The sequence below is a fragment of the Corallococcus sp. bb12-1 genome (assembly GCF_026626765.1).
In the GTDB taxonomy this organism is placed as follows: Bacteria; Myxococcota; Myxococcia; order Myxococcales; family Myxococcaceae; genus Corallococcus; species Corallococcus terminator.
In genome coordinates, this window is record NZ_JAPNJZ010000010.1 from 1 (window position 1) to 55,682 (window position 55,682).

Annotated in this window: 51 protein-coding genes (1 of these 51 running past the window's edge); 20 read left to right on the plus strand and 31 right to left on the minus strand. The window is 70.3% G+C overall.

Features of this window, described 5'->3' with window-relative positions:
- Nucleotides 1–174: 174 nt before the first annotated feature.
- The 7 genes from OV208_RS13875 to mraZ all read right to left on the minus strand — a co-directional run bounded on the left by OV208_RS13875 (nucleotide 175) and on the right by mraZ (nucleotide 7,418).
- Complete coding sequence (locus OV208_RS13875) at nucleotides 175–1,575, minus strand: UDP-N-acetylmuramoyl-tripeptide--D-alanyl-D-alanine ligase (protein WP_267574317.1); 1,401 nt, start codon at nucleotides 1,573–1,575, stop codon at nucleotides 175–177.
- A 26-nt stretch (nucleotides 1,576–1,601) separates the two neighbouring features.
- A complete protein-coding gene (locus OV208_RS13880; protein ID WP_267574318.1) occupies nucleotides 1,602–3,140 on the minus strand; it encodes a UDP-N-acetylmuramoyl-L-alanyl-D-glutamate--2,6-diaminopimelate ligase in 1,539 nt (512 codons plus the stop codon).
- 51 nt (nucleotides 3,141–3,191) lie between these two features.
- The gene (locus OV208_RS13885; protein ID WP_267574319.1) at nucleotides 3,192–5,213 is read right to left on the minus strand and encodes a penicillin-binding protein; all 2,022 of its coding nucleotides are present in this window, start codon (nucleotides 5,211–5,213) and stop codon (nucleotides 3,192–3,194) included.
- Nucleotides 5,210–5,602: a cell division protein FtsL gene (locus OV208_RS13890; RefSeq protein WP_267574320.1), complete on the minus strand. Its 393-nt coding sequence runs from the start codon at nucleotides 5,600–5,602 to the stop codon at nucleotides 5,210–5,212. The genes OV208_RS13885 and OV208_RS13890 overlap by 4 nt, the downstream gene beginning before the upstream one ends.
- On the minus strand, nucleotides 5,599–6,513 hold the full coding sequence (gene rsmH, locus OV208_RS13895) for a 16S rRNA (cytosine(1402)-N(4))-methyltransferase RsmH (RefSeq protein WP_267574541.1): 915 nt from the start codon (nucleotides 6,511–6,513) through the stop codon (nucleotides 5,599–5,601). The genes OV208_RS13890 and rsmH overlap by 4 nt, the downstream gene beginning before the upstream one ends.
- Before the next feature lie 7 nt (nucleotides 6,514–6,520).
- Complete coding sequence (locus OV208_RS13900) at nucleotides 6,521–6,904, minus strand: STAS domain-containing protein (RefSeq protein ID WP_267574321.1); 384 nt, start codon at nucleotides 6,902–6,904, stop codon at nucleotides 6,521–6,523.
- Nucleotides 6,905–6,965: 61 nt separating this feature from the next.
- Nucleotides 6,966–7,418, minus strand: a complete 453-nt coding sequence (mraZ, locus tag OV208_RS13905) for a division/cell wall cluster transcriptional repressor MraZ (RefSeq protein WP_120532026.1) — start codon at nucleotides 7,416–7,418, stop codon at nucleotides 6,966–6,968.
- A 236-nt stretch (nucleotides 7,419–7,654) separates the two neighbouring features.
- Here mraZ and OV208_RS13910 point away from each other — a divergent pair, with 236 nt between their 5' ends.
- The gene (locus tag OV208_RS13910; RefSeq protein ID WP_267574322.1) at nucleotides 7,655–8,365 is read left to right on the plus strand and encodes a PilZ domain-containing protein; all 711 of its coding nucleotides are present in this window, start codon (nucleotides 7,655–7,657) and stop codon (nucleotides 8,363–8,365) included.
- A 28-nt stretch (nucleotides 8,366–8,393) separates the two neighbouring features.
- On the opposite strand, the gene OV208_RS13915 is transcribed toward OV208_RS13910, so the two are convergent.
- Both OV208_RS13915 and OV208_RS13920 read right to left on the minus strand, forming a co-directional pair.
- Nucleotides 8,394–10,202 (minus strand): acyl-CoA dehydrogenase family protein, encoded by a 1,809-nt coding sequence (locus tag OV208_RS13915; protein WP_267574323.1) that lies wholly within the window; start codon nucleotides 10,200–10,202, stop codon nucleotides 8,394–8,396.
- A 195-nt stretch (nucleotides 10,203–10,397) separates the two neighbouring features.
- Nucleotides 10,398–11,291 (minus strand): hypothetical protein, encoded by an 894-nt coding sequence (locus OV208_RS13920; protein ID WP_324291380.1) that lies wholly within the window; start codon nucleotides 11,289–11,291, stop codon nucleotides 10,398–10,400.
- A gap of 52 nt (nucleotides 11,292–11,343) precedes the next feature.
- On the opposite strand from OV208_RS13920, the gene OV208_RS13925 reads away from it, so the two are divergent.
- From OV208_RS13925 to OV208_RS13955, 7 genes are all read left to right on the plus strand, one after another.
- Complete coding sequence (locus OV208_RS13925; protein WP_267574324.1) at nucleotides 11,344–13,557, plus strand: serine/threonine-protein kinase; 2,214 nt, start codon at nucleotides 11,344–11,346, stop codon at nucleotides 13,555–13,557.
- 108 nt (nucleotides 13,558–13,665) lie between these two features.
- The gene (locus OV208_RS13930; protein ID WP_267574325.1) at nucleotides 13,666–13,881 is read left to right on the plus strand and encodes a hypothetical protein; all 216 of its coding nucleotides are present in this window, start codon (nucleotides 13,666–13,668) and stop codon (nucleotides 13,879–13,881) included.
- A gap of 78 nt (nucleotides 13,882–13,959) precedes the next feature.
- Nucleotides 13,960–14,931 carry a CarD family transcriptional regulator gene (locus tag OV208_RS13935; RefSeq protein WP_120538966.1) on the plus strand — a complete coding sequence of 324 codons (972 nt, stop codon included), beginning with the start codon at nucleotides 13,960–13,962 and terminating at the stop codon, nucleotides 14,929–14,931.
- 92 nt (nucleotides 14,932–15,023) lie between these two features.
- Nucleotides 15,024–15,536, plus strand: a complete 513-nt coding sequence (locus OV208_RS13940) for a hypothetical protein (protein ID WP_120538965.1) — start codon at nucleotides 15,024–15,026, stop codon at nucleotides 15,534–15,536.
- Nucleotides 15,523–16,473: a hypothetical protein gene (locus OV208_RS13945; protein ID WP_267574326.1), complete on the plus strand. Its 951-nt coding sequence runs from the start codon at nucleotides 15,523–15,525 to the stop codon at nucleotides 16,471–16,473. The genes OV208_RS13940 and OV208_RS13945 overlap by 14 nt, the downstream gene beginning before the upstream one ends.
- A complete protein-coding gene (locus OV208_RS13950; RefSeq protein ID WP_267574327.1) occupies nucleotides 16,470–18,305 on the plus strand; it encodes an ArnT family glycosyltransferase in 1,836 nt (611 codons plus the stop codon). Before OV208_RS13945 ends, OV208_RS13950 begins: the two co-directional genes overlap by 4 nt.
- 153 nt (nucleotides 18,306–18,458) lie before the next feature.
- Nucleotides 18,459–19,019, plus strand: a complete 561-nt coding sequence (locus OV208_RS13955; RefSeq protein ID WP_267574328.1) for a hypothetical protein — start codon at nucleotides 18,459–18,461, stop codon at nucleotides 19,017–19,019.
- Nucleotides 19,020–19,114: 95 nt separating this feature from the next.
- Here the strand turns inward: OV208_RS13955 and OV208_RS13960 are convergent, their stop codons facing one another.
- The 4 genes from OV208_RS13960 to OV208_RS13975 all read right to left on the minus strand — a co-directional run bounded on the left by OV208_RS13960 (nucleotide 19,115) and on the right by OV208_RS13975 (nucleotide 23,888).
- Nucleotides 19,115–19,516, minus strand: coding sequence for an ATP-dependent DNA helicase (locus tag OV208_RS13960; RefSeq protein WP_267574329.1), 402 nt, complete (start codon nucleotides 19,514–19,516; stop codon nucleotides 19,115–19,117).
- Nucleotides 19,517–19,673: 157 nt separating this feature from the next.
- Nucleotides 19,674–20,858 carry an iron-containing alcohol dehydrogenase gene (locus OV208_RS13965; protein WP_267574330.1) on the minus strand — a complete coding sequence of 395 codons (1,185 nt, stop codon included), beginning with the start codon at nucleotides 20,856–20,858 and terminating at the stop codon, nucleotides 19,674–19,676.
- Between the two features lie 14 nt (nucleotides 20,859–20,872).
- Nucleotides 20,873–22,336 (minus strand): glutamine synthetase family protein, encoded by a 1,464-nt coding sequence (locus OV208_RS13970; protein ID WP_267574331.1) that lies wholly within the window; start codon nucleotides 22,334–22,336, stop codon nucleotides 20,873–20,875.
- Between the two features lie 64 nt (nucleotides 22,337–22,400).
- Entirely contained in the window at nucleotides 22,401–23,888 is a 1,488-nt protein-coding gene (locus tag OV208_RS13975) for an aldehyde dehydrogenase family protein (protein ID WP_267574332.1), read from the minus strand.
- Nucleotides 23,889–23,977: 89 nt separating this feature from the next.
- Between OV208_RS13975 and OV208_RS13980 the strand changes: the two genes are divergently transcribed.
- From OV208_RS13980 to OV208_RS14000, 5 genes are all read left to right on the plus strand, one after another.
- Complete coding sequence (locus tag OV208_RS13980) at nucleotides 23,978–24,739, plus strand: glutamine amidotransferase (RefSeq protein WP_267574333.1); 762 nt, start codon at nucleotides 23,978–23,980, stop codon at nucleotides 24,737–24,739.
- A 111-nt stretch (nucleotides 24,740–24,850) separates the two neighbouring features.
- A complete protein-coding gene (locus OV208_RS13985; RefSeq protein WP_267574334.1) occupies nucleotides 24,851–25,675 on the plus strand; it encodes an esterase/lipase family protein in 825 nt (274 codons plus the stop codon).
- Nucleotides 25,676–25,678: 3 nt separating this feature from the next.
- Nucleotides 25,679–26,140: a hypothetical protein gene (locus tag OV208_RS13990; protein ID WP_267574335.1), complete on the plus strand. Its 462-nt coding sequence runs from the start codon at nucleotides 25,679–25,681 to the stop codon at nucleotides 26,138–26,140.
- Nucleotides 26,141–26,268: 128 nt separating this feature from the next.
- Nucleotides 26,269–27,486, plus strand: a complete 1,218-nt coding sequence (locus OV208_RS13995; RefSeq protein ID WP_267574336.1) for an AI-2E family transporter — start codon at nucleotides 26,269–26,271, stop codon at nucleotides 27,484–27,486.
- A 72-nt stretch (nucleotides 27,487–27,558) separates the two neighbouring features.
- Nucleotides 27,559–30,189, plus strand: coding sequence for an ATP-binding protein (locus OV208_RS14000; protein ID WP_267574337.1), 2,631 nt, complete (start codon nucleotides 27,559–27,561; stop codon nucleotides 30,187–30,189).
- Nucleotides 30,190–30,218: 29 nt separating this feature from the next.
- Here the strand turns inward: OV208_RS14000 and OV208_RS14005 are convergent, their stop codons facing one another.
- On the minus strand, nucleotides 30,219–30,539 hold the full coding sequence (locus tag OV208_RS14005) for a hypothetical protein (RefSeq protein ID WP_267574338.1): 321 nt from the start codon (nucleotides 30,537–30,539) through the stop codon (nucleotides 30,219–30,221).
- Nucleotides 30,540–30,559: 20 nt separating this feature from the next.
- A complete protein-coding gene (gene rho / locus OV208_RS14010) occupies nucleotides 30,560–32,167 on the minus strand; it encodes a transcription termination factor Rho (protein ID WP_267574339.1) in 1,608 nt (535 codons plus the stop codon).
- Between the two features lie 636 nt (nucleotides 32,168–32,803).
- Here rho and ligA point away from each other — a divergent pair.
- The 6 genes from ligA (at nucleotide 32,804) to OV208_RS14040 (ending at nucleotide 41,122) form a co-directional block, all read left to right on the plus strand.
- Complete coding sequence (gene ligA, locus OV208_RS14015) at nucleotides 32,804–34,828, plus strand: NAD-dependent DNA ligase LigA (RefSeq protein WP_267574340.1); 2,025 nt, start codon at nucleotides 32,804–32,806, stop codon at nucleotides 34,826–34,828.
- Between the two features lie 10 nt (nucleotides 34,829–34,838).
- Nucleotides 34,839–35,126, plus strand: a complete 288-nt coding sequence (locus OV208_RS14020) for an acylphosphatase (protein WP_267574341.1) — start codon at nucleotides 34,839–34,841, stop codon at nucleotides 35,124–35,126.
- The gene (locus tag OV208_RS14025) at nucleotides 35,123–35,569 is read left to right on the plus strand and encodes a DUF3052 domain-containing protein (RefSeq protein WP_267574342.1); all 447 of its coding nucleotides are present in this window, start codon (nucleotides 35,123–35,125) and stop codon (nucleotides 35,567–35,569) included. Before OV208_RS14020 ends, OV208_RS14025 begins: the two co-directional genes overlap by 4 nt.
- 593 nt (nucleotides 35,570–36,162) lie before the next feature.
- Nucleotides 36,163–38,868, plus strand: coding sequence for an Rne/Rng family ribonuclease (locus OV208_RS14030; RefSeq protein WP_267574343.1), 2,706 nt, complete (start codon nucleotides 36,163–36,165; stop codon nucleotides 38,866–38,868).
- A gap of 380 nt (nucleotides 38,869–39,248) precedes the next feature.
- Entirely contained in the window at nucleotides 39,249–40,649 is a 1,401-nt protein-coding gene (locus OV208_RS14035; protein ID WP_420715020.1) for a YhjD/YihY/BrkB family envelope integrity protein, read from the plus strand.
- A 125-nt stretch (nucleotides 40,650–40,774) separates the two neighbouring features.
- Nucleotides 40,775–41,122: an HU family DNA-binding protein gene (locus OV208_RS14040; protein ID WP_120542838.1), complete on the plus strand. Its 348-nt coding sequence runs from the start codon at nucleotides 40,775–40,777 to the stop codon at nucleotides 41,120–41,122.
- A gap of 26 nt (nucleotides 41,123–41,148) precedes the next feature.
- On the opposite strand, the gene OV208_RS14045 is transcribed toward OV208_RS14040, so the two are convergent.
- The 11 genes from OV208_RS14045 to OV208_RS14095 all read right to left on the minus strand — a co-directional run bounded on the left by OV208_RS14045 (nucleotide 41,149) and on the right by OV208_RS14095 (nucleotide 50,194).
- Complete coding sequence (locus OV208_RS14045) at nucleotides 41,149–43,215, minus strand: flagellar biosynthesis protein FlhA (RefSeq protein ID WP_267574543.1); 2,067 nt, start codon at nucleotides 43,213–43,215, stop codon at nucleotides 41,149–41,151.
- Between the two features lie 11 nt (nucleotides 43,216–43,226).
- On the minus strand, nucleotides 43,227–44,273 hold the full coding sequence (locus tag OV208_RS14050; protein ID WP_267574345.1) for an EscU/YscU/HrcU family type III secretion system export apparatus switch protein: 1,047 nt from the start codon (nucleotides 44,271–44,273) through the stop codon (nucleotides 43,227–43,229).
- Nucleotides 44,270–45,064, minus strand: coding sequence for an EscT/YscT/HrcT family type III secretion system export apparatus protein (locus OV208_RS14055; RefSeq protein WP_267574346.1), 795 nt, complete (start codon nucleotides 45,062–45,064; stop codon nucleotides 44,270–44,272). Before OV208_RS14055 ends, OV208_RS14050 begins: the two co-directional genes overlap by 4 nt.
- On the minus strand, nucleotides 45,061–45,330 hold the full coding sequence (locus tag OV208_RS14060) for a flagellar biosynthetic protein FliQ (RefSeq protein WP_120542835.1): 270 nt from the start codon (nucleotides 45,328–45,330) through the stop codon (nucleotides 45,061–45,063). The genes OV208_RS14055 and OV208_RS14060 overlap by 4 nt, the downstream gene beginning before the upstream one ends.
- A gap of 4 nt (nucleotides 45,331–45,334) precedes the next feature.
- Nucleotides 45,335–46,060: a type III secretion system export apparatus subunit SctR gene (sctR, locus tag OV208_RS14065; protein ID WP_267574544.1), complete on the minus strand. Its 726-nt coding sequence runs from the start codon at nucleotides 46,058–46,060 to the stop codon at nucleotides 45,335–45,337.
- A complete protein-coding gene (locus OV208_RS14070) occupies nucleotides 46,060–46,530 on the minus strand; it encodes a flagellar biosynthetic protein FliO (RefSeq protein ID WP_267574347.1) in 471 nt (156 codons plus the stop codon). The genes sctR and OV208_RS14070 overlap by 1 nt, the downstream gene beginning before the upstream one ends.
- 8 nt (nucleotides 46,531–46,538) lie before the next feature.
- Nucleotides 46,539–47,690: a FliM/FliN family flagellar motor switch protein gene (locus tag OV208_RS14075; RefSeq protein ID WP_267574348.1), complete on the minus strand. Its 1,152-nt coding sequence runs from the start codon at nucleotides 47,688–47,690 to the stop codon at nucleotides 46,539–46,541.
- 154 nt (nucleotides 47,691–47,844) lie between these two features.
- Nucleotides 47,845–48,324, minus strand: coding sequence for a hypothetical protein (locus OV208_RS14080; RefSeq protein ID WP_267574349.1), 480 nt, complete (start codon nucleotides 48,322–48,324; stop codon nucleotides 47,845–47,847).
- A 16-nt stretch (nucleotides 48,325–48,340) separates the two neighbouring features.
- Nucleotides 48,341–49,156: a flagellar M-ring protein FliF gene (locus OV208_RS14085; protein WP_267574350.1), complete on the minus strand. Its 816-nt coding sequence runs from the start codon at nucleotides 49,154–49,156 to the stop codon at nucleotides 48,341–48,343.
- Nucleotides 49,157–49,171: 15 nt separating this feature from the next.
- Nucleotides 49,172–49,663 carry an ATP-dependent helicase HrpB gene (locus OV208_RS14090; protein ID WP_267574351.1) on the minus strand — a complete coding sequence of 164 codons (492 nt, stop codon included), beginning with the start codon at nucleotides 49,661–49,663 and terminating at the stop codon, nucleotides 49,172–49,174.
- 12 nt (nucleotides 49,664–49,675) lie between these two features.
- Entirely contained in the window at nucleotides 49,676–50,194 is a 519-nt protein-coding gene (locus OV208_RS14095; protein WP_267574352.1) for a hypothetical protein, read from the minus strand.
- A 227-nt stretch (nucleotides 50,195–50,421) separates the two neighbouring features.
- Between OV208_RS14095 and OV208_RS14100 the strand changes: the two genes are divergently transcribed.
- A complete protein-coding gene (locus OV208_RS14100) occupies nucleotides 50,422–50,748 on the plus strand; it encodes a PilZ domain-containing protein (RefSeq protein WP_120533093.1) in 327 nt (108 codons plus the stop codon).
- On the opposite strand, the gene OV208_RS14105 is transcribed toward OV208_RS14100, so the two are convergent.
- The 5 genes from OV208_RS14105 to OV208_RS14125 form a co-directional block, all read right to left on the minus strand.
- Nucleotides 50,745–51,143, minus strand: coding sequence for a response regulator (locus OV208_RS14105; RefSeq protein WP_120542827.1), 399 nt, complete (start codon nucleotides 51,141–51,143; stop codon nucleotides 50,745–50,747). The genes OV208_RS14100 and OV208_RS14105 overlap by 4 nt on opposite strands.
- Before the next feature lie 138 nt (nucleotides 51,144–51,281).
- The gene (locus tag OV208_RS14110) at nucleotides 51,282–52,007 is read right to left on the minus strand and encodes a tetratricopeptide repeat protein (protein WP_267574353.1); all 726 of its coding nucleotides are present in this window, start codon (nucleotides 52,005–52,007) and stop codon (nucleotides 51,282–51,284) included.
- Nucleotides 52,004–53,881, minus strand: coding sequence for a BatD family protein (locus tag OV208_RS14115; RefSeq protein ID WP_267574354.1), 1,878 nt, complete (start codon nucleotides 53,879–53,881; stop codon nucleotides 52,004–52,006). Before OV208_RS14115 ends, OV208_RS14110 begins: the two co-directional genes overlap by 4 nt.
- On the minus strand, nucleotides 53,865–54,869 hold the full coding sequence (locus tag OV208_RS14120) for a tetratricopeptide repeat protein (protein ID WP_267574355.1): 1,005 nt from the start codon (nucleotides 54,867–54,869) through the stop codon (nucleotides 53,865–53,867). Before OV208_RS14120 ends, OV208_RS14115 begins: the two co-directional genes overlap by 17 nt.
- Nucleotides 54,866–55,682, minus strand: partial view of a VWA domain-containing protein gene (locus OV208_RS14125; protein ID WP_267574356.1) — the 3' portion only. Its footprint extends 242 nt past the window's final position; the window shows 817 of its 1,059 coding nt (coding positions 243–1,059); its start codon lies off the right edge, out of view; its stop codon occupies nucleotides 54,866–54,868. The genes OV208_RS14120 and OV208_RS14125 overlap by 4 nt, the downstream gene beginning before the upstream one ends.

Here is a 55,682-nt window from a genome sequence, read left to right on the forward strand (position 1 = left end):
GCTCTGCCCGTGCTGCTTCAAGCGCAGGCGCGCGATGAGGCGCGGACCAATGAGCATCCCCAGGAGCAGGGCGAAGACACCCGCTGCGATGATGCGGAAGGTCGGGTAGCGCAGGAAGTTGAGGACGCGCCCGGCCTCGGTATTCTGGATGAGCTCGTACAGGAGGTACAGCACTTAGTGACTCCCTTTGGGGGCGGCCGTGCCCGTCAGGGCGGCCACCACGCGCTCCAGTCGCATGCCGCGACTGGCCTTCACCAGCACCACGTCACCCGTGTTGAGCCGGGGCGTCAACCACGCGACCAAGGGCTCCACGTCGGTGAAGTGCGCGGCGGATTCTCCCAGCTTCGCGCTCTGGAGCCCGCCCTCGGACCGGGGCCCGAAGAACGCCACCAGCGAAGCGTGCTTCGCGACGAGCGTACCCAGCTTCGCATGCTCCTCCGCCTCGCCCGCGCCCAGCTCCAGCATGTCGCCCAGCACCGCCACCGCGCGTCCGCCCTCGGGCACCAGCGTGCCCAGCGTGACAAGCGCCGCCTCCATCGAAGCGGGGTTGGCGTTGTAGCAGTCGTCCACCACCGTCACGCCGTTCTGGCCATCCACGATGTTGAGCCGCCGCGCGTACGGCCGCGCTGACTCCAGGCCCCGCACGCACTCCTCGGGGGAGTAGCCCAAGGCCAGCGCCGTCGCGAACGCCGCCGTCGCGTTCTGCGCGTTGTGCGGCCCCACGAAGTGCAGGCGCACCGGCCAGTCCTGCTGGGCGTAGTGGACCGTGGCCACCATGCCGTCGCGCCCCAGCGTCTGGATGCCGGTGAGCCGCACGTCGGCGGCCTCCGCGCGGCCAAACGTCAGGTGCTTCGCGCCACTGCGCGCGGCCTGGTGCACGATGTGTTCGTCGTCCAGGTTCACCACCGCGGTGGCCTGGGGCAAGAGCTCCCGGAAGAGCTCGCCCTCCGCCTCTGCGACGCCCTGGAGGCTGCCCAGCCCCTCCAGGTGCTCCGGTTGGACGACGGTGATGACGCCCGCGTCGGGCTGCACCCGGCGCGTCAGCCGCTCGATTTCACCCGGCTGGTTCATCCCCACTTCGATGACCGCCGCCACGTGGGACGGCTCCAGCCGGAAGAGCGTCAGCGGGACGCCAATCTCGTTGTTGAAGTTGCCTTCCGTCTTCAGCGCCGGGCCTCGCGTGGCCAGGATGGCGCCCACCATCTCCTTGGTGGTCGTCTTCCCGTTGGAGCCCCCCACCGCCGCCACCGGGATGCGGAAGCGACGGCGGTGCAGCGCGCCCAGGCCGCCAAGCGCGGCCAGGGTGTCCTCCACCTCGTACAGCGCGAAGTGGGCGGGCAGGGATGGAAGCGCCCTGCCCTTCTTCACCACCGCCCCCGCGGCCCCGGCGCGCATGGCGCCGTCCACGAAGTCGTGGGCGTCGAAACGCTCGCCCTGGAGCGCCACGAACAGGCACCCCGGGGTGAGCGACCGCGTGTCGGTGCAGACGTCCGGAAACCCCGCGGGGACAGTGTCCCCGCGGCGGGTCGCCCCGGTCGCCTGCACCACCTCATCGTCGGAGAATCGAGCGGCCATGAAGGGGGTGGCGATAGGCCTTGAGGTCAGCCCGGGATGCGGTTGGCCAGCGCCTTCGCGGCGACCTCGCGGTCGTCGAAGGCGTGCTTCTCCGAGCCCACCGTCTGGTAGGTCTCGTGGCCCTTGCCGGCGATGAGGACGACGTCGTCGTCCTTGGCCAGGTTGATGGCCTTCTCGATGGCGACGCGGCGGTCCGCGTCCACGAGGTAGCCCTTCTCCCCGACCTTCGCCTTGCCCTCGGAGATGCGGCGCAGGCCGCCCTTCTCCAGGCCCGGAGTCACCTCCGCGATGATGGCCTCGGGGTCCTCGGTGCGGGGGTTGTCGCTGGTCACCATCACCAGGTCGGCGCCCTCCGCGGCCACCGTGCCCATCAGCGGGCGCTTGCCCTTGTCGCGGTCGCCGCCGCAGCCGAAGACGACGATGACGCGGCCCTTGACCAGCGTGCGCGCCGCTTCGATGGAGCGCTTGAGCGCGTCATCCGTGTGCGCGTAGTCCACCAGCACCGCCGGCGCGGGACCGCCCCGGTGGTTCTCCGCGCGGTCCATGCGGCCGGACACCTTGGAGACCAGCTCGATGCCGCTCTTCACGTCCGAGCGCGAGATGCCCGCGCCCAGCGCGATGCCCGCCGCCAGGAGGATGTTCTCCAGGTTGTGGGGCCCGAGCAGCTTGCTCTTCACCTTGATGTCGCCCGCGGGCGTCTTCACGGTGGCCTCGATGCCCTTGAGCGAGAAGGTCGCGTCCGCGCCCGAAATCTCACCGGGCCCCAGGCGGCTGAACTTCCACGCCATGCGCTTCTGGCCGCGCAGCTCGTTGTAGATGCGGCTGGCGAAGGCGTCGTCGCCGTTGACCACCGCGGTGCCCGTGGCGGCCAGGTTCTCCGCGAAGAGCTTGCGCTTCACCTGGAAGTACTCCTCCAGGTCCTTGTGGTAGTCCAGGTGGTCGCGCGACAGGTTGCTGAAGCCCACGGCCTTGAAGGTCAGCCCGTGCACGCGCTCCTGCGCGAGCGCGTGGCTGGACACCTCCATGACCACGTTCTCCACACCGGCATCCACCATCTCGCGGAAGATGCGGTGCAGCTCCAGCGGATCCGGCGTGGTGTTGGCCAGCTCCGTCGTCTTGCCGCCGAACTTGTAGCCCAGCGTCCCGATGACACCCGGGGCGGAGGAGCCCGAGTACATGGCGGCCGTCGCGAGGATGGCCTCCAGGAGGTACGTCGTCGTCGTCTTCCCGTTCGTTCCGGTGACGCCCAGGAGCGTCAGCTTGTCGGCGGGGCGGCCGTAGAAGTTCGCCGCGATGAGGGCCAGCGCCTTGCGCGCGCTGCTCACCTTGAAGAACGGCACCTGCGAGGACTGCCCCTGCTTCTCCGACACCACCGCCACGGCACCGCGAGACACGGCCTCACCGATGAACTGGGCCCCGTCTTCCTTCAGGCCGGGCACGGCAATGAAGAGGTCCCCCGGCTTCACGCGCCGCGAATCCTGCGTCACTCCCGTGACGTCGACCGCGGAACGGCCGCCCGAGGTCTGCTCGGCTCCACACCCTGCGAGGACATCCGTCAGCTTCATCTCTTCCCCTTCACACGCATTGCTGATGCGGGGCCTGGAATGGACACGGCCTCATTGCCGCGTCGCCAGTTCCAGCGTCACCCGGGCCCCCTTCTCCACCAGCGCACCGGCGGGGGGGGTTTGAGACACCACTCGTCCACTGCCTTGCAGCTGTGGCTCCAACGCCGCGGCAAGCAACTTCACCACGGCTTCGCGTCCCGCCTGACCCTGGACGTCCGGCACACGCACCGTGCCGGGCTCCGGGGACTCGGTCACCGCTTCCGCCAGGACGGCCCGTACAGGGACGGCCTTCGCCAATGCCTTCGATGCCGGAGGGGGCACCGGAAGCGCGGCGGCCGCGGCCACCTCGGCGGGTGCCACCGTACGAGACGGTGGCACGGCCAGGTGGGCCATGGCGGCGGTAGCGATTTCCTTGAAGGCGGGGGCAGCCACGTTCCCCCCGTATACGTCCGTTTTCGGTTCGTCCACTACCACGAGAATCACGGCGCGCGGGGCCTCGGCCGGCACCATGCCCGCAAAAGATGCGATGCGTTTGTCGGAATACCCACGCGCGACGGGGTCCGCCTTCTGGGCGGTGCCCGTCTTTCCGGCCACGCGGTAGTCCTCCATGGCGCCCTTGGGAGCGGTTCCTCCCTTGACCATCACGCTCTCAAGCATGCCCACGACCTGCCGCGCCACCCTCTGGGAAACGACCCGGCGAAGCTCGGTGGGCTGGTTCTCCAGCAGCACCACGCCGTCCGGGTCCACCACCCTGGAGACCAGGTACGGGCGCATCAGCACGCCGTCGTTGGCCAGCGCGCCGTAGGCCGCCGCCAGTTGCACGGCGGTGGAAGTCATGCCCTGGCCGAAGGATTGGGTGGCCAGCGAGATGTCCGATTTCGGAAACGGGATGACGCCCCGGCTCTCCCCGGTCAGCGCCAGCCCCGTGCGCTCCGCGAAGCCGAAGGCGTGGTAGGCGGCGACCATCTTCTCGCGGCCCAGGGCGTCCGCGACCTTCGCGGCGCCGATGTTGGAGGACACCTGGAGGATGCCCTGCGGCGTCAGCCACCCGTGCGGGTGGGTGTCGTTGATGGTGTGGCGGCCGATGCGGAAGGCGCCGTTCTCACAGAAGGTCAGCGTCTCCGGAGTGATGGCCTTCTCTTCCAGCGCGGCGGCCACCACGAAGGCCTTCATCGTGGAGCCGGGCTCGAAGGCGTCCAGCGCCGCTCGGTTGCGGATGGCGTTCTTCACGCCGTCTTCCGGCGTGTTGGGGTTGAAGCGCGGGTTGTTGGCCAGCGCCAGCAGCTCCCCGGTGCGAGGGTCCAACACCACCGCCATGCCGGCGATGGCCTTCGCGTCATCCACCGCCTTCGCGAGCGCCTTCTCCGCCACGTACTGGAGGTGGCGGTCCAGCGTCAGCGTCACCGCGGCGCCCTGGCGCTCCAGCGGATCCAACGCGCCCTGCACCATCAGCTTGCGGCCCTTGGCGTCGCGGAAGCCGGAGGTGCGCGAGTTCTGGCCGGACAGTTCGTCCTCGAACGCCAGCTCCAGGCCCTCCAGGCCATGGCCGTCGGTGCCCACCATGCCGACGATGTGCGCGCCCAGCTCGCGCTGGGGATAGAAGCGCTTGGGCTCCTTGGTGAAACCCAGGCCTGGAAGCCCCAGCGCCTTCACGGCCTCCACTTCCTGCGGCTTCGCCTGACGCTTCACCCACGCGAAGCGCCGGGCGCGGCCGATGCGCGAGGCGACGTCGTTGGGGTCCAGGTGCACGGCCTTCGCGAGCAGCCGCGCCGCCTGACGCACGTCGGGGAGCATGGACGGGTCCACCCAGATGGAGTCCACCTCCACGCTCTGGGCGAGCGGCGTGCCGCGCCGGTCGAAGATGTCTCCGCGGCGGGCCGGGATGTCGATGTGCCGGACGTACTGGTCCTGCGCCAGGCCGCGCAGCTTCTCCTGCTGGAAGACCTGGAGGTAGACCGCGCGGGCGAACGCGGTGCCCAAGAGCGCGAGGAACAGCCCGAACAACAGCTGGACCCGCAGCTTGAGCCACTTCGCGTTGGATTCAGGCGCCCGCACGCTCTTGAAGTCCTTCACCGCTGCGCACCCCGCTCCGCCACGCGCACGGCCGGCGCCGACGAACGGGCCTGCGCGGTGCGCGCATCCTTCACGCGGTCATCCGCCACGGACACCACCGCGCCGCCCCGGGGCATGGCCATGCCCAGCTGCTCGCGCGCCACGCGCTCCAGGCGGCCCGGCGCCTTGAGCGTGGCCAGCTCCAGCTTGAGCCGGTCGTTCTCCCGGGTCAGCGTGCGGCTGTCGCCCTCCGCGTTGGACAGGCGGTAGCCCATGTCCACCACCAGCACGCGGCTCGTGACGTGGAGGATGCCCACGGCGGCGAAGAGCGTGAAGAGGAACACGGCGGGCAGCAGGTGCATCAGCACGCCCGCCACGGACACGGTGTTGCGGGAGAGGGCCTTGCTCATCGGATTTTCTCCACCGCGCGCAGGTGCGCGCTACGAGAGCGGGGGTTGGCCTCGACTTCCGCATCGGAAGCCGCGACGGCCTTCTTGGACACGAGGGCGAAGTTGCCCTGGCTGTTGCACACGCACACCGGGAAGCCCGGCGGACACGTGCACCCTCCCACCAGGGCCTTGAAGGCTTCCTTCACCTTGCGGTCCTCCAGGGAGTGGAAGGAGATGACCGCGGCGCGGCCGCCCACCTTGAGCAGCGTCGGCAGGGACGCCAGGAGCGCGTCCAGCGCCTCCAGCTCCCCGTTCACCGCCATGCGCAGCGCCTGGAACGTGCGGGTGGCCACGTGGATGCGGTCGGGCCATGCCTTGCGCGGCACCGCGCGCTTCACCACCTCCGCGGCCTCCAGCGTGCGCTGGGGCAGCGCGCGCTTGAGCTCCCGGGCGATGGGCCGCGCGAAGGGCTCTTCCCCATAGTCGCGGAGGATCTGCGCCAGGTCGCGCTCGTCGGTGATGGCGATGAGCTCCGCGGCGGTGGGGCCGGTGTCGCCCATGCGCATGTCCAGCGGGCCGTCCTTCATGAAGGAGAAGCCGCGCTCGGCCACGTCCAACTGGGGCGAGGACACGCCCAGGTCCACCAGCACGCCGTCCACGGGCAGCAGGTCCTGCGCGACGCTCGACAGCTCCGCGAAGTTGCCCTGCCGGGCCTGGAAGCGCGCGTTGCCGCCCATGCGGGCGGTGGCCGCCGCGAGCGCCACGGGGTCCCGGTCCACGCCCACCACCGTGGCGCCCCGGGCAAGGAGCGCTTCGGTGTGGCCGCCGCCCCCGAGGGTGCCGTCGAGGATCACCTTGCCCTCTTTCGGGAGCAGGACGTCCACCGTCTCGTGGAGCAGGACGGTCTGGTGGTGGAAGTCCACGGGGGTCAGGGGGAGCTCAGACGAAGGGAGCGCGCGCGAGCGAGAAGGCGGCCCGGGCATCGTTCATGTGCGGGTACAGCTCGAAGGTGTCGTGGGCGCCGGCCGCGCGGAAGATGGCGGCCAGGTACGGCGACAACCCGGACAGCTTCACGTCCCCACCGGCGCGGCGAAACGCCTCCGTGCGGGCCATCAGCGGGCGCACGCCCCGGTAGTTCAGGTGCGACACGTCCGCGAAGTCCACCACCACCTGGCGGATGCCCCGGTGCAGCTTGTGCATCAGGTCCTCGCACAGCTGGGTGAGCTCCTCCTCGCCCAGCTCGCCCTCCAGCATGAGGGTCTCCACGCGCTCGGAAGCCGCCAGGGCCGCCCTGTTCCGTCGAACCTCCTGCAACTGGTCCATGCGCTGCCACCCTTCCGGAGCACTACTTGGCGAGAACTACCGGCTGCTGTCGACTTCCTGGCTACGGCTGGCGCAGTTCGCCCAGCACCCGCAACACGTCCTGGGAGGTGGCTTCCTGGCGCGCATCCGCCTGCGCCTTCGCCCAACCGTCCAGGCTCCAAAGCTCAATCACCTTCACCATCCCCGCCCACACCACGTCCTTCTCCAGCTTCGCGTACGTCCTGAGCGACGGCGGGATGAGCAGCCGGCCCAGCTTGTCCAACGGGCACTCCTGCGCGCTGGCCACGTACAGCCGCATCAACGTCTTGACCCCCGGCTCCATGGGGTTGCGCCGGGCGAGCGCGGTCTCCAACGCCTCCCACTCCCGCACCGGGTAGGCGTGGAGGCAGGGGTCCAGGGCCGTGGTGACGATGAGCCGCTCGTCGTAGGCGCCCACCAACGTCTCCCGGAGCTTCGCCGGGAGGCTGGTGCGCCCCTTCGCGTCGATCTGGTGCTCATAGACGCCTCGGAACACGCGGGACGATCCACCTTTTCAGCCCAGCACGGGTCGGACCACCACTCCTTCCCACTTCTTACCCCTCTGCGGCCGGCATACATACGCGCCCCCCCCAGGGGGGTCAAGAAACCGCAACAGGTTGGAACACCGCGCGCCCGCCGCCGGACATCCCGGAGGGCACATGCGGGGCGGCCTACCCCTGGAGGCGGGGTAAACTTGAGTTTTTCCGCTCCCAGGCTGAGAGTGGTGGGCCCGTGAACACGAACGTTCGACTGAAGGTGGCCTACAAGACGCCGCAGTCGCTGGTCGGCGAGTACACCCGCAGCGTGGGCCAGGGAGGCGTCACCCTGGAGACGCGCAAGGCGCTGCCCCTGGGCACCCGCTTCACCTTCGAACTGCACGCGGGCGGCATGCCCCGTCCGGTGGAGGTGCTGGGCGAGGTCATCAAGGTGGAGCCCCGCCCCGGTGAGCGCTTCCAGCTCACCATCCGCTACGACGGTTCGGAGGATCGCAGCGGCCTGGACGCGGTGCTCCAGCACATCTTCGCCCAGGAGGAGCAGAACGGCCTGCGCCGCTTCCCGCGCCTGCCCCTGCACCTGCGCGCGAAGGAAGGCGACCCCCGGGCCCCGAACTTCTTCGTGCGGGACATCTCGCGCGGGGGCGTGGGCCTGGAGGTGGAGTCCCCCACCCTGCCCCGCGAGGTCCAGGTGGGCGTGCCCTTCCTCCTGGAGATGGACATGAAGGAGGGCCCGCTGCTGCTGCACGGAGAGGTGGCGTGGACCTCGTCGCTGCCGCGCAAGGGGACGACGGAGGCTGTCACCCCGGGCTTCGGCGCGACGTTCGGCCGGCTGCGGCCGGACATGCTCCAGCGGCTGGAAGCGCTGATGGCGCTGGAGCACCTGCCGCCCGGACCCTGGCGGGCGCGGGTCAGCTTCGGGCTGGATGCCGTGTCGCGGATGCCCTGAGCGAAAGGGCATCCGCTTCAAGCCAGGACTACAGCGGGTTGTACGGGTAGCCGCCCGCGTCTTCCAGGCTCGCGACGATGGTCTCGCGCAGCTCCGCCGGATCATACGCCGTGAAGGCGTCCAGCGCGGAGAGCCGCTTGAGCTCCAGCGCGAGCACGTCGCCCTTGAGCGTGGCGCACAGCGCGCGGCGGGTGCGCTCGAAGGCGCGCGTGGTGGACTCCATCGCGTACAGCCGCACCAGCGCCACGCGCTGCGGATCCAACACGCCGCTGGACGCGGCCTGACGGGTGCGCGTCACCATGGAGTCCAGCGCGTAGGCGTCCATCACCACGTCCGCCAGCGCGGCCATGACCTCCTGGTGCTTGTCCAGCTCCGTGCCGAACGCCTCCGCGGCCAGGCGCATGCCGTGAATGGCCAGGTGCTTGGCGCACTCGGCGGCGACCTCTTCATTGGCCAGCGCGTCCTGACGGCCGGCGCGGGGCCGCTCGCCCCGGTTCAGCTCCTCCGACACGGAGCGGGCCTGGGCGAACAGCGGCAGGTCGCCCTTCACGGCGCGCTTGAGCAGCATGCCGGTGATGAGCATGCGGTTGATTTCGTTGGTGCCTTCGAAGATGCGGTTGATGCGCGCGTCGCGGTAGGCGCGCTCCACCGGATACTCCTCGATGTAGCCGGCGCCGCCGTGCACCTGCACCGCGTCGTCCACCACGAAGCCCAGGGCCTCCGAACCGAAGACCTTCATGATGGAGGCCTCGGTGGCGAACTCCTCCATCGCGGCGATGACGTGCGCGTCGTAGTCCGCGTCTGAACGCTCCTTCGCGGCGAGCCGTCCGTCCACGAGCCCCGAGGTGCGGTACGTCATGCTCTCCACCGCGTAGACGAGCGTCGCCATGCGGGCCAGCTTCTCGCGGATGAGCGGGAACGTGGCGATGGGCGCCTTGAACTGCTTGCGCTCCTGCGCGAACTTGAGCGCGTTCTGCAGTTGGAGCTTCATGCCGCCGATGACGCCCGCGCCCAGCTTGAGGCGGCCGTAGTTGAGGATGTTGAAGGCGATGCGGTGGCCCTTGCCCAGCTCGCCCAGCAGGTTCTCCGCGGGCACCTTCGCGTCCTCGAAGTAGAGCGGACAGGTGGACGAGCCGCGGATGCCCATCTTGTGCTCTTCGGGGCCCACGGTGAGACCGGGGGTGTCCTTCTCCACGATGAAGCCGGTGAACTTGTCGCCGTCCACCTGCGCGAAGACGACGAACACGTCCGCGAAGGCCGCGTTGGTGATGTAGAGCTTGGAGCCGTTGAGCACGTAGTGCTGGCCATCCGCCGTGCGCACCGCCTTCGTCTTCGCCCCGCGCGCGTCGCTGCCGCTGCCCTGCTCCGTCAGCGCGTAGGCCGCCACCCACTCACCCGTGGCGAGCTTCGGCAGGTACTTCGCCTTCTGGGCCTCGTTGCCGAACCAGACGATGGGCAGCGTGCCGATGCCGGTGTGCGCGCTGGACGTCACCGACCAGGAGCCCTGGAGGCTCATCGCCTCCGCGAGCAGCAGCGACGTCGTCTTGTCCAACCCCGTGCCGCCGTAGGTCTCCGCGATGTCCACGCTCAACAGGCCCAACTCGCCCGCGCGGCGCAAGAGGTCGCGCAGGAGCGCGTTGTCCTTGCCCTCGATGCGCGCGGCCTGCGGCAGCACCTGCTCACGGCAGAACTGCAGCGCCGTCTTGAAGAAGAGGCGCTGCTCCTCGGAGAAGCTCTCCGGCGTGAGGATGCGGGTGGCGCCCACCTCCTGGAAGAGGAAGGTCCCCCCGGCGAGAACATCCTGGGGACGGGCAGCGGGCTCGGTTGCGGCGACCATCTACGACCTCCGGGGAGGGCCTTCGCCCTCCGTATCCAACGAAAATCCAAGGCGCGGCACTGTAGTAGAGCGCGCGATACGCGGGGGGTAGTAGCGACACGGGCGCGCCACCTCAAGCGGATGCGGCCCCTGCCCGCCGCCACGCCCACGGCCTCCCGAGCACGGTCGGTGGGCAGGAGGCTGCACTGTCCTTGATTACGGGGAACCCGCGTCCCGAGCCCCCGACGATGACGGCCGGGAGAGCGGGTAGACGAGGCAGAGCGTGTCGAAGAGCGGCTCCTCCGGCGCGACGTACGTACCGCCGAGCGCCCGCGCGACCTGCGCCACCTCCGTGCCGAAGGACGGCACGAGGCACACGTCCTCGGACGTGGTGAAGCGACCCTTGAGCCGGGTGAGCTCCCGCCGGAGCGTGGCGATGTCCTGGCGCCCGCCGCGCACCGGCACCGTGGGGCCGTTGCGGTCCGGCCCCGGCAACTTGCCCACGCTCGTCGTCAGCTCGAAGCCGTCCGCGCGCTGGATGATGCGCAGCTTGCCGGGCGCCACCTCCGCCAACCACGTCCGGAAACCCTCTTCGTCGCGCAGCACCACGCGGTAGGCCAGCGGGGCGTCCGGGTGCTGGAGCCACACGGAGGCGGCCTTCGCCTGGAGCACCGCCAGGAGCTCGGACACATGCACGAGGAACGTGTCGGCGTCACGGATGACGAGGAGCACGTCCTGTCCCCGCACCCGCTCGCCCAACCGCGCGGCCTCCGGTTCACGGGCAGGCACGAAGGATTCCGCGCCCAGTCGCACCTCTTCGCCCGACATTTCCAGCCGGAGGCCGTCTTCAGGCAGGGGCTCGCCGAAGGCTGGCGCGGACACGGGCGCGATGACCGCATCCGCCCACGTGCCCGCGTCGCGGGGCGTCACGGGGGCGGCAGGCAGGGGGGCCACGGGCGGCGTCGCGGGGGCGGACGCGGGAGCAGGCGGCGTTTCGCGGCAGCCTCCCAGCAGCAGGCCATACAGGATGAGCAGCAACGAAGTGACGTGGTGCGGGCGGGCGGGCGAGTGCACCGGAATTTTCCACTCGGAGCGTCTGAATGGCCTCATGATAGCTTCTCGCGGTTTTCCCGCAGAGTTCACAGCAGGAGCCGATTCGAACGTGCCGCAGCCTTCCGCGGGCCTCCAGTTCGGAAAGTACAAACTGCTCGAGCGCATCGCGACGGGCGGCATGGCGGAGATCTACCGCGCCCGGATGACGGCGGTGGCGGGCATCACGAAGCCGGTGGTCATCAAGAAGATCCTTCCCGGCTACGCGGACGACAGCGCGTTCGTGTCGATGTTCATCAACGAGGCGCGCATCGCGCTGGGGCTGTCGCACGGCAACATCGCGCAGATCTTCGACTTCGGCGAGGTGGAGGGCGAGTACTTCCTCGCGATGGAGTGGGTGGACGGCCATCCGCTCTCGCACGTGATGCGCCGGGCCCGGGACAAGGGCCTCTTGGCGCTGCCGCCACCGCTGGCGGTGCTGGTGGCCATCGACATGCTGCGGGGCCTTGCGTACGCGCACACGCGGCTGGACGACAACGGCCGGCCGCTGCACATCGTGCACCGCGACGTCAGCCCGCAGAACGTGCTCCTGTCCTACGAGGGTCAGGTGAAGCTGGTGGACTTCGGAATCGCCAGGGCCCGGCTCGCCGGCCGCAGCGAGACGAAGAACGACGCGGCCAAGGGCAAGTACATCTACTTCGCGCCGGAGCAGGCCCGGGGCCAGCCGCTGGACGCGCGCACCGACGTGTTCGCCGCCGGCACGGTCCTCTACGAGATGCTCTGCGGGCGCCGGCCCTTCGAAGGCCCGATGCCGGAGGTGCTCCGCAAGATCTCCCAGGGGGACTTCGCCCGTCCGCGCGAATGGACGCCGGGCATCCCCGCCGCGCTGGAGCGCATCCTGCTCACCGCGATGGCCACCAGCCCGGAGCAGCGCTACCCCACCGCGCAGGCCTTCGCGGAGGCCCTGGCGCGGCAGCTCCACGTCACCGCGCCGGACGTGTCCCAGAGCGAGCTGGGCCACTTCATGGGCTACCTCTTCGAGCCGGAGCTGGTGGACGCCGGTCGGCCCGTGCAACTGCCCCGGGAGTTCATCGCCAAGGTGGGCCGCTGGAGCGGCGTGGCGGAACCGCCCCCGGTGCAGACGCCGCCGGACGCGCCCCGGCACCTCACGCCCGAGCCTCACGGGGAGCCCCGGGGCGACGTCATCACGCAGCCGCTGCCCCCGCAGCCCCTGCCCTCGCAAGGCCCGTCGTCGCCCGCGCCGCTCGCCTGGCCCCGCACGCTGCGCGGCTGGGCGTTGCGCGGCGCCCCGGTGCTGGGCGCGCTGCTGGCCATGTGGATGGGCCTGCTCGTGGGGGGCACCAATTCGTTCGCGGTGGAGCTCAGCTCCTCGCCCCCGGGCGCCACCATCCGCGTGGACGGCCGGGAGCTGAAGGAGACGACGCCCCTGCTCGTCACCCAGCTCCAGGCGGACGCCGAACACATGCTGGAGGTGTCCATGCCGGGCATGGTGCCCTGGAACCAGCGCGTGAAGGCGGAGCGCGGCACCACGCTCGCGGTCCACGCCCGCCTGACGCCGAAGCGCCCGGCCGCGGCGCGGTCCCTCGCCCGCCTCGAATCCCCCGACGCCCGCTACCCTTCCGGCGGGCCCTTCCTGCTCAGCGCCGACGCGCATGCCTTCCGCGTGCCGCCCTCCGCCGCCGCGCGCATGCGGTTGGATCCGTCCCGCACGTACGGCCTGCGCGCGAACGGGCATGTGTCGCTGGGTGGGCCCATGCCGGTGGGCCAGGCGGCCTACTTCCTGGAAGGCGGCGCGGCGCTGCCCGCGCGCGACAGCTTCGGCGTGGTGGGCGCGGACGAGGTGCTGGTGCAGAACGCGTCCGTCCTCTACGTGTTCCTGTGGGACGGCCGCCCGTACGACAACCGCGGCGCCCTCCACGTGCACGTGCGCGAGCAGGCCAGCGGCGCCATCACCACCCTGCTGCTGGACGCGCAGCGCCACGCCGTCTCCCTGCCGCCCCACCAGGGCTTCACGCTGCGGGAGCTGGATCCGGCCACCACCTACCGCGTCGTCGTGCGCGCGCCCTCGGAACCGGCGCGCACGCGGGGCTTCGGCGGCGGCGCGGTGGATCAGGTGCTCGCGCTGCACGGTGACGGGGAGTCCCCCATCACCGCGCCCGGCACGCTGGAGGTGCTGGAGGTCAACCGGCCCACGGTGATCCGGGGCGCGCGCTGGCTGCGGCTCGCGTTCCCGGACGACGACCCGGACGACAACACCGGCGGCCTCACGCTGGAAGTCACACCGGTGGCGCCGCTGCACCAGTAGCGCGGGCCCCCAAGCGCCACGGGCCGCTACAGGGCGCAGGCGACCTGTTGCCGAAAAATTGATCATCCGGGCGTCGCCCCTACCCTTGCGCCGCAACGGAGGACGCTCATGAAGAAGCTGACGGCGGTGCTGGCGCTGGGAATCACGGTGGTGGCGACGGTGGGACTTTCCACCCGCGTGGATGCCCAGCCCGGAGGCATGGCGGACGAGGGACCGACCGATGCCCAGATCGACGCTGTCCTGGACGCTCAGGCGCACGAGGTGATGGGCCGGTTGTTGGAAGCACAGCGCAATGCCGCCTGGATGACAAAGCTTCCCCGGTAATCTCGTGGCATCCGGCGGGGCACGGTGCTACGACCGGCGCTCGCTTCGGTGCTCATCACACCCGCCCACGAGGGGGCCATGCCAGAAGGGTCCGCTGCACTCCAGCTCCAGGTTGGAGACCGGGTCGTCTACCCCAACCAGGGGGTCTGTCGCGTTGCCGCCATCGACGTGAAGGAGGTGGCGGGGCAGAAGCTCACGTTCGTCACCATGCGCCGGGAGGAAGACGGCGCCGTCGTCATGGTGCCGGAAGGCAAGATCATCTCCATTGGCGTGCGCAAGGTCGCGAGCGTCGCCGACGTGGAGGAGATCTACGCCTTCTTGCGCTCGGACAGCGACAAGGCCGACCTGGATTGGAAGCAACGCGCGCGCACCAACCTGGATCGCATGACCCAGGGCGGAATCCTGGGCCTGGCGGAGGTCGTCAAGGGCCTCCAGGTCCTGAGCGAGCTGCGTCCACTGCCCACCAAGGAGCGTGAGCTCTACGACAACGCCCGGCACCTGCTGGTGTCGGAGGTCGCCGCCGCGCTCGGCACCGCCGAGGCCAACGCGGAAGACTCCATCGACATCGTCCTCTTCCCACCCGGTCGCGAGCGCCCCAAGCGCACCGCCGCCGAGTTCGCCCGGCCCGGAGGCGAAGAGGACGACATGGACCTCGACGGCGACCTCATGGGGCTGGAGGGCGGAGAGCTGGACCTGCCCTCGGACGAGGAGCCGCCGGCCGAGCCCGAGGAGGAGTCCTCCGAGGAAGGTTCGGAAGAAGAAGGCGAAGCCAGCGAGGAGGGCTCCGACGATGCGCCCAAGAAGCGCGGCCGTCCGCCCAAGGCCAAGCCCGCCGACGAAGGTGGCGAGCCCGCGGCGCCCAAGAAGCGCGGTCGTCCGCCCAAGCCCAAGCCGGAAGTGACGGCCGACAGCGCCGCCGAACCCGCCGCACCGAAGAAGCGCGGTCGTCCGCCCAAGGCCAAGCCGCCCGAGGGTGCCGAACCCGCGGAACCCGCCGCGCCCAAGAAGCGCGGCCGCCCGCCCAAGGCCAAGCCGCCCGAAGGCGAGTGAACCGCTAAACCTTCCGGCCCTCCCGGCTGCCTGCGTCGCGCCCGTTGCGCGCGCCCGGCACCGCGAGGGCCTTCCCGCCGAGGTGACGCCCCGTGATTCGCGTCGTGACGCTGGACCCTTTCGACGACAAGCAGCTCGCCAAGTTCAACCGCACGCTCTACACGGCCTTCGGCGTGGGCAGCGAGCACAGCGGCGCCGCGGAGCTCCCCGCGGGCATGTCCGAGCCCCTGGACGCGGAGAAGCTGCTGGATGAGGTGAAGGGCGTCCGGGCCTACAAGGACGACAAGGTGCTGCTGCTCACCTCGCGCAAGCTGAAGGACCGCGAGCTGCTCAGCGGCAAGGCCCCGACGACGGGCTTCGCCCGCTACGGCAAGGACCGGGCGGTGCTCACCATCGCGCCCTTCAAGGACCTGGAGAAGGACTTCAAGCCCATCGCGCGCCACGCGCTGCACCAGCTGGGCACGCTCTGGGAGCTGCACCACTGCCTGGATCCGCGCTGCTCGATGTACCCACCCTGGACGCCGTCCTTCAACCAGGGCGACCACATCTTCTGCACCTTCTGCCGCGAAAAGAGCGAGCAGAAGATCCGTCTTGCCAAGTCCTAGGCTCCTGCGCGCCCTGCCCCTCTTGGAGTTGGGGGGCCTGCTGCTCGTCGCGCTCCTGTGCCTCGTCTTCCAACTGAGGCTGCCGGGCCGGCTGCCCACGGACGCGGATGAGCGCGCCGTGGCGGAAGTGCTGGCCCGCGACGCGCGCCCTGGGGACGGCGTGCTGCTGTTCCCCTGGTGGACCGAGCGCGCCCGGCTCTTCGTGCCTCCCAACCTGCCCGTGCATGGCTGGCTCGGCTCCGACAAGGCGGACCTGAGCGAACACCCGCGCATCTGGGTGCTGGGCCAGCCAGAGCTGCCCCGCTCGGATGTCGGCGCGTTCGACGCGGCCTTCCTCCCCGGACGCAAGGCGCTGGGGCCCGAGGCGCGCATGGGCACGCTGTCCCTGCGGCTCTATGAGAACGGCCGCTACCGCCCCCGGCACTGGGTGGCCTCCGAAGCCGCGAGCCGCGCGCGCGTGTACCTGGAGCAGCCGAACGGGTCGCGCACGGACTGTCCCTTCGACGGACGCGTGCACCGCTGCCCCGGCCCGCCGCACCTGTACGTCGCGGCGGAGTGGCACGAAATCCTCTACGAGCCCCGGCACTGCCTCTGGATGCACGCGCCCGGTGGAGCGCAGCGGCTGGTGGCGGAGTTCGACGGCGTCCCCGCCGGCATGGGCCTGCGCATGGAGGGCGGCATCATCTTCGAGTTCGCGCACCCGAAGGATCCACGGTTGAGCACCGCGTACCTGGGCGTGGACGACGCGGCCAGCGGCCAGCGGCTGCTGGACGTGCCCATTCCTCCGGGCCGCGAGGGCGTGCAGAAGGCGGAGGTGGTGTTGCCGCCCGGGCCCGCGCGTACGGTGAAGGTCTGGGTGCAGGCGGACAACGCGGAGTCGCGGCAGGTGTGCCTGGACGTGATGTCGCTGGAGCCGGCGGTGGGGGTGCGTCCATGATGGGCCGGGCAGCGACGCGCGACGAGAAGCTCGTGGCCTGGGTGCTGTGGGCGCTGGCGTTCGCGGCGCTGTGGAGCACCGAGGCCGCGGTGGGCTTCACGCGCGACGAGAGCGTCTACTTCGCGGCGGCGGAGGGCTACGCGAGCTGGTTCCGGCTGCTCGTGCGCGCGCCCGCGCAGGCGTTCACCGACAGCGCCATCGTGCGCGCGTGGGACTACAACCACGAACACCCGGTGCTGATGAAGACGCTGTTCGGGTTGAGCCACATGCTCTTCCACGACGGCCTGGGCCTGCGCGACGCGGTGGCCTTCCGCATCCCCGCGTTCGCGATGGCGGCGCTGGTGCCCGCGCTGTGCTTCCTCTTCGGCAGCGCGCTGTACGGCCGCACCGCGGGCATGTTCGCCGCCCTCTCCTTCCTGCTGGTGCCCCGGCAGTATTTCAACGCGGAGCTGGCGTGCTTCGACATGCCGGTGGCCGCGATGTGGCTGCTCGTCGTGTACTGCTTCTGGCGCGCGCTGGAGGACACCCGCTGGGGCATCGCGTGCGGCGTGGCGTTCGGACTGGCGCTCGCCACCAAGCACAACGCGCTGTTCCTGCCGTTCGTGCTGACGCCGTTCGCGCTGTGGAGAGCGTGGAGCGCGAGCGAAGGCGCGCCGGAGGCCCGCGTCCGGCTGGGGCGCTTCGTGGCCCTGTTCGCGGCGGTGGCGGTGCTCTACGGCCTGCTGCTCGTCGCGCTGGGCGGCGGCGAGGCGTTCCAGAAGAAGTTCCTGCTGCTGAGCCCTCACACGCTGTTCTTCGTGGGGCTCGCGCTGGGCAGCGTGTGGCTCTTGCGCGACCTGGCCCCGGTGAGCCTGCCCGTCACGCGGGCCCTGGTGCCGGTGGCCGCGATGGCGGTGCTGGGCCCCGTGCTCTTCTATCTGCACTGGCCCTACCTGTGGCACGCGCCGGTGGATCGCACCGCGTGGTACCTGGCCTTCCACGCGACGCACAACCACTACGCCTGGTTCTACCTGGGCACGCTGATGCGCGGGCCGCCCTTCCCGCTCACCTACGTCCTCGTGAAGACGGCGCTGACGGTGCCCACCAGCCTCTTCGCGCCCATGGTGACGGGGTTCCTCGCGCTCGCGGGCCGTGCGCTCTTGAGCCTGAGCGCGCGCACGCGCGACTGGGTGCGGATGCCCACCGCCACCGAAGCCCTGGTGGGCGTCAACGCGGTGACGTCCATGCTCGTCATCAGCCACCCGCAGGTGCCGCACTTCGGTGGCGTGAAGCACTGGTTTCCGTCCATGCCCTTCCTGGGCATGCTCGCGGGCGCGGCGGTGGCGCGCGGATGCTTCGCGCTGTGGGAGGTGCTGAAGACGCGGCGACCCACTCTGCCTTCGTTCGCCGTGACGGTGCCGGTGTTCGCGCTGCTGCTGCTGCCCGCGCTGCTGGCGCTGGTGCACGTGTTTCCGTACGGCACGGCGGCATATTCAGAGCTGGCGGGTGGACAGGCGGGAGCGGCGACGCTGGGCATGCAGCGGCAGTTCTGGTCCAGCCACGTCACGGGCGTGCTGCCGTGGATCAACGAGCACGCGAAGCCGGGCGCGCGCGTCTACCTGCACGAGGTGAACGGCTTCTCGTTCCGCGACTACCAGCGCAACGGGATGCTCCGTGCTGACGTGCGAGCGGTGAACAGCCCGTTCGACGCGGACATCGTCGCGTACCAGTACCACCAGGAGTTCCGCGAGCACGAGTTCCTCACGTGGCAGGCCTTCGGCACGCGCACGCCCGTCACCGGGCTGTACCTGGACGAAACGCCGCAGGTCATCGTCTACCAGCGCCCCGAATAGGCCTTCGCACCTGGATGACGCAGGAAGCCATGTGCACGACCGTGCACTCTGCAGGCTTGCGTGCATTCGTGGACACCGCCACGGACTGGAGGGCGTGGGGCCGGAGTAGGCTCAAGGGTGTTGCGCCAATCCAAGCTCCCTGAGGAGGGACACATGACGCGCTGGACGGTCTTGGTGGCGGTGCTGGCGTTGGGCGCGGCCTGCAACGAAGCGAAATCGCCCGACAAATCCTCGCGGGTCCAGTTGAAGAAGACGGGCTCGGCGACGATGGAGGTCATCCCCTCCGAAGGGCAACTGCCCTACTGCCTGCTGTACACGATGTCCGAGAAGGGCGTCATCCGGCAGCTCACGCTCACGCGCGAGAACCGCTCCATCCGCTGTGACGCGAACAGGCCCGTCGCGAACACCAGCTTCCGGATCCCCGTGCAGGAGGGGAAGGTGCGCGTCTACGTCTTCTTCTCCGACGAGCGCGTGCAGGCGGGCCCGGTGGCGCAGCAGCTCTACGACTTGCGCGACAAGGAGCGCGTCACCGCCATGGACATGCGCCTGCCGGGACGCGTCTTCGTGGAGACGCTGGAGTTCACCCCCGAAACGGGCGAACCGGAGATGACCGGCGGCGTGGTGGGCGCGGGCGGCGTGGTGACGTCCGACGGTGGCACCGGCCCCATGAGCGGCGGTGGCAGCATGGAGCTCGTGGAGCCCGTGGACGACTGACCCCGGACGCGACGAAGCCCGAGGGTGGATGACCCGCCCCCGGGCTTCGGTACCGCTTCAGTGGGTGGCATCCGGTGAGAGGTCCTCGTACCGGATCAGTTCAGCCAGCCGCCGTTGGACTTCGCGTTGGTGCTCCAGCCGCCGCGCTGGGCCAGCCGTTCGCGCTGCTGCCGCTCCCGCTCCAGCCGGGCCTGCCGCTCGCGCTCCTGCCGCTCGCGCTCCAGCCGGGCCACGCGCTCGCGCTCCTGGCGCTCCCGCTCCAACCGCGCCTGCCGTTCCCGTTCCTGCCGCTCGCGCTCCATGCGGGCCTGACGCTCACGCTCCTGGCGCTGGCGCTCCAACCGGACCTGCCGTTCGCGCTCCTGACGCTCGCGCTCCATGCGGCTCTGGTCCTGGCGGCTCACGAGCGAGGACGCGCCGTGGACGTTCTGGGCCATCACCGGGCTGCTTGCGACGAGAGCCACCACCACCATCATCTTCTTGAGCATCGCGTTCATGACCGCCTCCGGGAACCGCTGTGTTGCTGCGTTCTGAACCTTCTGACGCAGGGGGGCCCCGATTGATTCAACGGCTCCAAGCACGCGGGGCCACCCCGATTCCCCTCGGAGCGGCCCCGCAAGAAACAATCTGAAATCGGCTTGGAGTGAAGACGGCTCAGTACGCCTCGCGGGCCATGGCCAGCAGGTCCGCTTCCGTGACAGCGCGCGGATTGCCCTGGTGTGAGGCATCCAGGAACGCCTTCTGCGCGATGTGCTCCAGGTCCTTCTCCTTCACGCCCGCGTCGCGCAGGCGCGTGGGAATCCCGATGGTCGCCGCCAGCTTGCGCACGCGGTCGATGGCGTTGCCCGCGAGCACTTCCTCTCGAGCGTTGGACGTGTCACCCAGCGCGGTGGCGATGCGCGCCAGCCGCGCCGTGCACGCCGCGCGATTGAACTCCATCACCACCGGCAGGACGATGGCGTTCGCCAGGCCGTGCGGCACGCCGGAGATGGGCGTGAGGGCGTGGGCCAGCGCGTGGCTTGCGCCCAGGCCCTTCTGGAAGGCCATGGCGCCCTCCATCGCCGCCGCCATCATGTCCGTGCGCGCCGCCAGGTCGCGGCCTTCCTTCACCGCCGTCTCCAGCGAGCGGCCCACGCGCATCACCCCGTCGATGGCCACCGCGTCCGCGAGCGGATGGAAGCCGTTGGCGAGGTACGCCTCGATGCAGTGCGTGAGCGCGTCCATGCCCGTGGCCGCCGTCACCGCCGGGGGCAGGCCCAGCGTCAGCTCCGGGTCGATGATGGCCGCCTTCGGCAGCAGGTAAGGGCTGAAGATGACCGTCTTGCGGCCCGTGTCCGCCAGCGTCACCACGCCGGAGCGCCCCACCTCCGACCCCGTGCCCGCGGTCGTGGGAATGGCGATGAGCGGTGGCAGGTCGTCGCGCACGTACTGGTCGCCGCCCTTCGCGTCGTCGTAGCGACTGAGCGGCGGCTCGTGCGTGGTGAGCAACTGCACCAGCTTGCCCGCGTCCAGCGCGCTGCCACCACCCAGGGCGATGATGCCGTCGCTCTTGTGCGCGCGGTACGCCTCCAGGCCCGCGAACACGTCACGCTCGGTGGGGTTGGGCTCCACGCGGTCGAAGACGGCGCAGTCCAGGCCCGCGGCCTTGAGCACGTCCGTCACACGCGTGGCGAGGCCCGCCTTCACCACGCCCCCGTCCGTCACCAGCAGGGGGCGCTTCATGTTCACCCGCGCCGCGTGCGCGGGCAGTCGCTGGAGCGCGCCCGCGCCGAACACGATGCGCGTGGGCCAGGACATCTCCGTGACGCGAGGCTCCGAGGGAATGTCGAAATGCTTCATGGGACGGTCCTCCTTCAGATGAGTTCCAGGTAGCGCTCCAGCTCCCAGGAGGTGACCGCCCGCTCGTACTGGCGCACCTCCCACTCGCGGGTGCGCACGAAATGGTCGACGAAGCCATCGCCCAGCAGCTCCCGGGCGCGTTCGCTGTTCTTCAAGAGCGCCACCGCGTCCTTCAGCGTGCGGGGCAGCGGCTTCGTGTTCTTCGCCTCGTAGGCGTTGGACAGCACGGGCGCGGGCGGCTCGATTTCGTTCTCGATGCCCCACAGGCCCGCGGCCAGGCTGGTCGCCATGCCGATGTACGCGTTCATGTCCGCGCCCAACTGGCGGTACTCGATGCGCATGGACTTGCCGCTGTCGCCGATGACGCGGATGGCGCAAGTGCGGTTCTCCAGGCCCCACGTCGCGGTGGTGGGCGCCCAGGTGTTCTCCACGCTGCGCTTGTAGCTGTTGATGGTGGGCCAGTAGAGCGCCGTGAGCTCCGGCATCAGCGCCACCTGCCCGCCGATGTAGTGCCGCATCAGCTTGCTCATCCCGTGCTTCTGGGACGGATCATGGAAGAGGTTGTCCTCCCCCTTCAGGTTCCACAGCGACTGGTGCACGTGGCCCGAACAGCCGGGCAGCTTCGGGTCCACCTTCGCCATGAAGCACGCGGCCACGCCGTGGCGCGCACAGATCTCCTTCACCACCGTCTTGAACAGCGCGGCGCGGTCCGCGGCCAGCTCCAGCGTGTCGTAGCGGATGGCGGCCTCGAAGACGCCGGGGCCCGTCTCCGTGTGGAAGCCCTCGATGTCGAGCCCGTACGCGTTGCAGCCGTCGATGATGGCGTGCACCAGCGGCGCGTTCATGGACGTGCGCAGCCACGAGTAGCCGAACATGCCCGGCGTCAGCGGCGTGAGGCCCTTGAAGCCCTTCTCATGCAGGCTCTGCGGGCTCTCCTTGAAGAGGAAGAACTCGTACTCGGAGCCGAACTTCGGCAGGAAGCCCAGCTTGCGCGCGCGCTGCCCCACCTTCTGGAGGAGCTGGCGGGGGCTCGCCTCCAAGGGCGTTCCGTCCGCGTTCACGAAGTCGAGCAGGAACGCCGCGGTGTCCGGCTCCCACGGGATGATGCGCGCGGTGGACAGGTCCACCTTCGCGGGCGTGTCCGGGTAGCCCGTGTGCCAGCCCGTCACCTTCGTGTTGTCGAGCAGCTCATCGCCCAGGTCCCACCCGAAGACGACGTCGCAGAAGCCCATGTTGCTCTTCGCGGCGCTGAAGAACTTCTCCAGGGAGATGTACTTGCCGCGCCAGACGCCATCCACGTCCACCGCGCCCACCTTCACCTTGCGGACGTTGCGCTCCTCCATCCACCGGCGCGTGGACTCCAGGTCGTCCGGCTGACCGGCCGCCGCGCGCTCCGTGACCGGGCTCTTCTCCTTCGCACGGACACGGCGGGCCATCGCCGGATGGGGGAGCACCTTGGCCTTGGGACGCGACGCCATCGGGACCTTCCTTTTCGTCATTCGGATTGCTTCGGTGGGGCGCAGCGGGAGGACGGCGCGGGCTTCAGGGCGACGGCAGCTTCGTCCACACGGCCTTCGTCTGGAGGTAGCCATCCAGCGCGAAGTGGGACAGGTCCCGGCCCCAGCCGGATTCCTTGTAGCCACCGAAGGGCGCCGCGTCGTCGAACTCGTTGAAGCAGTTGATCCACACCACGCCGCTCTTCACCTGCTTCGCCAGCGCGTGCGCCTTGGCCACGTCGCCCGTCCAGATGGACGCGGCCAGGCCGTAGGGCGTGTTGTTCGCCAGCGCCATCGCCTCCGCGTCGTCGCGGAAGCGCAGGCAGCTGAGCACCGGCCCGAAGATCTCCTCCTGGGCGATCTTCATGTCCGGCTTCACGTCACCGAAGATGGTGGGCCGCACGAAGCAGCCCTTCGCCTTGAAGCCCTCGGTGTCGCGGTTGCCGCCAGCGAGCAGCTTCGCGCCCTGCCGATTGCCGCTCTCGATGTAGCCCAGCACCATCTCCATCTGCTTCTGGCTCACCAGCGCGCCCATCTCCGTGGACGCATCCAGCGGGTCGCCCACCTTCAGCGCGCGCGCCTTCTCCGCGAGCTTCGCGACGAAGGGCTCGTAGGCCTTCTCGTGCACCAGCACGCGGCTGCCCGCGTTGCACGTCTCACCCTTGTTGCCGAAGATGCCCCAGAAGCACGCCTCCACCGCGCGGTCGAAGTCCGCGTCCGCGAAGATGATCTGCGGGCTCTTGCCGCCCAGCTCCAGCGTCAGCTTCTTCAGGTTGGTCGCGGCGGACGCCTGGAGCAGCCGGCGCGCGGTGCGGCCAGAGCCCGTGAAGGAGATCTTATCCACGTCCGGGTGCCGGGCGATGGCCTCGCCCGCGGGGTCGCCCAGGCCCGTCACGATGTTGATGACGCCCGGCGGGAAGCCCGCCTCCAGCGCCAGCGCGCCCAGCTTCAGCGCGGTGAGCGGCGTGTATTCGGAGGGCTTCACCACCACCGTGCAGCCGGAGGCCAGCGCGGGCCCCAGCTTCCAGCCGAGCATGCACGTGGGGTAGTTCCACGGGATGATGGCGCCCACCACGCCCACCGGCTCCTTGAGCGCGTAGGTGTGGAAGGGACCGTCCACGGGCAGCACCTCGCCCATGATGGTGCTGGCCATGTCCGCGAAGTTCGCGAGCGTCGCGGCGCCCGGGGCCACGTCGCCCCGGATGGCGTCCTTGAAGGTCTTGCCGTTGTTCAGCGACTCGACGAGCGCGAACTCCTCGCGGCGCTCGAAGAGCAGGTCCGCCAGCTTGCGGATGAGCTTGCCGCGCTCACGGCCGGTCATCTTGCTCCAGGGCCCGGACTCGAAGGCGCGACGCGCGGCCTTCACGGCGCGGTCCACGTCGGCGGCGGTGCCCGCGGGCACGTCACACAGCTTCTGGCCGGTGGCGGGGTTGGTCACCGCGAAGGTGCCGCCTTCGACGGGGTCCACATGCTGCCCGTCGATGAACAGCTTGAGCACAGGGAGCTTGGGAGTGAGCGAACGAGCGTCGGTCATGGCGAAGCCTTTGGGTGAGCACGGCGCGCGGGCGATTTTGGAATGGCGGGCACCGGACACGGACGGCAGGACACGGTAGGAATGGCCCCATGACGCGGCAAGCTGCCCCCATGAAGAACGTCCTGCTCCTGAAAGCCGGCGACGCGGCGGAGTCCGTGCGGCTGTCAGTGGGCGACTACGATCGGTGGTTTCTGCAAACCATCGGACTGTCCGGCCAACGCTTCGACATCCTCCCGGTGCACCAGGGCGCGCCCCTGCCAAAGGACGCGCGCGGCTATGACGCCGTGATGATGACGGGCTCTCCCCTCTCCGTGACGCAGCGCGAGCCATGGATGGAGCGCGCCGGCGCCTTCATGGTGGAGGCGGGCGAGCAGGGCATCCCCGTGCTCGGCGTGTGCTTTGGCCAACAGCTGCTCGCTGAACAGTACGGCGGCAAGGTGGCGCGCAATCCCCAGGGCCGCGAGACGGGCACCGTGGAGGTGACGCTGTCGCAAGAAGGCCGCGAGGATCCGCTCTTCGCGGGCCTGCCGGAGCGCTTCGCCGTCCAGGCCACGCACGAGGACATCGTCGTCCAGCTTCCCGAGGGCGCCACGGTGCTCGCGGGCAACGCCAACACGGCGGCCCAGGCCATCGCCTTCCGCCCCAACGTGCGCGGCGTGCAGTTCCACCCGGAGATGCCCACGGACGCCATGCGCGCGGTCATCCTCGCCCGGGAGGAGAAGCTGGACGCGCTCGCCCAGGAGCGCGGGGCGACCGCGGGGGAGTTCGTTCCCCGGCTGCTGTCCGGCATCGCGCCCACGCCGCTGGCGCACCGGGTGCTGTTGAACTTCCTCCAGTACTTCACCGACTGAAAGCGGACAGACGCCCCGCGCGGATCCGGGCCGGAGCGCGCGGCGATCCCTAGCTTTGCCTCGTGTCGAGGGCGGCGATCCACGCACCGCCAGGGCGGGACGGGGGCGGCCATGAATCCGTTCGTGATGCAGTACCGGAAGATGAAGTGTCAGCTTCGGTACCTGGCCAGCTACCTGGACCTGGATCCGCGCGGCAACCAGGTGGTGCGGCGCACGGACTTCAAGCGCTGTCCCCGGCCGGTGCTCCTGCTGCACGGCTTCTTCAGCACCCGCCGCGTCTTGGAGGTGCTGGAGCACCGCCTGCGCCGCGAGGGCTACTGCGTCTGGTCCATCCACCTGGGTGGCACCATGGACCGCTTCAACACGCACCGCATCGACGAGCTGGCGCGCAAGGTTCAAGGCAAGGTGGACCGGCTCTATGAGCGCCACCCGGAGATGGGGCCGCTCACCATCATCGGGCACTCGAAGGGCGGCCTCATCGGCACGTACTACGTGAAGCGGCTGGGCGGAGACGCCCGCGTGCGAAGCCTCATCACGCTGGGTACGCCCCACCGGGGCACGCGCATGGCCTACCTGGGGTGCGCGACGCTCGGCTGGTTCAGCCGCAGCATGTGGCAGCTCACGCCCGTGTCGCCCTTCATCAAGCGCCTGGGCGAGGGCGCCTTCCCGCGCCACGTGCGGCTGACGTCCATCTACTCGCGCGACGACGCTGTGGCGCTCTTCCCCTCCTCCCGGCTGGACGTGGACGGCCAGCCCAATGTCTTCAACGTGGAGGTCTCCGACGTGGCCCACGGCGAGCTGCTCACCCGCCGCGCCGTGTGGGAGGTCATCCAGCGCGAGCTGGCCCTGGGCTATGCTGACGAGGACGCGGTGCCCGCTACTCCGCCCCCTCCCCTTCCGGTGGCCCTGCCCGCCGCCTTCGCCGTCAGCCCCTGACACATGCCCTCGCGCTGGGACCACCTCTTCGACCTCAAGCCCATCCCGCTCGTGGACCACCTCCTGGAAGAGGTGGCCCGGATGCTCGCCAGGGACCTGGAAGCCTGGCCTCCGCCCGTGCAGGACGTGGACCCCACCACGTTGGGGGAGTTCGCCCCCCTGTTCGCGGAAGTGACCCGGCGCCCCGCCCCGGCCGTCTACACGGAGGCCCTGCGGCTTGCGCGCTGGGACCTGGGCCGCGAGTTCGACGCGTTCGACGACTACATGCGCAACAAGCGCTATCTGGAGCGGGGGCTTGGGCCCGACGACCGCGTCCCCCTGCTCTTTCTCACCCGCTGGCTCACGGAGCAGATGCTGGGCCTGGGCGAGGCGACCCAGGGACGCATCAAGCGCCCGCTGATGCAGTCCTGCCTGGACCGGGTGGAAGCCCGGCTGGCCGCCCCTCCCACGCTGCCCCAGGCATGAGTCCGGCCGGACGCCGGGCCGCCTGGGGGCCCCTTCCGGGCGTTCCGCGGGCGTAGGAACCCGCGGTCTCCAGGTGTTTCCTCCGAGAGCTTGTCAGGAGGGAGGTGACTGCCCTAAGCCCACTTCCCATGTCGCAGCCCGTGGACGCCGCCCCCGAAGATCGCCGCAAGCGCCTGATGCTCCTCGCGGGGCTGTGGGTGGCCATCGCGTTGATGCTCTTCACGCTGCGCTCGGTGGTGATGCCCTTCGCGGGCGCGGCGCTCATCGCATACTTGGTGCAGCCGCTGGTGGGGCGCATCACCCGGTGGAACCTGGGCGGCCGCTCCGTGCCGCGCTGGGTGGCCATCCTGATGATCTACTCGGGCTTCTTCCTCGCGGTGTACCTGTTCTTCATCGCGCTGGTGCCGCAGTTGTACCGCGAGGTGGCGCGCATCAGCCGGGAGATGGCGGCCTTCGCCAGCGCGCTCACGCCGGAGCACGTGCAGTCGCTCGCGCAGCGCGCGGAGACGTGGCTCAACGTCTACGGCATCCCCGTGGCCCTGTCGGACCGGGCCATGGAGGGCGCGGCGGCGGGCACGTCCACGGGCTTCAGCCTCGCGTTGGACCTGGAGCAGATGCTCACCGACGCGGTGTCCCGGGGCACGACGCTCGTGCGCGAGAACATGTCGGACATCGTCAACGTGTCGCGCCGCATCGTCACCGAGGTGCTGGCCGGCGTGTTCATGCTGTTCTTCATCCTGATGGTCGCCGCGTTCTTCTCCATCGACGCGCAGGCCATCCGCCGCTACTTCGGCACGCTCGTGCCAGCGGAGTTCCTCCCCGACGCGAAGACGCTGGTGGCGAACATCGACCGCTCGCTGTCGGGCGTGGTGCGCGGGCAGGTCACCATCTGCCTCGTCAACGGGGGCCTCACCCTCGTGGGCCTGCTGCTATTCGGCGTGAAGTTCGCGTTCCTGCTGGCCACCATCGCCACGCTCTTCAGCCTCATCCCCATCTTCGGCACCATCATCAGCTCGGTGCCCATCGTCCTCATCGCGCTGGCGGACGGCGTGCAGAAGGCGTTCGCGCTCCTCCTGTGGATCGTCGGCATCCACGCGCTGGAGGCGTACTTCCTCAACCCGAAGATCATGGGCGAGGCCGCGCGCATCCACCCGGTGGTGGTGGCCTTCTCCCTCATCGCGGGCGAGAAGCTCTTCGGCCTGTGGGGCGCCCTCTTCGCCGTGCCGGTGGCCTCCATCCTGGTGGCCTGCTTCGACTACGCGCGCGTCAAGGCCCAGCCGCCGCCGCTGGTGACGCCCGCGGTCCAGCAGGCCATCGCCTCCCCGGACGCCGCTCCGGCGGCCTGATCCGCCTCACCGTCGCGAGGGCACCGGGGCACCAATCGTCCACCGGAAGAAACCCCCGGCCCGGAGGGACACATGCCCCTGGCCATCCGGGAGGCGGGTGACTACTTCCACGCACTCCTCCGCCTTCGAGGACGTGCGATGCCCCCGAGCCCCCCCGACACCCCGGATTTCCGGAGCCTGTTCGAAGCCTCGCCCAATCCGTACCTGGTGCTGACGCCCGAGCTCCACATCGTCGCGGTGACGGACGCCTACCTGCGCGCCACCCAGACGCAGCGCGAGGCCATCCTCGGCCGCCACATCTTCGACGTCTTCCCGGACAACCCCGAGGATCTGACGGCCAGCGGCGTGAGCAACCTGCGCGCGTCCCTGGAGCGGGTGGTGAAGACGGGCGCCCCGGATGCGATGGCGGTCCAGAAGTACGACATCCCGCGCTCGGGCAAGGTGAGTGACGGGTTCGACGTGCGCTACTGGAGCCCACTGAACTCCCCCGTGTTCGGCGCGGACGGCAAGCTGAGTCACATCATCCACCGCGTGGAGGACGTGACGGACTTCATCCACCTGAAGAACCAGGACGCCGAACACAACCGCCAGCACCTGGCGCTCCAGGCTCGCGCGGGTGAGATGGAGGAGGAGATCTTCCGGCGCGCGCAGCAGATTCAAGAAGCCAACCAGCAGCTGCGCACCGCGAACGAACAACTGGGAGAGCTGGACCGGCTCAAGTCGGAGTTCTTCGCCAACGTCAGCCACGAGTTCCGCACGCCGCTGACGCTGATGCTGGGCCCCACCGAGGACCTGCTCGCCGGGCGTTCAGGAGCCCTGCCGGAGGAGGCGCGCAAGGAGTTGGAGCGCGTGCACCGCAACGCGGGACGCCTGCTCAAGCTGGTGAACGCGCTGCTGGACCTATCGCGCCTGGAGGCCGGCCCCAAGGAAGAGCGCTTCGTGCCCTCGGACCTGGCGGCGCTGACGGCGGACGCGGCGAGCAGCTTCCGCTCCGCCATGGAGCGCACGGGCTTGCAGCTCACGGTGGACTGTCCCCCGCTGTCCGAGCCCGTGTACGTGGCGCCGGACCTGTGGGAGCAGATCGTCCTCAACCTGGTCTCCAACGCGTTCAAGTTCACGCTCCAGGGCGGCGTCACCCTGCGCCTGCGCGAGCATGGCCGGCGGGTGGTGCTGGAGGTGGAGGACACCGGCGCGGGCATCCCCGCGCAGGAGCTGCCCCGCCTCTTCGAGCGCTTCCACCGCGTACCGGGCACCGCGTCACGCACGCACGAGGGCACCGGCATCGGGCTCGCGCTGGTGCAGGAGTTCGCCCGGCTGCATGGCGGCACGGTGTCGGTGCGCAGCACGGAAGGCCAGGGCGCCACCTTCACGGTGGAGCTGCCGCTGGGCCACGCGCACCTGCCCCCGGAGCGGATCCGCACCACGGCCCGTCCCCGCTCCGCGGCGCGCGAGGCCACGTCGGCCTACGTCCAGGAAGCGCTGCTGTGGAACGTCTCCAAGCCGCAGGAGCACACGCAGTCGAACCGCATCCCGACGCCGTCCCAGGGCATCCGCGCCGTGGAGCCGATGCCCCGCGCGCGCATCCTGCTGGCGGACGACAACCGGGACATGCGCGACTACATCCAGCGCGTGCTCTCCACCGACTACGACGTGGATACGGTGACGGACGGCCAGAAGGCACTGGAGTTCGCGCTGGCCCGACCGCCGGATCTGGTGCTGTCGGACGTGATGATGCCGCGCCTGGATGGCGTGGGCCTGCTCAGGGCCCTGCGCGCGGCGCCGCACACGCGAGAGCTGCCCATCCTGCTCCTGTCCGCGAAGGCCGGCGAACAGGCCACCGTGCAGGGCCTGTCCTCCGGCGCGGACGACTACCTGGTGAAGCCCTTCTCCGCGGGGGAGCTGCTCGCGCGCATCGCCTCCAACCTGAGGCTCGCGCGCATGCGCCGGGAGATGGCCGACGAGCGCGCCCGCGCGGAAGGGCTGGCCGAAGCGCTGCGCGCCCGGGATGACTTCCTCTCCGTGGCGGCGCACGAATTGCGCACACCGCTGGCCGCCTTCCAGCTCAACCTGGAGCTGGTGGAGCGCAGCCTGGGACGGGACGCGCCGACCAAGGCCCTGGAGCGGCTGAAGCAGGCGCGCGCCTTCATCCGGAGGCTGGCGCTGCTGGTGGACGTGCTGATGGACGTGTCGCAGATCACCAGCGGCCGGCTGAAGCTCACCCGTTCGGACGTGGACCTGGCGGACCTGCTGGTGGAGGTGACGCGCTTCGCGGAGGAGGAGGCGCGCCGCGAGGGCACGCTGCTCACCGTCTCCGTGAACGGTCCGGTGATGGGCCCCTTCGACCCGTCGCGCATCGCCCAGGTGCTGCACAACCTGGTGGCCAACGCGCTGAAGTTCGGCCGAGGCAAGCCGGTGGAGGTGACGCTGCGACCGGACGGCGAGGTGGTGCGCCTGAGCGTCGTGGACCACGGCATCGGCATCAAGCCGGAGGACCGCGAGCGCATCTTCGAGCGTTTCGAGCGCGCGGTGTCCACGCACCACTACGGCGGCCTGGGCCTGGGCCTCTGGGTGTCACGGCAGGTGGTGGAAGCACACCAGGGCCGCATCGACGTGGAGGACACGCCGGGCGGAGGCACCACATTCCACGTGACGCTGCCGTTGAAGGAGGCACAGGCCCCGTTGACGGGGGCCAGCACCGGGTAGGTCAGCGGACGCGGACCGCGCGGTGCCTGCTACTGGCAGGCGCCGGCGCAGCGCGCGTTGCGGCACACCGGGATGCAGCGACCACAGTCGATGCTGCCTGGGGGACACGTCCCGTCGCACCGCACGCCGGCGCAGTTGGGACCTTCCGTGCGGTGGGTGACGGCGTTGCCTTCGCCACAGCACGCGCTCGCCACGCAATCCGAGTCTTCGTAGCAGACCTGGCTGGAGAGCACCGGGGGCGCATCCTCCAGCGGCAGGTCCTCCACGCCCAGGTCACACCCCGCAAGCAGGCCCAGGGTGACGCCCGCGACGGCGCGGGCGAGGAAACGAAGGACGTGGAGACGACGCATGTGGGGCTCCCAGGCCGGGGTTACCGGTTCATCGAGCCCAGGAACTCCGCGTTCGCCGCCGTCGGACGCATGTGCTTGAGCACGAACTCCATCGCGTCGATGGGGGTGAAGGGGTGGAGCACCTGGCGCAACGCCGTAATGCGCACCAGGTCCGATTGCGACAAGAGGAGTTCCTCCTTGCGGGTGCCGGATTTGTTGATGTCGAGCGTTGGGAAGATGCGCTTCTCCATCAACTTCCGATCCAGGACGATTTCGGAGTTACCCGTGCCCTTGAACTCCTCGAAAATCACCTCGTCCATGCGGCTGCCCGTGTCGATGAGGGCCGTGCCGATGATGGTGAGGCTGCCGCCCTCCTCGATGTTGCGCGCGGCGCCGAAGAAGCGCTTGGGCTTGTGGAGCGCGTTGGCGTCCACGCCGCCGGAGAGGATCTTCCCGGACGCCGGCACCACCGTGTTGTAGGCGCGGGCCAGACGGGTGATGGAGTCCAGCAGGATGCACACGTCGTACTTCTGCTCGACCAGGCGCTTGGCCTTGTCGATGACCATCTCCGCCACCTGCACGTGACGCGTGGCGGGCTCGTCGAAGGTGGAGGAGACCACCTCGCCGCGCACGCTGCGCTCCATGTCGGTGACTTCTTCCGGGCGCTCATCCACCAGCAGCACGATGAGGTAGACGTCCGGGTGGTTGCGGCTGATGGCGTGCGCGATGTTCTGCAGCAGCACCGTCTTGCCCGCCTTCGGAGGCGCGACGATGAGACAGCGCTGGCCCAGACCGATGGGACAGAACATGTCGATGATGCGCGTGGTCATCTCCGACGACTCGTGCTCCAGCTTGAGCTTGCGCGTCGGATACAGCGGCGTGAGGTTGTCGAACAGGATGCGCTCGCGCGCAGCCTCGGACGTGGGGTCCGCGAAGTTGACCGTGTCCACCTTCTGCAGCGCGAAGAAGCGCTCGCCCTCGCGGGGCTGGCGGATGGGGCCCGTCACCGTGTCGCCAGGGCGCAGCGTGAAGCGGCGCACCTGCGACGGGGACACGTAGATGTCGTCCGGGGACGGCTGGTAGTCGCTGTCCGCGCTGCGCAGGAAGCCGAAGCCGTCGCTCAGAAGCTCCAGCACGCCTTCCGCGTGGACTTCAAAGCGCTTGTCGGCGATGCCACCCAGCAGCGCGAAGATGAGGTCCTGCTTCTTCAGGCCCTGGTAGCCGTCGATGCCCACGTCCTGGGCCATCTTCGACAGTTCGACGATCTTCATCCGCTTCAGGTCATTGAGCTTGATGACCTGCATCGGGGCGCCGTCGCGGTCGACTTCCGTGATGGCGGGGGACTCGGCGGACTCCTGCGGGGCGGGCGTCGCGGAGGCCGTGTCCTCGGGCTCCTCGGCGCGGATCTCCTGGAGCTCGTCGTCGCGCACGGGCCGGGAGATGGGCGTGAGCACCGGGCGAGGCGCTTCCGCCACCACCTCCGGAACCTCCTCGGCGGGCGGCTCTTCCCTGCGAGCCGGGGCACGGCGCGCGCGGGGCGCGGGCTTCTCCGCCTCCTTCGCCGCCGCGCGCTTGCGGCGGGGCTTCTCCTCCGCGGCTACGAACGCGGGCTGGACTACCTTCTCTCGGGGGGAACGGGCTTTGGCCATGACGGTCAGCAGACGGAATGGGGGGGAATCGCCCGAAGGCTCGGGCAGGCTGTACGCGGGACGTTGTCCGTCCGCGCGGCGCTCGGAAGCACCTTCCAGGAGGGCAGCACCACCCGGGTCCCTGAAGGGGACCGGAGGGCGCGTGGGCCTGTGGTTGGGAAGAGACGGCGCGGGGGGACCCCTGCGCCATGAACCGCTCTGGAAACTATTGACCCCCTCCTGAGCTGTCAAGGCATCCGTGCCTTGCACCACCCCGTTTTTCAGGGGGTTGCACTGGAGGGAGGGGGTATTGCGAACAGGGAATCCGCTATGTAGCTGAAATTCGGGTCAACTGGGGTGCGGAAGGTCCCCCTCGTCCGGTGGAACACGCATCCCCGGGTCCCCCTTCCCATCCGCCGGTGGAGTTTCCGGGGCACGGGGGGCGCTTTCGGGTCCGGACCGGGCCCGCGCGGGCGACCCAGGTCAGGAGGGTCCGCGGGTCCAACGTAGGAGGTTGGCAACGCGCGACAGGGGGAGTCGTCCTGTCGGCCCCTCGTGGAGCGGTCCTGTCAGGTGGGCTCGCTAGAGTGGTCCTCCTCCGACGAGGGGCGTGCGCATCCTGGCCGCGTCGCCGAATTGGGGTAAGGACAACACCCCGTGGACACCTTCCCGAAAGCCGAAGCCCGCGCCCGAGCGCTCCGTCAGGAGCTGGCCCACCACAACCACCGCTACTACGTGCTGGACGCGCCGGAGATCAGCGACGCGCAGTACGACACGTTGATGCGGGAGCTGCAGGCGCTGGAGGAGAAATACCCCCAGCTCGCCACGCCGGACTCGCCCACCCAGCGCGTAGGTGGCGCGGCGGTGGAGGACTTCGGGCAGGTGGTGCACAGCGCGCAGATGCTGTCCCTGGCGAACATCTTCGACGACGAAGGGCTCACGGAGTTCGACGATCGCGTGCGCAAGCTGACGGGCCTCACGCAGGTGGGCTACGTGTGCGAGCCCAAGCTGGACGGCCTGGCCATCGCGCTGCGCTTCGAGGACGGCCGCTTCATCCAGGGCGCCACCCGGGGCGACGGCACCACGGGCGAGGACGTGACGTCCAACCTGCGCACCATCAAGAGCCTGCCGCTGGAGCTGTTCCCCAACGACGGCGTGAAGGTGCCGAAGCGGCTGGAGGTGCGCGGCGAGGTCTTCATCCGCAAGGAGGACTTCCGCAAGCTCAACGAGAAGCGCGAGGAGCAAGGCGAGCCGCTCTTCGCCAACCCGCGCAACGCCGCCGCGGGAAGCCTGCGCCAGTTGGACCCGAAGGAGACCGCGGCCCGGCCCCTCTCCGTCTACCTGTACGAGTGCCTGCCCGGCGACGGCGTGCCCGCGTTCAAGTCGCACACGGAGAAGCTGGAGTACTTGAAGACGCTGGGCCTGCCCATCAACCGCTACCAGCCCGCCGAGGGCGTGGACGGCATCCGCCAGCGCTACAAGGAATCCCTCGAAGGCCGCCACGCCCTGCCCTTCGAGGTGGACGGCATGGTGGTGAAGGTGGACGACGAGGACCTGCGTCGCCGCCTGGGCCAGGTGTCCAAGAGCCCGCGCTGGGCGGTGGCCTACAAGTTCCCGCCGGAGGAGGAGTCCACGCTGGTGCAGGACATTGGCATCCAGGTGGGCCGCACGGGCGCGCTCACGCCGGTGGCGCACCTGAAGCCGGTGAAGGTAGGCGGCGTGATGGTGTCGCGCGCCACACTGCACAACGAAGACGAGATGCGCCGCAAGGACGTGCGCAAGGGCGACACCGTCTTCGTGCGCCGCGCGGGCGACGTGATTCCGGAGATCGTCACCGTGGTGCTTTCCAAGCGCCCGGAGGACTCCCAGCCCTTCGCCTTCCCCACGAACTGCCCGGTGTGCGGCGCGGTGGCGGCGAAGGACGAGGACGGCGCCGTCATCCGCTGCACGGGCGCGTCCTGCCCCGCGCAGTTGGTGGAGAAGGTGCGCCACTTCGCCAGCCGCATCGCGATGGACATCGAGGGCCTGGGCGACAAGCTGGCCACCCAGCTCGTCACCGCCGGTCAGGTGAAGACGTTCGCGGACCTCTTCGCGCTGACGAAGGAGTCGCTCCTCAAGCTGGAGCGCATGGGGGAGAAGAGCGCGGAGAACCTGCTGGCCTCCATTGAGGGGTCCAAGCACACCACCCAGCGCCGCTTCCTGTACTCCCTGGGCATCCGCCACGTGGGCGACTCCACGGCCCGGGCGCTGGCGGAGGCGTTCCCCCAGGTGAAGACGCTCTTCACCGCGAGCCTGGAGGACATCAGCCGGGTGAAGGACGTGGGCCCGGTGATGGCCCAGGTCATCCACACCTTCTTCCAGGAGCCGCAGAACCAGGCCACCATCCAGTCCCTGCTGGACGCGGGCGTGGCGCCGGCCCCTCCGGAGGTCTCCACCGGCGGGCCCTTCGTGGGCAAGACGGTGGTGCTCACCGGGACGATGGCCGGGATGGCGCGCGAGCAGGCCAAGGAGGAAGTCGAGCGGCGGGGCGGTAAGGTGTCTGGAAGTGTCTCACGCAAGACCGATTTCGTGGTCGCGGGCGAGGACGCCGGTTCCAAGCTGAAGAAGGCGCAGGAACTCGGGGTAAGAATCCTGGATGAGCAGGCGTTCCTCCAGATGCTAGAAGGGAACGCCAGAGCATGAGGCCCAAGGCATGAGCACGCAGCGCCGGGTGACCCTGCGCATCCAGGGCACGGTCCAGGGAGTCTCCTACCGGGAGAGCTCCCGCGCCGAAGCGCTGCGGCTGGGCCTGAGCGGCTGGGTGCGCAACCGGAGCGACGGCTCCGTGGAGGCCACGGTGGAAGGCGAGCCCGCTGCGCTGAAAGACTTCATAAGCTGGTGCCACCAAGGCCCTCGCATGGCGCGCGTCACGCACGTGGAGCACACTGCCGGTGAAGCCACTGGCGAGTTCCGCACCTTCACGGTGGAGCGCACCTCATGACGACGCCCTACGCCTTCGCGTCCCTGGCACCCATGCTGGGCATCCGGGCCGGCACCAAGGTTTCCATCATCAACCCGCCCCGGGGCTTCGTGCAGAAGCTCAACCCGCTGCCGGAGGGGGTGGAGTTCCTCGTCACCGCCACGACGGGGCTGGACGTCATCCTCTTCTTCACCTCCGACGCCACGGAGCTGGTGCAGCGGCTGCCCGCGCTGTCGCGCGCCACCACCCTCAACGGTGGCATCTGGGTCTGCTGGGCCACCACCGAGGGGCCGAAGACGCGCCTGTCCGAGGACTTCGTGCGGCACGCGGCGCTCGACATCGGGCTCGTGGACAACAAGATCTGCGTCATCGACGAGACCTGGACGGCCCTGCGGCTGGTGCGCCGGCCGCGCGGGAAGCTGGACAAGCCCGAGGGCCGCAAGCAGGCCCCCGCCCAGGCCTGAGGCCCCCCTTCAAAGCCCCTGGGCCGGCCCGTTCCGGCCTGGATGCCCTGGGGGCGGGCCCTGCGGCCTTCTGCCCGACAGTGGATGAACGGGCGCTTCTTGCCTTTACACACCTGGAGGGGCGTGGAAAACTCTCCGTGTTTCTGGGTGGTTGTGTGACGCCCCGCGTTGGCGGGACATCAGGCCCAGGCTGGAATTTCGACGGGTTGCGCTTCCGGTCTCCTCCGGATGTCCCTGCTGCTCCGGAGCCCCCAGACACCCCCCCAAGGTGGCCCACGATGGGCACCGACCGGGTGTGGAAGAGGGGGCGGACGGCACGGGCGTGGTGGAGACCTCGAGCGCTTGAAGAGAAGCAGCCCCGCCCGGCACGGTGCCGGTCGCAATGCGGGGCGATATGAACTCGGAGGAGCAGGCGGTGATGTCCTCGGCCCTCACCCAGACGATGCGTTCTCCCTCCGGTGATTCCGGTGGGCGTCCACACGTCGAAGGGCCACCAACCGCCGCTCCCCTCGCAGCGTGCTCGGAGGTGTGGCGTCTTGCCGCCCCCCGTCCGGTGAGGTCCCCCCTACCGCGCGCGCTTCCAGGATTCATCCATGAGCAGTGTGCTCGTCATCAATGCCGCGGGTCGGGAGACCCGGGTGGCGCTCGTCGAGGGCGGCCATATCGCGGAGTTCTACCTCGAGCGTAAGAAGGACAAGGGCGTCGTCGGAAACATCTACAAGGGCCGTGTCGTCCGGGTGCTCCCGGGCATGCAGGCGGCTTTTGTCGACATCGGGTTGGAGAAGGCCGCCTTCCTGTACGTCAGCGACGTCGTCTACGACCCGGACTTCGCCCGCGCCCAGTTCGAACTGACCGAAGGCGAGCACGAGGACGCGCCAGAGGTCCCCACGGAATCCGAGGCCGACACCCTCGAGGCCGCCGCGGCCACGGTGCCGGACAAGGGCGCCCACACGCTTGCCGCCGGCACGGAGGCCCCCACGGCCCCCGTGGAGCCGGCGCTGACGCACGACACCGCGCTGGCGCTGGACGTCCATGCGCAGCCGGCACCCCACGAGGCTCCCCCCGCGGCGCTGGAGACGGCGTCCGCGCCGGCTCCCTCCGCCACCGAACCCGCCGCCGAGGTCCAGGCCCCGGTGACGGAGGCCGAGCTGCCCCAGGCCTTCATCATCGAGGAGACGCACGTCTCGGTGTCCACGGCCTCCGTGGCGGTGCCGCTGACGGACGCCGGCCTCCCCCTGGAGGCGGCCCCGGCGGTGGTGCAGGAGACGCCCGCGGAGACCGTCACCGTCGCCACGCTCGCCGAGGGCAGCGTGACGCAGGTCGGTGAGGAGTCCCCCGAGGCCGCCGAGCCGCCGCCGCACGCCGCGGCCCTGGGCGACCTCATCCCCTCCCCCGCCGCCGAGTCCGCCCGTCCGGGTGAGGTCTCCGGCGAGCGCCGCACGCCGCGCGAGGCCCGGGAGGCCCGCGAGCCGCGCGCCCGGGAAGGCCGCGAGAAGGACAAGGAGAAGGAGAAGGACAAGCGCCGCCAGGAGGGCCCTCCCCGCCGCGAGAAGCGCGATGACGACAAGGAGAAGCCCAAGCAGCGCAAGACGGACAAGATTGAAGACCTGCTGAAGGTCGGCCAGGAGGTGGTGGTCCAGATCTCCAAGGACCCCATCGGCACCAAGGGTGCGCGGCTCACCTCGCACATCTCCATCCCGGGCCGTCACCTGGTGTTCATGCCCACGGTGGACCACGTGGGCATCAGCCGCCGCATCTCCAACGAGAAGGAGCGCCGACGGCTGCGCGACATCGTGGACCGGCTGCGGCCGCCCGGCACGGGCTTCATCGTGCGCACGGTGGCGGAGAACGTTCCCCAGGAGAAGCTGGAGAGCGACATCCGGTTCCTCATCGAGGTGTGGAACCAGGTGGTGCGCCGCAACGAGAAGCGCGGCGGACCGGGCCTCTTGCACCCCGACCTGGACCTCATCCTGCGCGCCACGCGCGACCTGTTCGCCCACGACGTGGAGAAGCTCGTCGTCGACGACGCGGAGGAGTACGAGCGCATCCAGGGCTTCGTCACCGCGCAGGACCCGGCGCTGCGCGACCGCGTGGTGCTGCACGAGACGGACGAGCCCGTCTTCGACGCCTACGGCATCGAGCAGGAGCTGCAGCGCGCCACCCAGCGCAAGGTGTGGCTGAAGAGCGGCGGCTACCTGATCATCGACCAGGCGGAGGCGCTCACCGCCATCGACGTCAACTCGGGCCGCTACGTCGGCAAGAAGAGCCTCGAGGAGACGATCACCAAGATCAACGTCGAGGCGGCCAAGGAGATCGTCTACCAACTGCGGCTGCGCAACATCGGCGGCATCATCATCTGCGACTTCATCGACATGGAGAAGGCGCAGAACCGCGACAAGGTCTTCAAGTCGCTGCAGGAAGCGCTGGGCCGCGACAAGGCCAAGACGAACGTGCTGCGCATCTCCGAGCTGGGCCTGGTGGAGATGACGCGCAAGCGCGTGCGCGAGTCCATTGGCCGCGTGCTGCACGAGGACTGCCCCTACTGCGACGGCAAGGGCTTCGTGAAGACGGCCACCACGGTGGCGTACGAAATCTTCCGGGAGATCCGCCGCGAGGCGCCGGGCTACAAGGACTCCACGCTCGTCATCAACTGCAACGCGGAGGTCGCGCGGCTGCTCCAGGGCGAGGAGCGCAACGAGCTGCGGCACCTGATGGACCGCTACAACAAGTCCATCCAGGTCAAGGCGCAGCAGAACTACCACCGCGAGCAGTACGACATCTACGGCCGGTCGGCCACGGGCCCCGAGCACAAGGTGGCCTCGTCCCCGGGCTCCGGTGACGGCGAGCTGGCGATGCAGCAGCGCCGCCCGGAGAACGCCTACGGCGGTGGCGGAGGCGGCGGCCGGCAGGACCAGGGCCGGCGTGGACGCGACCGGGACCGCGGCGGTGGCGGTGGTGGCGGTGGTGGTGGTGGTGGTGCCGGCGAGCGCGGTGGCGAGCGCGGCGCGGAGCCCCGTGGCGCTGGCGGCGGAGAGCGCGGCGGCGGCGACCGTCGCGAGGGCCGGCGTCCCGAGCGTGGTGGTGGTGGTGGCGGTGGTGGCGCTGGCGCTGGCGGCGAGCGCAACCGGGGTGGCGAGCGCGAGCAGCGTCGCGGCGGAGAAGGCCGGGGCGGCGAGCGGCCCGAGCGCGGCGGTTCCCAGGGAGGCTCCGGCAACAACGGCGGCGGCTCCGGTGGCCCGCCTCCGGCGGCGTCCGGTGGAGGCTCCTCGGAGTCGTCCGGCGGGGGCAGCGACGCCTGAAGTCGTTGAGCGGCGCCGCGACGTAGGCGCGGCCTGCGTGTGACAGCCAAGGCCCGGTGGGGTTCATCCCCGCCGGGCTTTCTCTTTGGCCACGTGGCGCCGGGGCTCCGGCATGTCCGGGTCGGTCCACCTGCCCACCGAGCGGCCAGGCACACCGGTTCCTCGGGCAACGTGGCGGAGGCCACACCGTGGGGTGGGTGGACTGGTCCCCAGGGCCCGAGTTTGGTTACGGTGGCACTTCCACACCGGGGGGTGTCGTCGCCCGTCGGTCCATCTGAAGCCCCCAGGATGACCCGCCCCCTTCCCTGCTTCCGTACGCCCTTGGAACCCGGTGGCCTGCCCTCACCCGGGCAGCAATGCCCCCGTAGGGGCCCGTGCGCATGAGGAGGGGCCTGGGGTGGCGCTATCGGCAGGGGCTGGTCCGGCTGCGGTCCTGGGCGCGCACGACGGCCTCTGGCGTGTGGGCTCCGGTGGCGCGCACCTCCGGGGGCCGGTTCGCGGCGGACATCTTCCTCGCGGGGCGCACGGTTGCGCGCGGCTTCATGGGCGAGAACCTGCGCCTTCGCGCCGCGGCGCTCACGTACATCAGCATGTTCTCGCTGGTGCCGCTCTTGACGGTGGGGCTCGTGCTCTTGCGCACGCTCCACCAGGAGCAGTTCCAGAAGAAGCTGCGCTTCGTCATCTCCGAGGTCCTGGCGCCGGGGGTCAGCGAGGAGTCCGCCGCCCTGCTCGACCGGTTCCTGCACCCGGGCAGCTCCATCGCCGTGGGCAGCATCGGCTTCCTCGCGGTGCTGATGTCCGCGGGCTCGCTGCTGCGCCACATCGACGGCGCGGTGAACGAGCTGTGGGGCATCCGGCGCCAGCGTCCCTGGCTGACGCGCCTGTCCATCTACGCCGGCCTGCTGCTCCTGGGCCCCATCTTCCTGGCCATCTCCTTCTCGGGCACGGGCCGGGTCCGCGTGCTGCTCCAGACCCACGCGCCGTCCGCGCCGCTGTTCATCGCGCTGGGCACCATGCTCATCGCCATCGGCAGCCTGACGCTGCTGTACCTCTGGACGCCCTTCGCCCACGTGCGCGTGCGCTCGGCGCTGGCGGGTGGACTGGTGGCCGGCGTGGGGTGGATGGTGGCGAAGCAGGTGTACGCCGAGTTCGCCGCGCGCAGCTTCCTCTACAACCCGCTGTACGCGTCGTTGGGCGCCCTGCCCCTGTTCCTCGCCTGGGTGTACGTGAGCTGGTTGGTGATGCTGTTCGGCGCCAGGCTGTCCTACGCGGTGGAGCACGTGTCCTTCCGCGACTCGCTCTTCGCCTTCGGCAGCCATCCGCGCGCCTACGAGCTGGTGGCCGCCCGCGTCGCCCAGGACGTCACGCTGTGCTGGGTGGACGGGCTGACGCCGCCCCTGCCCCGGGAGCTGGCCACGCGTCTGCGCGTGCCCGAATCGCTCGTGCACGAGGTCGTCGACCGGCTGGTGGAAGCCCGCCTGCTGGAGCGGGCGCGCCGGGGAGGGCTGCGACCGGCGAGGGACCCCGCCGAGCTCACGCTCGCGGACAGCACGCTCGCGGTGCACGGGGTGATGATCTCCGGAGGCCCTGAAACCTGGACGGGCCCCCGGGCCCCGGGGTTCGAACAGTTCGAACCCCTGTTCCAGGCGGCTGACTGCGCGGGGGTGGACCTGCTGCGCCGCACCCGGTGGATGGACCTCGTGACACCCCTGCGTCCAGGGCTGCTCGCCCCGGTCGCTCCAGAGGCACCCAAGGCAGCGGCTGGCAGCGGAAATCCGTAACGTTTTTAGAGGGTTGGGAGCCTACCCGGCTTGCAAGGAGGAGGTGTTCTGTTATGTATTCGGGACTCGACCACGGGCCATTGAGCCCTGTCACCAAGGGGTCACGGGGTTTGCGGGAGCGTCCGATGCTCAAGTCCGATCTGATCAACATCCTCGTTGCCAAACGAGGCGTGACCCAGAAGCAGGCTGAAGCAACCATCGAGACGATTTTCGAGTCGATGAAGGACGCACTCTGCCGCGGCGAGAACATCGAGATTCGCGGACTCGGCGCCTTCCACGTGAAGAACTACCAGGGCTATCAGGGCCGCAACCCGAAGACGGGTCAGGTCATCCCGGTGAAGCCCAAGCGCGGCCTGCTCTTTCGCACGGGCAAGGAACTGCGCGACCGCGTCAACCGTCCCGCCCCCCTGCAGGCCCAGTCGGACCTGCCGTCCTCCGAGTTCAAGGGCAGCAGCGGCACCGGGACCCTGTAGGGCCATCGCTGGAGTGCCCACAGGCCTCACCGCCCCACGGGAATCGGCGACAGCCGGCCGATGGGGCGAATCTGAAGATCTCCATCCAGCTCACCGTAGGTGAGCACCGCCACGTCCGGAAACGGGCCCTCGCACAGCTTGCGCAGTGGCCGGCGGATGTCCGGGGCCGTGAGCAGCACCGCCCGGCCACCGTTGGCGAGTTGCCGCACCCCCTCCAGGATTTCGACCACGCGCTCCGGCTCCGGAGCGGGCCCCCGGGGGCCGCTGGCGCGCAGTACCTCCTCCACCTCCGGGTCCACGAGGTACGCGTACAGCGGGCCCGTGGGCGCGAACTGGTGGCTCAGGTAGCGGTGCAGGGCCTGCCGGCAGCGCTCGGCCAGGGCGGTCGCGTCGCCTTCGGTGGTGGGGGCCACCAGGGCCTCCAGGATGGCGCGCAGGTCCCGGATACTCACCTGCTCCTGCACGAGCCGCCGCAGCACGTCCACCAGCAGCGGCAGCGGCACCTTCTGCAGCGCCTCCTTCACCAGCACGGGCGCCTGGGCCTCCAGCCCCTCCAATAGGCCCTGCACCTCCTGGAGCCCCAGGAGCGCGGAGGCGCGGAGGCGGAGCACGGCGCGCAGATGGTCCGCGATGAGCTCCGCGGGCTTGCGCAGGGGCACCTGGGCCAGCTCCAACCGGGAGCGGGCCCCCTCCCCGACCCGGCTGATGGAACGCCCGGTGGCCGGCTCCACGGAGGCCTCTGCCTGGACCTCCAGGAAGGCCAGCTCTCCGGGAGGGACGAGCGCATAGAGGGCCCCGGGCAGCACCACGCCCCCACCGGCAGGCACCTCGTCCAGGAGGAGGCGGTACTCGCCCGGGCCCAGGTACGCGGCCTGGGTCCGCACGCGGATACCTGGGATGCGCACGCCCAGTTCGAAGAAAAGCTCATCGCGCACCCCGTTCAGCACCGTGTACACGAAGGCGCCACCGTCGGCTTCCGCGAGGGGTGTCAGCAACGAGGACAGATCCAGCGTGAGCGGGGCCACACCTACCGGCGCCGCCGCGCTCTCCGGAGGCTTGCCCGCCGCGCCGACGGGAACGGCGGCTCCCGCTGGAGTCCCCTCCTTGGCGAGGGCCTTGTCCGAGGCCTCCGGTGCCTTTCGCCGCAGCGCGTATCCCAGCCCCCCGAGACCCGCGGCCAGGGCGAGGAAGGTCAGGTGCGGCATGCCCGGCATCAGGGCCAGCGCGACGCACAGCCCCGCGACGATGCCCAGCGTCCGGGGGTCCCCGAAGAACTGGGTGCCAATCTCCGTGCCCAGCGAGTCCTCCTCCTTCTCCGAGGCCACCCGCGTGACGACGAGGCCCGCGGCCACCGCGATGCACAGCGAGGGCACCTGGGACACGAGCCCGTCACCGATGGCGATGAGAGCGAAGGTGGCGGCGGCTTCGGAGAAGGACTGGCCGTTCTGCAACACGCCAATGAGGGTGCCGCCCAGCAGGTTCACCGCGACGATGACCAGGCCCGCGATGACGTCCCCCTTCACGAATTTCATCGCGCCGTCCATGGCTCCGAACATCTGGGACTCGCGCTCCAGGTCGCGCCGACGACGGCGGGCTGCCGTCTGGTCGATGGCACCCGCACGCAGGTCGGCATCGATGGACATCTGCTTGCCGGGCATCGCGTCCAGCGTGAAGCGCGCGGACACCTCCGCGACCCGCTCCGCCCCCTTGGTCACCACCAGCAACTGGACCAGCGTGAGGATGGCGAACACCACCGCGCCCACCACGTAGTCACCGCGCACCACGAACTCGCCGAAGGCCTGGATGACTTCGCCCGCGTGACCTTCCGACAGGGCCAGTCGTGTGGAGGACACGTTGAGTGACAGCCGGAACAGCGTGGTGAAGAGGAGCAACGTCGGGAAGGACGTCACCCGCAGCGCGTCCTTCGCGTGGAGCGCCGCGACCAGCAGCGACACGGAGGCGGCGAGGTTCACCGCGAGCCCCACGTCCAGGAGCCAGGCTGGCAGCGGGATGATGAGCGCGCCCAGCACGGCGGCCATCGCCACCGCGAGCACCACGTCCGAGGACTGGCGGGCCTTCAGCAACACCTTCATGAGTGGGTTCTTCACGTCTGCCTCCGTGGACGGTCGTCCGTCTCGCGCGTCTCCATCGCGGTCCGCAGCACGACGGCCGCCGCCTGGTACAGCTCCTCGGGGATGGATTCCCCGACGTCGAAGTGGATGAGGCTGCGGGCCAGGGGCACATCGCGGACCACCGGGATGCCCTGCCGACGTGCCTCTTCCTTGAGCGCGAGCGCGTCCTCCTCACGGCCCTTGGCCACGAGATAGGGCGCGTCGCATTCTCCCGCTTCGTAACGGAGCGCGACCGCGATGTGCGTGGGGTTGACGATCACCGCGGTGGCCTTTTGCACTCCACGTGCCGGACCGCCCTGCGCGAGCTGGCGATGCAGGGCCTTCCGCTGTCCCTTGTGGCGCGGGTCGCCCTCGCTTTCCTTGTGCTCCCGCCGGACCTCTTCGCGGGTCATCATCAGGTCGCGCAGATGCCGACGCCGGGCGAGCGCGTAGTCCACGGCACCACACCCCAGCACCACCCACGCCAGTTGGACGACCAGCGCCGCCAGGCGGCTGACCAGGAACTCCATCCCCCGCGTCCCATCGAGCCACGCGGTGCGCAGGGCATCAGGCGCCACCGTCTCCACCTCGCTCCATACCCACAGCGCCAGCAGCGTCGCCACGACCAGCGCCTTTCCCATCTCCACCAGGGGCTGGAGGCTGAAGAGGCGTTTGAGGCCCGCCGCCGGATTGATGCGTTCGAACTTCGGGGCGGCATGTCGCGCATCCATCTCGAAGCCCACGGTGGCCACCGACACGGCAAGGGACGCCGCGAGCGCACCTCCCAGCGCGGGTCCACACAGCCGCGCGGCGACCCACGCTCCTTCCTCCCAGGCCCCCGGAAGGGTCTGCTCCAGCAGCAGCCGCGCGGCCCAGTCTTTCAGCCGTGCGAAGCCCTCCGGCGCGAAGGCGATGAAGCCCAGCAGTCCCCCCAGGGTCGCGGCGCTGGAGGACAACATGCGGCTGCGGGGAAACTGACCCTTGCGCCTCGCCTCCCGCAGCCGTCTGGCCGTGGGTTGTTCCGTCTTCTCCCCGCTCATCGCGCGACCTCGCCCAGCAGCGCCAATGCGCCCTCCGTCGACACCACGCCCGCGAGCAGTCGCTCACACAAGAGCCCTACACCCAGCCACAGCAAGGCTCCACCTCCGAGGATGCGAAGAGGCGTCCCCAGTTCCTGGAGATTCACCTGCGCCGCGGCCCGGGACGCCATGCCCAGGAAGCAATCCACGGCGAGCGTCGCCGCGGCCACCGGTGCCCCCACTGCCAGTCCCGTGGCCATGGCGCCGCCGACCATCACCACCACGTGCAGGGTCGCGGCTTCGGTGGGCACGAAGGCTCCCAGCCGCACCACGCCGAAGCCACGCAGCAGTGCCGAGAGGACCAATGGGAACAGCGCGCCCGACACCACCCGGGCCACGAGCAGGTGGTACAGCCCATCACCCGTCGCGGACTCACGGCTCCCCGCCATGGGGAGGCTCGCCTCCGCGGAGGTTCCCCGGAAGAGGTCGATGAAGCGACCTCCCATCCTCGCCGCGTCGAAGGGCAGCGCGGACACGAGGCCCACCGAAATGCCGTAGGCCAGTTCGCGCACCACGAGCGCCGCCATCACGACGGGCGTCTCCACCGGACCGGGAAGATCCACGCCCGCTTCGAGGTGCAGGAAGAGCGACAGCGCGAGCACCAGTCCCAGACGGACCGTCGTCGGCGCAGCCTGTCCCCCCAGCAATGGACAGAGGAACGCGATGGGCACGAGACGCGCGGCGCACAGCGATACGGCGATGACGTGCGGCCCCAGCGCGAGGATCTGCTCACCCAGCGCTTCCGGGTTCACAACGCCACGTCCGCGATGAGTGTCAGCAACTGCCGGGTGAAGAGCGTGAGCTGTCCTGCGATCCACGGCCCCGCCAGCACCAGCGACAGCACCGCCGCGCACAGCTTGGGAACTACCGACAGCGTGCTCTCCTGCAACTGCGTGGTGGCCTGGAAGAGGCTCATCAGGAAGCCCACCAACATGCTCGCTCCGATGGGCGGCAGCGACGCGAGCACCATCAACAGCAGGGCCTCGCGCCCCAGCGTAAGCAGGATGTCCTGGGTCATGACATCACCGGTAGCCGAGGATGAGACCGCGCGCGAGCAGGGCCCAGCCATCCACGGCGACGAAGAGGAGGATCTTGAAAGGCAGGCTCACCTGGCTCGGCGACAGCGTCTGCATGCCCAGCGCGAGCAGCACGTTCGCGATGACCATGTCGAGCACCAGGAAGGGCAGGAAGACGATGAAGCCAATCTGGAAGGCTTCCTTCAGCTCGGTGATGACGAACGCGGGGATGACGACGAACAGGTCGGACTCCTGCACCTGCTCCGACTCCTCCGGGGGCCGCAGCTCCCGGGCCAGGTCCACGAAGCGCGCACGCTCCTCCGGACTGCCGTGCTTCATCAGGAAGCCGCGCAGGGGCTCCGTCACCTGCTTCGCGGCGGAGAGGACCTGCGCGCCGGAATGCACCTCGTCGTACGCGGCCTGCCCCGCGTCGTACATGCGCTCCATCACCGGCGCCATGATGTGCCCCGTCAGCACCACCGCGAGCCCCGTCAGGACCAGCGTCGGCGGCGCCTGCTGCGTGCCCATCGCGGAGCGGGCCAGGGAGAGCACCACGGCGATCTTCGAGAAGCTCGTCAGCATCAGCACCGCGAACGGCAACAACGACAGGAGCGCGAGCATCCCCATCATCGCCAGCGGACTGCCCGCGTACGACGCCTGCGCCAGGGAGGTCTCCGCGGCGGATGCAAGCGCTGGCAGGAGCAGTCCGCAGCCCAATCCCAAGGCCTTCATCACCCGCCCCGCTTCCGCGAGGCGCCACACACCGGCCGCGGCTGCTGCGCGCGGGTGAAGAGCACCGTCGGTTCCAGGTCCACCCGAGGCTTCACCGCCGGCCGGGTCGTGGGGGCGGGAGCAACCGCCGCGCCTCGGGTCTCGTGGATCTCCGCGAAGGTGTCTCCGTACGCCACGAGGTAGCGATGGCCCTCCACCTCCACGAGAGCAAGACCGCAGCGCTGAGAGAGTCCGGTCCGGGTGACGATGCTCAGGGGCTCGGGGCGGGGTGCGCCCTTGTCTCCGGCTTCGCGTCCCTTGCGGACAAGTCCCCAGCCCAACCCCGCCAGGACCAGCGCTCCCACCAGCAGGCGCGAAGTGCCCACCAGCGACAAGCCCCCCAGGGGCGCGAGCGTCGCCAGCCCCACGAGCAGTGCCGCCGCGAAGAGCAGCCGTCCTCGCAGGGAGAAGGACGTCAGGAGGGCGTTCATCGGCGCGCTCACGGCAGCAACGCCAGGATGCGGGCGCCCACTTCACCCTCGATTTCCACCAACTCCGCACGCGCGACCACCCGGTCGCCCACGCGCAGCAACACGGGGCTGCTCGCGTTGACGTGCAGCGGAAGCAGCGTGCCTGGCTTCAACGCCGCCAGCTCCGACAGCGGCAACAGCAACCGCGTCAGTTCAATCTCCACGTCCACCGGAAGCGGGGGCATCGCCTCGCTCCGCTTGTTCGTCGCCACCATGTCCTTCTCCTGTCGGGCCGCGTACGAGTGCACGCATCCCGTCGAAAAGCCGTCCTCCAGAAACTCGCCGTCGAGCACGAAACCCCGGGTCACCAACCTGCCCTTCCCCTGGAGACGGCCGGCCTGGAGGCTCACGCCCTCGAAGAGCACGACGTCTCCAGCGGACAGCGCGTCCACGGCCAGGGGCTGCAACGGGCTGCGCCCCACGAGACAACGCGCGGGCACCGAGGCCGTGAGCACCCGAGGCGCGATGTCCTCCGCTGGCTCCTCCGGCAACTCCTGGAACGCGGTCTGCACGGCACGCGCGGGCAGCAGCACCCGACCTCCCGCCTTCAGCCCCTCCACCGCCAGGGACAGCGACACCGCCACGTAGGGCTGGCGCGCATCCACCCGCGTCAGCACGTCACTTCGCCGCATCGACACCGCGGACAGCCGTGGGGCCAGCCCCCGCATCCACGCGTCGTGCCCGCGCATCGCGGCCAGGGCGGACAGCAGCAGATACACCAGCGTGGACTCCTCCAGTCGCGTCAGCTCCGTCACCGGTCCCGGTCGCAGCCCCGTCCCCGCGAGCCGCGCCAGCGCCGCGAAGACCAGCGGCACCTCCAGCTCCACGATGGCGGTCCCCCCCACCGCCGACAGCTCCACGAGCGCGAACACCACTCCCAGCGACAGCTCCCGCTCCGGCTGAACCGCCGCGTCCACCAGGTGCCCCGCCACCGCGACTTCCGCCCCCACGTCTCGGGACAGTGCCGCGCCCACGTCGCGCAGCAGCTCCGCGCCCCATCGCGCCACCTGGGGCCGCTGGCCCAGCAGCAGATGCGCGCGCGTCAGCCGGCGTGCGCCCAGGCGAAACGGGCGAGCGGACTTCTTCGCGGGACTGGGGGCTCTGCCAGGGCTCGTTTCCATCCGGGACTCCGAAGCGGCGAAAGGACACACGTCTCCTGTGCACGGGCACGGCCAGGAGCCGGCCCCGTGGAATCAGGGTGTTGGCGGGGTACGGACGTCCTGTATCGGGATGCGGCGTACCCGGTTCGGGATGGCCTTCCCTGAACCGGTCCGCTCAGCGCGTGGCTTCGCGGATGCGCCGCTCCGCAAGGGCCACCAGGACCTGCGCGGGCTCCTCGACAGAGGCCTCCACGTCGAGCTGGGGAAAGCGGCTGCGGTGATACGGCGGCAGCCTCCGGAAGACCTCCCGGCGCAGGGCTTCTGGCACCGCATCAAGCAAGGCGGTCAACCGGTTCGCGGAGTCCGCGCGCTCGCCGAACTCCACCGCCACCTTCGCCTGCCGCTGCGCCGAGGGCATGGCGGCGAACCGTTCCAGGTGCCGCAGCGCCCTTCCCGCCTCCGCGTCCACCAGGCCCTCCAACAACTCCGAGGCACGCTCACGCGCCAGGACGCAGACGACCAGCGCGATGCGCTCCAGGGGCAGGGACAACGCCGGCAGGGTGAGGTCCACCATCGTCGCGGGCGGCTTCCCCTCGGGGGCGTGAAGGAACTTCCGCGCCTTGAGGAGCGCCCGCCCCACGCGTGTGGCTTCCATGGATCCCATGTCGCGCTCAGGCCAGCTTGCGCGCGGAGCCCGGGGTCACCACCGGTCTCGCGGGCGTCGGCGGAGCTGGAGGGGCCACGGGGGGCTTCTCCGCCAGGGCTCGGAAGTGCCTCCATCGCAGTGTCGTCCAGACGAGCGCCCCCGACAGCCCCGTCACCAGCACGCCCAGGAGCGCGAGCAACACCCGCAGCCGCAACGGCACCGGTCCTCCCTTGGGCGATGGCGACTCCACGCGCGTCGTCACCTCGTCCACCAGCAGCGACACCGACTCCGGGGACAGCCCCTCCACGCCTCCCGCGAGGAGCTCCCGCAACGTGTCCGCCGACTTGCGCACGCGCGATGCGCCCCCCGGCACCGTGCGCAGCATGGCCGACGCCTTCGACGGTGTGGGCGCCTGCCCGGGCCTCGGCGGTGGTGGAACCACCAGGTGCACCCGCGCCAACAGCACCCCATCCACCGTCTGGAGCGTCTTCTCCAGCTCCCGCTCCATCACCCGGACACGGCAGACCTGTTCCTCCAGCGGGGAGCGCACAAGGCCACTGCCTCCGAACACGTCACACCCGGACTCCACCGCGAGCCGAGGCAGCCCCAGCTCCGCCAGGATGCGTACCGCGTCCGAGGACTGCGCGTCCGTCACCTCGATGGCCCAGGTGGGTTTCTTGCCCGGCTCGGGCACCTTGCGCGCGTCGAGCCCCCGCTCGACGAGCACCGTCTGCAGCTCGTTCGCCTGACGCTCGTCGAGGCCGTGCTGGATGCGCTCCCGGCACGCCGAAGCGCCCAGGAGCAGGAGGAAGAAGAGACAGCGGAAGGGAGCGGAACGCATGGGGAAAGGAACTCCTCAAACCTGGGTCTGGAGGACCTGCTTGACGCCGCCGGTGGCCTTCTCGACGACCTTGCCGGCGAGATCGAGCTCCTGGCTGGCGCGGTAGACGTGGGCCTGGAGCGCGAGCAACTCCGTGGGGCTGAACGTGCGGCCGGATTCGGCGAGCTTCAGGATGTGGTCCAGCCGCTGCTGCGCCTGCCCCACGCGGTCCAACACCTCCACCGCCTGCTGACTGCGCGCCGCGCGCACCGAATCCACTCGCGCCCCCGGAGACACCGCCTCCGCGCAGCCCGCCTTCGCCCGCTCCACCCCTTCGGCCCGCGCGGGCCCCGGGGTCGCCTCCGTGGGCGTCCGCATCTGGCGCGGAGGACCCTCCGTCGTCACCGGCACGCCACGCGCCGCGGGCGTTCGCGCCTCTTCCAACACCTTGCCGAACGTCTCCCGACCTGACTCCAGCGCGGGTGAAGGACCCGCGCCTCCTACGGCTCCCAACTTGTCGATGGCCATCGCGAACGCCCCTCAGCGGATGTTGTTGATGGCGGCCTTCGCCGAGTCATGGCGGACCTTCATGATGTTGGAGATGGCGTTGTGCTCGCGGCTCTCCTTCTGCATCTCGTTCTGGAGCCCGAGGTAGGCCGCGTTGAACTTCTGGCCCTCAGCGCTCATCAGCTTCTGCGCCTCCAGCAGGTCCCAGGCATCGCCCTGCCCCGTCGTCGTCCCGGTAGTCGTCCCCGCCGCACTGGTGGCGCGCGCCGACGTCGCGGCCATGCCCCCCGTCGCCGCCGTGCCTCCCGCCGCGGACGCGGTCAGCGCCAGCGGTGAGGGCACCGCCGCGGACACCGCGCCGCGCAGCGTGGACGACACCGCCGCGCTGGAGATGACGCCTGCGGGCAGCATGCCGCCCACCAGCCCGGCGCCCGTGCGCACCACCTCGCGCGCCGCTCGCGCGAACGTGGGGCCGAAGTCGTTCTGGGGCGTCTGGCGCGGAACGGTCTGGGCGATGCTCAACGAGGAGATGCGGCGGTCAGGTGGTTCCACGAGGTGCCTCCGGCAGTGATTCGCCGGGAGGGCATTCCATCCGCCGTGCCAGTCCCCAAACGCCTGAAACGACAGGGGCCTTCGCCCCCTGCCCGTCCACGCGCGACTCCGGCGCGGAGGCACCGGGTCCGCAGGGCGGGACGGCGGACGGCCGCCCGAAAACTTGCCTCCGCTCCAACCTGCATCACAGTTGTCGCGTCCTGTCGCACACGAAGGCGAGCACTCCGATGATGACCCCCACTGGCGGACCCCGAACGACCGAGCGCTACCACCCGCGCGTCGAAGCCCGGCTCCAGGTCAAGGTGCTCCTGTCGGGCCGCACCGTGCAGGCACAGGCGCGCGACATCTCCATGAACGGGCTGTTCCTGCAGGCCCACCCGGCGGATTCGCAGCGCGCGCTCACCATCGCCCTGCCGCTGCCGGGCGACCGCGAGCTCGTCACCATGTGCACCATCCGCCGACGTGAAGTGGACGGCGTGGCGCTGGAGTTTGGAGAGCTGGACTGGGACGACCTCATCGCCCTGGCCCGCTTCCTCCACCCGCACCTGCCCTAGACGTCCGTCCGCGCCGCGCGCAGCCGCTCCACCAGGTCCATCAGCTCCGCGCCCCGGAAGGGCTTGTGGATGTAGCCGTCCGCGCCCGCCTGCGTCGCGCTCTCCACGTCCGCCTTCTTCGCCTTCGCGGTGAGCATGTAGAGCGGCACCTTCGCCGTGGCCGGGTCGCTCTTCAGGATGCGGCACACGGAGATGCCGTCCAGTTGCGGCAGCACCACGTCCATCAGGATGAGGTGGAAGGGCTGCGTGCGGGCCAGCTTCAGGCCCTCCAGCCCATGCGCCGCGCACACCACGTCCACCGCGCCGTCGCTCAGCATGGAGCGCACCAGCTCGCGGATGACGGGCTCGTCCTCGACGAGCAGGATGTGGAAGGGTGCCTGGGCGTTGACAGCCATGGTTCCTCGGGGCCCCTCGTAGGCCATTGCCCCGGCGGCGTCCAGCACGGCCACGTCGGGTGTTTCCCGTCTGTACGAAAGCGGGCCACCGCCGGTTCCCCGGCACGGCAATGGACGCCAGGGTCTGGCACGCCCCGGCTAGATTTCTGCGATGCCGTCGCGCTCGGCCCAGCCCTCCAGGCCGTTGGGCAAGCGGATGCGCACGTACTTCCCCGTCTCCTCCAGGAGTTGGACCTTGAGGCCGGCGTGCACCTCGAAGAGCGAGCGCGCTTCGGCCCGGGGCAGCTCGCGCGCCACCAGCGTGGAGGCCAGCACCACCGCCTCATGGACGTTCTGGTGCACCCAGATGTGCGCTGCCAGCAGGAACCCCGCCGGCACCGCCGCCGTGAGACACAGCGCCGCCACCACCGCCACCGCCGTGCGCCGCGCCAGGGGGAACACGCGCCGGAGGAGCAGGAGCGCGAAGCCCACGAGCCAGGCCACCAGGAACACCCAGGCCGTCGCCGCGCCGTCCGTCGCCGCCGCCAGCCGGGGCAGGAACGCTTCGTCCGCGGTGGCGCCCACCACCTTGTCCACCTGCCGCGCACGCGCCAGGGCCAGGTTCGCCTCCAGGTCCTCCGAGCGCCCCCCCTGCTTGCGGGCCTGCTCCAGCGACAGCACCGCGCGGCCCAGGTCGCCCCGGGCCAGGTGCGTGGTGCCCAGGTTGTAGAGCACGTCCGGCCCGCCGAAGCCGTGGGAGAGGAGCTTCTCGTAGCTGGCCTGCGCGGACGGGTAGTCCTCGCGCACGTAGGCGTCGTTGGCCTGCTGGAAGACGGCCTCCGCTTCCTCGGTGGTGTAGTAGCCCTGGGTCGCCGCGTCGCTCATCCCGCCCAGCCTTCCATCACCGCCGCCGCGGTCGCCAGCACCTTGCGTCGTTCGCCCGGATCCACGCCGCCGCCGTAGCGGCCCAGGTCGCACGCCTCCAGCACGAAGAGCACGCGGGTGCGCGCTTCCGCGCCCACGCCCGCCGCCGCCAGCTTCTCCCCGAGCGCTTCGCGCGTCAGGCCCCCGACGGGCGAGCCGAGCTGCGCCTCCAGGAAGCCCACCATCGCCTTCTCCACCTCCACGTAGAAGGCCCCCGCGTCCGCGCCCGCCTTGAGCTTCTCCGCCTCCGCCAGCCGCTTGCGCGCGGCCTTCGCCTGCTGACGGCCCTGGCCCGCCTGGGACCGCGACGCCAGCTGTCCCCGCAGGCCGCCGATGAACGCCACGCCCGCCAGCAGGCCCAGCGGCGCCAGCACCCCCACCAGGAAATAGGGCCGCAGCCACACGGGCTGGGTCGGCCCCACGAAGTGAGCCTGGTGGCGCACCGGGCGCAGGCCGCTCGCGGTGAGCACGTTCTTCTGCTCGTTCGCCGCGTCCGCCACCTGCGAGGGCGTCATCGTCGACGGCAGCGAGGACACGCCGCCCGCGCCCGCCTCCACGGTGACCGTCACCGGGTCGGTGCGCGCCACTTCGTACTGGCGGCGCGACGGGTCGAAGAAGGGGAACTGCAGTGCGGGCAGCGTGAAGGTGCCCGTGCGCTGCGGCATCACCAGGTACTCCACCACGCGGCGGCCCTGGATGCGGTTGCGGTTGGGGGTGAGCCGGTCCGTCGTGGTGGGCTCATAGATTTTCAGCGCGGCCGGGCCCGTGAGCTTCGGCGGGGTGACGTTCTTCACGTTGCCCACCCCGTCCAGGATGACCTTCACCGTGATGGGCTGCCCCAGCTCCACGCGCGTCTGCGACACGTCCAGCGACAGCCGCCACGTGCCCACGTTCGCGTTGGACATGTTCGGCGGCGCACCGGACGACGGCAGCGGCCGCACCTTCACCTTCAGCGCATTGGAGATGCGGTGCACCCGGTGGCCCGCGAAGAGGAAGCCCGTGGTGATGTCCGCCTCCGCCGCGCTGATGGACAGCGTGCCGGACTTCACCGGGAACAGCGCGCGGCGGCGCAGGAGGTAGGCGCGGTACGGAATGCCGTCCACCACCTTCTGCTCGCCCGTCAACTGCGTGGGGCTCTCCACCTCCTCCGTCCAGAAGCCCTCCAGCTTGGGCATGGTGACGGCGTCCACGCTGGACAGGTCCACGCGCGAGTAGATGTAGAGCGACAGCGTCGCCTGCTCGCCCACGTAGAGGTCGTCCCGGTCCAGGCTCGCGCGCAGGAACAGGTCCGAATCCCCGCGCGGAATCACCGGCGCGTCGTCCTCCTCGGGCTCGTCCCGGAACGGATCCGGTGCGTTGCGAAAGTTGCGGAACGGATCCGGCAAGGCGGGCCGGCCGCCCTGCTGCGCCTGGGGCGTGTTGCCCGAGCGGCCCTCGCGCACCGTCATCTGGACGGGGTCGGTGCGCAGCGTGCGGCCGCCCACGGTGAGCGTGGCGGGCGGAATCGTCATCCGTCCCGGGCGCGTGGCGCGCATCAACAGTTCGTGGCGCGTGATGTCCTGGATGACGGCGGGGCCGCCTCCCGACAGCGAGATGGAGCGCTGGCTGCCGCGCGACGAGGACAGGATTTCGAAGTCGTCGGATTCGGGCAGGCGCACCTTGCCGTTGGACGGAGCGTCCACCACCACCACGGTGAGCTTGAAGGTGTCGTTGGTGCCCACCTCGGTGCGGTCCACCGTCTGGTAGAACTCGATGTCCGCGGCCCACGCCGGCGCCGTGGCCAGGAGGGCGAGCACGGCGAGCAGCGCCGTGCGACCGCTACCAGTCCTTCTCATTGGGCTTCCTCGGCTTCTTCTTCTGCTGGAAACGCCAGAGCTGGAGATTCTTCTCGTTCTGCTTCATCGCATCCAGCAGGCGCTCGGCCTCCTGCCGGTCGACGTCTGCCGCGGGCGAGCCACCATCGCGCCGGTCCGCCTCGGACTCCTCTTCACTCTCGCTGCCGCCGTCCGTGCCGCCGTCCTTCGGGTCGCCTTCGCCGTCGTCGCCGCCGCCGTCGGAGCCACCATCCGCGCCGCCGTCGCCGCCACCGTCGGATTCGCCGCCATCCGCGCCGCCGCCGTCACCGGGCCCGCCATCGCCGCCGCCGCCATCCGAGCCACCGTCGCCGCCGCCGTCCGGGGCACCGCCATCCGTCCCGCCGTCAGCCCCGCCATCCGGACCCGCGTCGGTGCCGCCATCCACGGGCGTGCCTGCGTCGTCTTTCCGGCCGCCGTCCTCGCCCGCATCCGGACGCCCACCGTCGTCACCGCCGTCCTGGCCTCCGTCCGCGCCACCATCCGGCTGGCTCTGGGGCGGAGGCAGGTCGCGCAGCACCACCTCGTAGTTGTGCCGGGCCAGGGGGTCCGTCGGGTCCAACGTGAGCGCGCGCCGGTAGGATTTGAGCGCTTCCTTCCGGTCCCCCGCCGTGGCCGCGAGGTTGCCCAGGTTGTACCAACTCTTCTGCGCCAGGTCGGGCTGCCGCGAGGCCTCCGCCACCTGCTTGAACGCCTCGCGCGCCTCCGCCGAACGGCCCAGCTTCGCCAGCGCGTCCGCGCGGTTGAACTCCACGATCGGGTCGCCAGGACGCTCCTTCTTCGCCGCGTCGAAGTCGCGCAGCGCGTCCTCGTAGCGTCCCGCCGCGTAGGCCTCACGCCCGCGCTGCACCAGCGGGTGGTCCTTCTCCAGCGGCCCCACCGCCCACGCAGGCCCTGGGAGGGCCAGGAGGCCCACGAGCCCCGTGGCCACCAGGCGCGTCGCGCGCCGTCGCATCGAACGCGCCTTCATGCCGCCCTCCGACGCGAGGGCAGCAGCATCATGCCCAGCACCAGCAGCACCAGCCCGGGGATGGCGAACAACTGGAAGCGTTCGTCGTAGCGGACCGTCACGCGGCTCTCCAGTTCGCTCTTCTGCATCTGGTCGATGCGCTCCACCACCTGGCTCATCGCCACGCCGTTGGGTTGGTAGAAGAAGGCGCCACCCGTCGCGTCCGCGATGGCCGTGAGGCCCGCGCGGTCCAGGCGGGTGATGACCGTGTCACCGTTGCCGTCCTTCTTGTAGTCCACGAACTCGCCGCGCCGGTCGTACACGGGGATGGGCTCACCGGAGTCGGAGCCCACGCCCACCGCGAGCACCTGCACGTGCGCGTCCTTGAGCGCGTCCGTGGCCTCGCGCACCTCGCCCGTGAGGTCCTCGCCGTCCGACAGCAGCACCACCACCCGCTCCTTGGAGCCGCGGTCCGCGTTGTCCAGCACCTGCTTGGCCAGCTTCAGCGCCGCGCCCACGTTGGTGCCGCCCTGGGGCATCACGTCCGGATCCACCGCGCGCAGGAACAGCTTCACCGCCGAGTAGTCCGACGTGAGCGGCGACTGCACGAACGCGTCCCCGGCGAACACCACCAGGCCCGCGCGGTCGCCCTTCAGCTCGTCCAGCAGCGTGTTCAGCTCCAGGCGCGCCCGGTCCAGGCGGCTGGGCTGCACGTCGCGCGCGAGCATCGACTTGGAAGCATCCAGCGCCACCACCACGTCGATGCCCCGGCGCTTCGTCAGCTCGCTCTTCGTGCCGCACTGGGGCTGCGCGAGCGCGAGCCCGAACAACATC

What these genes read in the sequence shown, in the direction of transcription:
- OV208_RS13875 (WP_267574317.1), bottom strand. Translation starts at nt 1,575, where the DNA reads ATGGCCGCTCGATTCTCCGACGATGAGGTGGTGCAGGCGACCGGGGCG.
- OV208_RS13995 (WP_267574336.1), top strand. Translation starts at nt 26,269, where the DNA reads ATGTCGCAGCCCGTGGACGCCGCCCCCGAAGATCGCCGCAAGCGCCTG.
- OV208_RS13990 (WP_267574335.1), top strand. Translation starts at nt 25,679, where the DNA reads ATGCCCTCGCGCTGGGACCACCTCTTCGACCTCAAGCCCATCCCGCTC.
- OV208_RS14110 (WP_267574353.1), bottom strand. Translation starts at nt 52,007, where the DNA reads ATGAGCGACGCGGCGACCCAGGGCTACTACACCACCGAGGAAGCGGAG.
- OV208_RS13970 (WP_267574331.1), bottom strand. Translation starts at nt 22,336, where the DNA reads ATGGCGTCGCGTCCCAAGGCCAAGGTGCTCCCCCATCCGGCGATGGCC.
- OV208_RS14005 (WP_267574338.1), bottom strand. Translation starts at nt 30,539, where the DNA reads ATGCGTCGTCTCCACGTCCTTCGTTTCCTCGCCCGCGCCGTCGCGGGC.
- OV208_RS13980 (WP_267574333.1), top strand. Translation starts at nt 23,978, where the DNA reads ATGACGCGGCAAGCTGCCCCCATGAAGAACGTCCTGCTCCTGAAAGCC.
- rho (WP_267574339.1), bottom strand. Translation starts at nt 32,167, where the DNA reads ATGGCCAAAGCCCGTTCCCCCCGAGAGAAGGTAGTCCAGCCCGCGTTC.
- OV208_RS14100 (WP_120533093.1), top strand. Translation starts at nt 50,422, where the DNA reads ATGATGACCCCCACTGGCGGACCCCGAACGACCGAGCGCTACCACCCG.
- OV208_RS13935 (WP_120538966.1), top strand. Translation starts at nt 13,960, where the DNA reads ATGCCAGAAGGGTCCGCTGCACTCCAGCTCCAGGTTGGAGACCGGGTC.
- OV208_RS14020 (WP_267574341.1), top strand. Translation starts at nt 34,839, where the DNA reads ATGAGCACGCAGCGCCGGGTGACCCTGCGCATCCAGGGCACGGTCCAG.
- OV208_RS14000 (WP_267574337.1), top strand. Translation starts at nt 27,559, where the DNA reads ATGCCCCTGGCCATCCGGGAGGCGGGTGACTACTTCCACGCACTCCTC.
- OV208_RS14060 (WP_120542835.1), bottom strand. Translation starts at nt 45,330, where the DNA reads ATGACCCAGGACATCCTGCTTACGCTGGGGCGCGAGGCCCTGCTGTTG.
- OV208_RS14075 (WP_267574348.1), bottom strand. Translation starts at nt 47,690, where the DNA reads ATGGAAACGAGCCCTGGCAGAGCCCCCAGTCCCGCGAAGAAGTCCGCT.
- OV208_RS13880 (WP_267574318.1), bottom strand. Translation starts at nt 3,140, where the DNA reads ATGAAGCTGACGGATGTCCTCGCAGGGTGTGGAGCCGAGCAGACCTCG.
- OV208_RS14030 (WP_267574343.1), top strand. Translation starts at nt 36,163, where the DNA reads ATGAGCAGTGTGCTCGTCATCAATGCCGCGGGTCGGGAGACCCGGGTG.
- OV208_RS13950 (WP_267574327.1), top strand. Translation starts at nt 16,470, where the DNA reads ATGATGGGCCGGGCAGCGACGCGCGACGAGAAGCTCGTGGCCTGGGTG.
- sctR (WP_267574544.1), bottom strand. Translation starts at nt 46,060, where the DNA reads ATGAAGGCCTTGGGATTGGGCTGCGGACTGCTCCTGCCAGCGCTTGCA.
- OV208_RS13985 (WP_267574334.1), top strand. Translation starts at nt 24,851, where the DNA reads ATGAATCCGTTCGTGATGCAGTACCGGAAGATGAAGTGTCAGCTTCGG.
- OV208_RS14025 (WP_267574342.1), top strand. Translation starts at nt 35,123, where the DNA reads ATGACGACGCCCTACGCCTTCGCGTCCCTGGCACCCATGCTGGGCATC.
- OV208_RS13920 (WP_324291380.1), bottom strand. Translation starts at nt 11,291, where the DNA reads ATGAGGCCATTCAGACGCTCCGAGTGGAAAATTCCGGTGCACTCGCCC.
- OV208_RS14070 (WP_267574347.1), bottom strand. Translation starts at nt 46,530, where the DNA reads ATGAACGCCCTCCTGACGTCCTTCTCCCTGCGAGGACGGCTGCTCTTC.
- OV208_RS13975 (WP_267574332.1), bottom strand. Translation starts at nt 23,888, where the DNA reads ATGACCGACGCTCGTTCGCTCACTCCCAAGCTCCCTGTGCTCAAGCTG.
- OV208_RS13955 (WP_267574328.1), top strand. Translation starts at nt 18,459, where the DNA reads ATGACGCGCTGGACGGTCTTGGTGGCGGTGCTGGCGTTGGGCGCGGCC.
- OV208_RS14035 (WP_420715020.1), top strand. Translation starts at nt 39,249, where the DNA reads ATGAGGAGGGGCCTGGGGTGGCGCTATCGGCAGGGGCTGGTCCGGCTG.
- OV208_RS13930 (WP_267574325.1), top strand. Translation starts at nt 13,666, where the DNA reads ATGAAGAAGCTGACGGCGGTGCTGGCGCTGGGAATCACGGTGGTGGCG.
- OV208_RS13960 (WP_267574329.1), bottom strand. Translation starts at nt 19,516, where the DNA reads ATGAACGCGATGCTCAAGAAGATGATGGTGGTGGTGGCTCTCGTCGCA.
- OV208_RS13915 (WP_267574323.1), bottom strand. Translation starts at nt 10,202, where the DNA reads ATGGTCGCCGCAACCGAGCCCGCTGCCCGTCCCCAGGATGTTCTCGCC.
- OV208_RS14085 (WP_267574350.1), bottom strand. Translation starts at nt 49,156, where the DNA reads ATGCGTTCCGCTCCCTTCCGCTGTCTCTTCTTCCTCCTGCTCCTGGGC.
- OV208_RS14120 (WP_267574355.1), bottom strand. Translation starts at nt 54,869, where the DNA reads ATGAAGGCGCGTTCGATGCGACGGCGCGCGACGCGCCTGGTGGCCACG.
- OV208_RS14115 (WP_267574354.1), bottom strand. Translation starts at nt 53,881, where the DNA reads ATGAGAAGGACTGGTAGCGGTCGCACGGCGCTGCTCGCCGTGCTCGCC.
- OV208_RS14040 (WP_120542838.1), top strand. Translation starts at nt 40,775, where the DNA reads ATGCTCAAGTCCGATCTGATCAACATCCTCGTTGCCAAACGAGGCGTG.
- OV208_RS14080 (WP_267574349.1), bottom strand. Translation starts at nt 48,324, where the DNA reads ATGGAAGCCACACGCGTGGGGCGGGCGCTCCTCAAGGCGCGGAAGTTC.
- OV208_RS13965 (WP_267574330.1), bottom strand. Translation starts at nt 20,858, where the DNA reads ATGAAGCATTTCGACATTCCCTCGGAGCCTCGCGTCACGGAGATGTCC.
- OV208_RS13890 (WP_267574320.1), bottom strand. Translation starts at nt 5,602, where the DNA reads ATGAGCAAGGCCCTCTCCCGCAACACCGTGTCCGTGGCGGGCGTGCTG.
- OV208_RS14105 (WP_120542827.1), bottom strand. Translation starts at nt 51,143, where the DNA reads ATGGCTGTCAACGCCCAGGCACCCTTCCACATCCTGCTCGTCGAGGAC.
- OV208_RS14050 (WP_267574345.1), bottom strand. Translation starts at nt 44,273, where the DNA reads ATGAGCGGGGAGAAGACGGAACAACCCACGGCCAGACGGCTGCGGGAG.
- OV208_RS13900 (WP_267574321.1), bottom strand. Translation starts at nt 6,904, where the DNA reads ATGGACCAGTTGCAGGAGGTTCGACGGAACAGGGCGGCCCTGGCGGCT.
- OV208_RS14045 (WP_267574543.1), bottom strand. Translation starts at nt 43,215, where the DNA reads ATGAAGGTGTTGCTGAAGGCCCGCCAGTCCTCGGACGTGGTGCTCGCG.
- OV208_RS14090 (WP_267574351.1), bottom strand. Translation starts at nt 49,663, where the DNA reads ATGGCCATCGACAAGTTGGGAGCCGTAGGAGGCGCGGGTCCTTCACCC.